Origin of the sequence: Lentzea sp. NPDC051213 (assembly GCF_044455585.1) — a bacterium.
GTDB lineage: Bacteria > Actinomycetota > Actinomycetes > Mycobacteriales > Pseudonocardiaceae > Lentzea.
The window spans coordinates 1,264,516-1,320,270 of sequence record NZ_JBITEX010000001.1 but is presented as its reverse complement, the minus strand read 5'-3'; the positions used below and the strand labels follow the sequence as shown (position 1 = coordinate 1,320,270).

Here is a 55,755-nt window from a genome sequence, read left to right as displayed (position 1 = left end):
GCATCGCACGCAGCGCGGCACGCTTGAGCACGGAACCGGGCCGGTTGTCGCCCAGACCGGCGATCTGGCCTTCGTAGGACATGAGACCGGCCAGCTGGAACCCCGGCCTCGCCACGATCGCCCTGGCGAACGCGGCGGCCTGCTGCGGGGTGTGCACGGGTGAGCGGTGGGGGCCGAGGTGGATGCGGCCGCCGGCCAGTTCCAGCGAGGCGTCCAGGTCGATGCAGACGCGCAGCCGGGACCTGTGGTGGCCCACCGCATCGTCGATGAAGTCCAGCTGCTCCACCGAGTCGACCATCAGCATGACGCGTGCGGCCGCCCGTTCGTCGTTCGCCAGCTGCCGCAGAGCAGCGCGGTCCGCGGTGGGATAACCGATGACGACGTCCGCGTGATCTTCGGCCAGCCACAACGCTTCTGGCAGCGTGAAGGCGAGAATTCCTTGGTAGCCCTGCTTTCGAGCGACCCGCCCGATCAGGTCACGGCTACGGACCGACTTGCTGGCCACCCGGATGGTGGCGCGTCCGCCGGTGCGGCGCACCAGTTCGGCGGCGTTGGCGTCGTAGGCGTCCAGGTCCACGACGGCGAACGGCGGGTCCAGGTATGCGGTGGCCCTGTGCAGCTGGGCCATGCGGCGTTCACCGAAGGCGGTGACCGGCTTCAGGGCCGGCCGGGTCGTCACTTGGACCTCGCGGCGACGAGTTGTGCGCGGCGCCGCAGGCCCTGGGCCTCGGCGAGCGGGATCACCCAGCGCATCAGGCGCGGGAAGACACCGCCGATCCGCTGGAAACGCCCGCCCAGCGGCGGGAACACCACCTCCACCGGTTTGGTGGCGACCGCGTCGATCACGGTCACGGCGATCCGTTCTGGCGCATAGGACTTCTCGGCGAACGCGATGGCGCAGGCCGGGTCGGCCATCTCCTGGTCGAGCATGCCCGTCCTCGTGGTCGGCGGATGGATGATCGTGAAGTCGAGCGGGCCGTCGCGTTCCTCGATGGCCACGCTGTGATGAAAGGCCCGCAGGCCGTGTTTGGTGCCGGAGTACGTTGCGTACCCAGGCAGCGGCAGGAACGCCGTCATGCTGCAGACCGTGACGATGTGGCCGTAGCCCTGCGCCGTCATGCGCTCGATCGCCGTGCAGGTGCCCGTGATGGCGCCGAGCAGGTTGACCTCGACGATGTCGCGGTGCTGCTGGGGACTGAGGTCCTTGGCGTGTCCGGTGTGGATGATCCCGGCGTTGTTGACCAGGACGTCGACGCCGCCGAACTCGGCCTCCGCCACGTCGAACGCCTTGTCCCAGGCCGCCGGGTCCCGGATGTCCAGGACGTGCCCGGTGGCCCGGTCGCCCAGGCTGCGCGCTCGGGTCCGCACCGCCTGTTCGTCGACGTCGGTCAGCAGCACCCGATGGCCGCGGGTGATCGCCAGTTCCGCGATCGCGGCTCCGATTCCGTTGGCCGCGCCGGTCACGAGGATGTTCTCTTTCATGGGCTCTCCAGGTCGGGGATTCACAGGCGCACCATCTCGATGCGGCCGCCGCCGAGCTCCGCGGCACGGACGGGGTCGTCGGTCGGGACGGTCGCGGCGAACAGGGTGCGTCCGTCGTGGCCGCCGACCAGGCAGCTCAACGTGTTCTGGCTCGTCCTGACCCGGTCGAGCACGCGGCCGCCCTCCGCCACGCGCACACATTCGCCGCGCAAGGCGTTCGCGACCCAGACGGTCTCGCCGTCGCTGTCCCAGGCGATGCCGTCCGGGGCGATCGGCGACGAGGAGCGCCTGGCGATCGCCGGTTTGTCGAGCAGCGCCGAGATCCGGCGGGTGGCCCGGCCGAGAAGCCCGGGGTGGTTCACCGCGTGCCACAGGACCGGCGAGATGAGTGGAGCCCAGACCCGGGACGGGCCAAGGGTTCCGTCCGGGCGCACGGGAAAAGCGATGAGTCGCATGGCCAGGGTCTCGGCCACCACGACGGTCGAGCCGTCGGCCGTGAGGAGGCACCCGTTCGGGAAGAGCGTCGGCTCCGTCGCACCGAGCACCGTCCCGTTAGGACCGAGGCAGGCGATCAGCGCCTTCGGCGGGCCGGGTGGCGCGTAGAGCATGGAGTTCGGGCTCTCGCGGACGAACGCGTGGTAGTCGAAGCCGAAGTTGCCCACGTAGGCGCGCCCTCGGGGATCGACGAGCATGTCGTTGACGGGACCGCCGACCAGGTCCCGGATGTCCGCGTGCTCGACCAGTTCGCCGCCCCGCTCGACGCGGTACACGCGGCCGCCGTCCATCGAGACGACGAGCATGCGGCCGTCCGGAAGCCAGCCCAGCCCACCGGCCCGGCCGGGCACCTTCAGGACGGTCTCCGGTTCCCCGCTGCCGCCCCACCGGTGCACCGTGCCGTGCGCTAGGTCGGAGAACCACAGGGCTCCCTCGTGCCAGCGCAGCGACTCCGGCACACCGAACCCGCTCAAAGTGATCGACGCCACCCGTTGCATCTCTGACGCTCCTGACCGGCGAGTCTGTTCGTCCGCGAAGTAGGTCATCTGTCCAAGACACTTGACTTGCACAATCGACCATCTCATTCTGGGTGGACCGAAGTCAACGTTCGCCCAGGAGTCGCCGTGAACATCGCAGTGGACAACCCCGCCACCGGAGCGGCGATCGGCCACGTTCCCGACGCGTCCGCCGAAGAGGTGGCGGAGGCGGTCGAACGGGCCCGGCGAGCACAGCCCGACTGGGCGGCCCTGAGCGCCCGAACCCGTGCGGAACTCTTCGCGCGCGGCCGTCGCTGGCTGCTGAAGCACCGTCAGGAGATCGCGAGCTCGATCGTCGCGGAGAACGGCAAGGCGCTGGAGGACGCGATCGTCGAGATCGTCTACTGCGCCGGCGCCTTCGCCTACTGGGCGAAGCACGCGCCCCGCCTGCTCGCCGACACGAAGATCCGTTCGCTCTCGCCGTTCGTGCTCGGCCGCGCCATGTACACCCGCCGGGTACCGGTCGGCGTCGTGGGAGTCATCGGGCCGTGGAACAACCCGCTGATCAACTCGTTCGGTGACGCCATCCCCGCACTGGCCGCGGGCAACGCGGTCGTCCTCAAACCCTCCGAGCACACGCCGCTGACCGCACTGCTGCTGGAGAAGATGGCCCTGGAGTGCGGGTGGCCAGACGACGTCTTCCAGGTCGTCACCGGTGCGGGTGCCACCGGCCAGGCCCTGGTGGACACCGCGGACTTCGTGATGTTCACCGGTTCGACCAGGACCGGCCGCGTCGTCGCGGCCAGAGCCGGTGAGCGGCTCGTCCCCTGCTCACTCGAGCTCGGCGGCAAGGACGCCCTGGTCGTTCTGGCCGACGCCGATCTGGAACGGGCCGTGAACGTCACGATCCAGGGCGCCCTGTCCAACGGGGGCCAGATGTGCACGTCGGTGGAACGGGTGTACGTCGAGGAACCCGTCTACGACGCGTTCGTCGACCTGCTGTGCGAACGGTTCGAGCAGGTCACCTCCGGCAAGCCGGCCGGGCTCGGGAGCACCGACGTGGGAGCGGTGACCTTCCCTCCGCAGCTGGCCGTCATCGCCGGCCACGTCGAGGACGCCGTGGACAAGGGAGCCCGCGTACTCGTGGGAGGACAGGCCTCTCCCGGCCCTGGCCGCTTCTTCGAACCGACCCTGCTCGCCGACGTCGACCACACCATGAAGTGCATGCGGGAAGAGACTTTCGGCCCCACGCTGCCCGTGATGAAGGTGGCCACCGCCGAGGAGGCCGTGCGGCTGGTGAACGACAGCAGCTACGGACTGCAGGCGTCGATCATCGGATCGTCGATGAAGCGCGCTCGCCGGCTGGCGGAGCAGCTCGAGGTCGGCTGCGTCACCGTCAACGACGCCCAGACCAACTACATGGCCATGGGCCTGCCCATGGGCGGCTGGAAGGAGTCCGGGCTCGGCGTGCGCCACGGCGCCGAGGGCATCCGGAAGTACACCCGGCTGCAGGCCATCAGCACGAACCGGTTCCCGATGCGCCGGGACCCGCACATGATCCCGTACCAGCCCTCGGCCTACCGGTTCATCCTGCGGCTGGTGGACGTCATGTACGGCACCGGCCTGTTCGGCCGCGACAAGTAACCCCACCGACCCCGAGAGGCCAGCCATGACTGCTCCACACGCGTCCGTCGGCACCCTGCCCGAAGGCGTCTTTCTGCCGCTGCCACAACAGAATCTGAGCATCGAGGAGGAGCGCCAGGTCCGCAAACAGGAACTCGCCGCCGCGTTCCGCCTGTTCGCCCGGTTCGGGTTCTCCGAGGGCGTCGCCGGGCACATCACCGCTCGCGACCCCGGCAACCCGTCCGCGTTCTGGGTCAACCCGTTCGGCATGTCGTTCAGCCAGATCCGCGTCTCGGACCTGATCCTCGTCGACCACGACGGCACCCTGCTGGAGGGCAGGCGCCCGGTCAACACCGCCGCGTTCTGCATCCACTCCGAGGTCCACCGGGCGAGGCCGGACGTGGTCGCGGCGGCGCACAGCCATTCCCTGCACGGCAAGGCTTTCTCGAGCCTCGGCATCCCGCTGGAGCCGATCACCCAGGACGCCTGCGCATTCTTCGAAGACCACGGCATCTACTCGGACTACCGGGGCGTCGTGAACGACACCGAGGAAGGCCGGCGCATCGGCGTGGCGCTGGGCGACCGCAAGGCGGTCGTCCTGCAGAACCACGGGCTGCTCACGGTCGGGTCGTCGGTCGCGGAGGCGGCCTGGTACTTCATCACCATGGAACGGTCCTGCCAGGCTCAGCTCCTGGCCATGGCCGCCGGAACTCCGAAACTCGTCGACGACGAGACGGCGCGGATGGTGCGTGCGCAGATCTCCGGCGCGTTGCCGGGCTGGTTCCAGTTCCGTCCGCTCTGGGATCAGATCACGGCGGAACAGCCGGACCTGTTCGACTGAAGTGAGGGGCCGGTTCACAGACCGGCCCCTCACGTCGTCACTTCAGGTCGTACGCGCCGTGCTTCTCCAGCCAGGCAGGCATCTCCGCGACCGTCCCGTCCAAGATCCAGACGTAGCCCGCGTTGTAGAGCCCGAAAACCAGGTTCACCAACCCGACAGCGGCGAGGAGGGTGACGAGCGTGGCACGACGGCCGCGCCACCAGCGGGGCGTGAGCTCACGCCGCGCCGGATCGAGGGCGTCCCGGCGGAAGAACGTCACCATGCCCGGCAACGCCCAGGCGAAGCCGAGAGCGATCCCCTCGTAGATCGGCCACTGGGTCGGCTTTCCCTTGTCGAACGCGGGACCGCCGACTTCCACGTACGACAGCACTCCCTGTGCGATGCCCCAGCGCTCGAAGACCATGTTGAACACCGCCACCGCGAACCACGCGACCAGGACGACCAGCACCGGGATCCGAAGGTGCCGGCGGAGCACTCGCAGCAAACCCGCTGTCGCCACGGCGATCAGCGGCAGCAGGGAGACGAAGACGAGCCCCTCCATCACCAGTGCCGGAGGTAGGGGCGAACTGTCCCGGACGAAAGGCAGATGCGGCGTCCAGTCACCCCGGTTGACGAACGCCTTGTTGAAGCTGAACGTGTGGTTGCGGAGGTTGACCATCGGCTCCTGCCAGAAGACCGACGCCCAGGCCACCGTCCACAACAGCGGCCAGGTCAGCGCACGCTTGCGCACCACGTCCCACACCACGTAGGAGAGCCACAACGCGGCTCCTGCCACAGCGGCCAGCTCAGCCCTGGCGACGTTCGCACTGATCTCACCGGGAAGTGGCTCGCTCGACCTGATCGGCACGAAATCGGCGGAGACCAACCAAGCCGTGTAGCCCCAGACCTGCGCCACCACGACAACGACACCCACGATGGCCAGGCAGGCCACCGGAATCCGGCCTCGAGGCCAAGAGGACGAGACCGGTGCTGCGCCGGAGATCTCATGCGTCATTGCAGGCTCCCTCGCGTTGGCGCAACTCTAGGCAGTCGTACAGACACCTGTCCACTAGTGGACCTATTGCCAACGGCAGACCCGAACCTCAGACTGGACAGATGTCCATCCCCCTGTCCAACGCGGTGGCGCGACTCCCCGAGATCGGCTGCTTCGGACTCGCCGGGCACAGTCCCACGCCACGGCAGCTCATCGAGGAGGCCAAGCGGGCCGAGGAACTCGGCATCGGATCGATGTTCCTGTCCGAGCGCTTCAACGTGAAGGACGCCGGAGTTCTGGCCGGCGTGGCAGGCGCGGTCACCGAGCGGCTCGGCATCGGCACGGCCGCCACCAACCACAACACCCGCCATCCTCTCGTCACGGCGACGATGGCGACGACGCTGCACCGCGTGACAGGCGGCCGTTACGCGCTGGGGCTGGGACGCGGGTTCGACGCCCTGTTCGACGTCATGGGGCTGCCGCGGATCACCAGTGCGCAACTGGTCGACGTGGTGGGCATCTATCGCCAGCTCTGGCGCGGCGAAGCCGTGATCGGCCATGACGGGCCTGCCGGGAAGTTCCCCTACCTGGTGCAGGACAGCACTTTCGACGAAGACGTCCCCGTGCTCATGATGGCGATCGGCGGACGGACTCTCGACCTGGCCGGTCGGCTGGCGGACGGTGTCGTGCTGCACACGTTCATGACCGACGAGACGCTCGCCAAGTCGGTCGCGCGCATCCGGCGTTCGGCGGAGGAAGCGGGTCGTGACCCTGCTTCGGTGCGGATCTGGTCCGTGCTCGCGACCGTGCACGACGGCTTGCCGGAGGAACTCCGGCTGCGCAAGATCGTCGGCCGGCTCGCCACCTACCTGCAGGGGTACGGCGAAGTGCTGGTCCGCGCCAACGGGTGGGACAAGGCCGTGCTGGACCGCTTCCGCACGGACCCGCTCGTCCACGGCTACCCCGGCGCCTTCGACGCCATCGGATCCGTCGCCGACCTCACCCACCTCCGTGACGACGTCCTCCCGGAGGAGTGGCTGGCGGCCAGTGCGCAGGGAGACGCAGCGACCTGCGCCGTGCGGGTCAAGGACCAGTTCGCCGCGGGCGCCGACGGGGTGATCCTGCACGGCGCGACCCCGGACGAGCTCGCACCCGTGCTGGACGCGTGGCGTGACGTCAGGCCCTCGAACACCTTCGACCACCTCCCGGCCAACCCTGGAAGGGCAGCGAATGCGTGACTTCCCCGTTCTGATCGACGAGGTGACGCCCGCGTGGCTGAGCCGGGCACTGGGCCGCACGGTGAAGTCCTTCACGGCGCAGCCGGTCGGCACCGGCCAGATCGGTACCTGCTACCGCCTCGCCCTGCACGGGATCGGCACACCGAACCGGGTCATCATCAAACTGCCCGCTGCCGACCCCGCGACACGCGCGCTCCTGGCTGGGACCTACCGCGTCGAGGTGTGCTTCTACCGTGACATCGCGAACACCGTGAACGTCCGGGCACCGGCCTGCTACCACCACGACAGCGCGGATGACGGGGATTTCGTGCTGTTGCTGGAAGATCTGGCGCCGTCCCGGCAGGGTGACCAGCTCATCGGCTGCTCGATCGCGCAGGCGCACGACGCGGTGGTCAACCTCGCCGGCCTGCACGGACCTCGCTGGTGCGACCCGACGCTCCTGCGGGTGGAAGGACTCGGCCTCAACGGTCTCGCGGACGCCGCCGCGCTGGCCGAGTTCTACGGCCCGGCGAACGAGGTGTTCCTCGACCGGGTCGGCGGGCTGCTCGCCCCCGCAGACCGCGACACCCTGCGGGAGATCCCTGGAGTCCTGGAAAAATGGGCCCTGGGACGCGCCGAACGCTTCGCCCTCGTCCACGGTGACTACCGCGTCGACAACCTGCTCTTCTCGCCGAACGACGGTGCGGCTGTGCACGCGGTGGACTGGCAGACGCTGTCGCTGGCGCTTCCCGCGCGCGACCTGGCGTACTTCGTGGCCACCAGCCTGGAGCCCGCGGCTCGCCGGAACAACGAGCAGGATCTCGTCGGCACCTACCACCGCGCACTCGGTCCGGACGTAACCGCCGGCTTCACCTACGAACAGTGCTGGGACGACTACCGCTTCGCCATGCTGCAGGGGCCGCTCATCAGCGTTTTCGGGCTGGCGTACGGAAAGCGCACCGATCGCGGCGATCGCATGTTCGCGGTCATGGCCACGCGTGCCTGTGCCGCGATTCGTGACCTGGACAGCATCGCCTGCGTGTGACGCGGTCAAGCGTGCTCGTGCTCCTGCGCGTAACGGAGTGCCCAGCCGTAGTCGGGTTTACCGCTGGGAGTCCGGCCGACCTCGTCGGCGAACCAGTAACTGCGGGGCACCTTGTAGCCCGCGAGCCGGGTGCGGGCATACGCGTCGATCCGGGGAACGTCCGGCGTGTAGCCGGGCCGCAGCTGGACGATGGCCGCGACGCGCTGCCCCGTCCGGTCGTCCTCGACGCCGATGACGATCGCGTCGAACACGTCCGGGTGCGCTTTCAGCGTGCCCTCGACCTCCTCGGGGAACACCTTCTCACCACCCGTGTTGATACAGGTGTTCCCCCTGCCCAGCAACGTGATCGTTCCGTCCGCCTCGACCAGCGCCCTGTCCCCCGGCGTGACGTAGCGGCGGCCGTCGACCTCGATGAACATCTCGGCTGTCCGATCCGGGTCCTTGTAGTAGCCCAGCGGCAGGTGGCCGGTACGTGCCAGCCGTCCGGCCACGCCGGATCCCGGCACCACCGGCCTGCCCCGCTCGTCCAGCACCACGGTCTCCTTGCCCGGACGAACCCGCGGCGCCACCGCGGCGCCGGGCTCGACGATGCCGATGCCGCTGAAGCCGGTCTCCGAGGAGCCGACCGAGTCCGTGATGACGACGTTCGGCAGAGCGTCGAGGCACTGCTGCTTCACCGACGACGAGAACAGCGCGGCCCCGCTGCCCATCGCGACCAACGACGACGTGTCGAAGTCACCGTCCCGCAACGCGTCCACGAGCGGGCGTGCCATCGCGTCGCCGGTGATCACCGCGATGGCGACGCCGTGCCGTTCGATCAGGCGCCACGCCTCGACCGGGTCGAACCGCGGGGTGAGCAACACCGTGTGGCCGCCGAAGAGGGCCACGAGTGCTGGCCACTGCGCCGCCGCGTGGATCAACGGCGGCATCGTGAACCACGTGACCGGTTCGCCCTGCGCACCCTGGCGTGCCTGCTGCCACTCGTCGGCGACCGGCTCGCCCGAGTAGAAGTCGATGCCGCCGCCGAGAACCCGCCAGATGTCCTCGTGCCGCCACATCACTCCCTTGGGCTTCCCGGTGGTGCCACCGGTGTAGACGACGTAGAGGTCGTCCGCGCTGCGCTCCGGGAAGTCGCGCTCGGGGTGTTCCGCGGCCAGCACGGTCTCGTAGTCGTCGTCCACCACGACGACGTGCCGCAACCCTGGCACGTCCGGCAGCACCTCGGCGACCACGTCGGAGGTCTGTCGTTCGTGGACCAGCGCGACGAGATCCGCGTTGTCGAAGACATAACGGAGCTCCTCGCGGACGTAGCGGTAGTTGATGTTGATCGCGACCGCGCGCAGTTTGTACACCGCGAGCATGGTTTCCAGCGTTTCCGCGCGGTTGCGCAGGTAGACCCCGACGTGGGAACCGGGGCCGACGCCGTGGCGGGCGAGGTGGTGGGCCAGCCGGTTCGCCCGCTCTTCCAGTGCCCGGTACGTGAGTCGCCGTTCACCGCACAACACCGCCGTGCGGTCCGGAACGAGATCGACCGAGTGCTCGAAGAGATCCGCGATGTTCAGCGCCATGCCCGCACCTCGTCCTCGCGACTGGACAGTTGTACAGACACTATTATGTACAGGTGCCCATCACAAGGACCCACTTCTGCCATGAGGGTGACCTTCATGGACCTGAGGTCCATGAAGGTCACCCTCATGGCAATTAGCGCTTGCGGGTTCTCGCCGCCGTAGCAGGACGCAACTGCTTCACCAGGGCGGCCAGACGGTCGGCGATCTGGTCGAAGGTCAGGTATCCCTGGCCCGCCATCACCATCCCACCCACGAACGCCATCTCGACGGACGCCCTGGCCGTGGGTGACAGCTCACTGAGCGCGCCGGAGAACGCCCTGGTGACCTCGGCGGACATCTGGTCGCGCAGCCGTGCGACCTCCGGGTCGTCGGCCAGCAGAGCCGTCGTGCAGGCGCGGCTGAGCTCCGGTTCCTGGGCGAAGACGTCGGTGATGCCCCGCACGAGCTTCTGCAGCGACGCGCCGTCGGCGAACGACGCGGTCAGGTCCTGCATCTTCCGCCACGCCACCGAGCTGATCAGGTGTTCCTTGGACGAGAAGTAGGTGTAGGCGGTGGCGGGCGAGACCTCGGCCCGCTTGGCGACCGACCGCACCGTGAGGTCCCCGTAGTCGACCGCACGCACCTCTTCGAGCGCGGCGTCGAGCAGACGCGCCACGGTGTCCGCCCTGCGACCGTCCAAGATGCGACGAACCGGCTCCATGCGCTGATCGTAACAACACAGCCCTCTGGAACAGTGACCAGACACTCGCAGGGTTACCTCGCGGCATGCCTTCCGGCGCGACGGCCGAAGAACGACCCCTCGCCCAGCTGCAGGCCCGAGCCGTAGCCCTGGCCGTCCTGGGCGATGGCCGAGGCGCACGCGCCCGCGGCGTAGAGGCCCGGCACCACGGACCCGTCGTGGCGTCGTGCCTGTCCCTCCACAGTGGTCCGGATGCCGCCCAGGGTGAACCCGGCGTAGAGCGCCTTGCCGAGGGTGAGGTCGTAGGCGGCCCACGGGCCGGCGTTCTGCGGCGCGAGCCACTCCGGCTGCTTGTGGAAGTCCGGGTCCACTCCGCGCGCCGCGAAGTCGTTGTACCGCTGCAGGGTCGAGTGCAGCGCGTCCACCGGCAGGCCCAGCCCCTCCGCCATCTCCTCGACCGTCTCCCAGCCGTCGACGAACGGCACCAGCGGCATGCTCGGCCGCTCGGCGTGCGCGCTGTCGACGATGAGGTACGCGGCCGAGTCACGCTGCCTCAGCACGTGGTACGAGGTCCGCGCGTGATAGCTGTCCTCGGCGACGAACCGCCGTCCGTCCTTGTTGACGATCAGCCCCTTGATCAACGCGGAGGGCGGGTAGAACGGCGCCGTGATGAACGGTTCGTCCATGTGGTCCAGCGCGGCTCCGGCCGACGCGCCGAGCCGGATGCCCAGCCCGTCGTCGTAGGTGGAGCCCAGAGTGAACAATTTGGCTCCCAGCGCCGGGGTGTACGAGGCCACCATGCCGGGGTTCATCACGAACCCACCCGCCGCGAGCACGACCGCACCCGCGCGGACCAGGCCGGTCTCCTGGAACTTCCGCCACGCGAGGCCGGTCACCTCACCGGCCGCGGTGGCGACGAGGTGGGTGGCGCCGGTGTCGTAGCGGACCTCCACACCGGCTTCCACGACACGGCCGGCGAGCAGGTCCATGACCAGCTTGGCGCCCTGGGTGTCGCCGGGGACCGGCACCTTGTGCCCCCGCGGTGCCGCGGCGGCGACGAGGTGGTGCGGCCACACCTTCTCGTTGCCCGTGTACATGAGGCCCTCGGTGCCGGGCTGGATCACGGCCTTGCCGGGAAAGTACGACCGCTCGAACGTGAAGCCGAGCGCCTCCAGCCACCCGAAGTGCTCCACGGATCCCTCGCAGTACGCGCGGATCTTGGCACGGTCCGGGTCACGCGACGTGGAGACCAGGAAGTCGTACATCGCCTCCGGCGAGTCGTCGTGACCCGTCGCCTTCTGCACGGCCGTCCCGCCGCCGAGGTAGAAGTGGCCACCGGCCATGCAGGTGGTGCCGCCGGGTACGGCGGCCCGCTCGAGCAGCAGCACCCGTGCACCCGCTCGGGCAGCCTCCAGCGCGGCGCACCCGCCCGCCATGCCGAATCCCACCACGACCACGTCGTAGGACTCGCTGTCGCCGTCCAGCGCGGTCGCGTCGATCAGGTCGGGGAGATCCATCACTGTTCGGCGGCCTTCGCGATGGTCTCCTCCACGATCTTGTTGAGCCGCGCGCCGTTCTGCCAGCCCGTGTAGTGGCTGAGGAAGATGACGATCTCGCGCAGCTGCACGTCGGAGAGTTCGCGGTTGAGGTGTGCCGCGGGTACCTGGAGGCCGAGCACATCGGCGGCCCCGGTCGCGGTGAGCACGCCGATCAGCAAGAGCCGCCGGTCCCGATCGGTCAGGCCGGGCCGGTTCCAGATGTCGGCGAAGAGGTGATCGACGGTGTACCGGAAGAAGTCACCCGGCGCGTCCCGCATGTCGAACCCGTAGACCTCCTCCATCCGCAGCAGGCCCTCGCGCCGGATCTCCGGCAGGTCGTCGAACCTCCCGCTCATGCGACCCCCAGTCCTGGTGCCAGCCGGTCGAGGGCCAGGCGGGCCAGTGGAACCTCGGCGCCGAGCTCGTCGGCGAGGGCGAGCGCGAAGCGCAAGTCCTTCTCCCCCAGCACTCTCACATGATCGAACACCGAGTACCAGAAGTCGTCGCGGTCGAGCGGCGCCGTGGTCGCGCGGTGCATGATGGCGCCGGGTCCTCCGGTGACCCCGTCCGTGTGCCGGACGATCCTGCCGAGCTGCACCAGGTCCAGCCCACCGGCCTCGGCCAGCCGCTGCGCCTCGGTCGCGGCGGTGAAGGCCACGAAGTGCAGGAGGTTGCGGGCCAGCTTCATCCGGGTGCCCGCGCCGATCGGCCCCGCGTGGACCACGACGCCCGCCATCGCCTCGAACACCGGACGGCAGAGGGCGAAGGCGTCGTCCGTGCCACCAGCCATGATCGCCATCGTGCCCTGTGCCGCACCCGTGGCACCGCCGCTCACGGGCGCGTCGACGAGCCGGGCACCGTGAGCGGACACAAGTCCGGCCAGATCGGCCGGGGTTCGGGGTGCCACCGTGGAGTGGATCGCGATGGCCAGCCCGGCACGGGCCGCGCCGACTGCTTTGCCGACCACCTCGCGCACCTGCTCGTCGTCGCGCACCATCACGCACAGCACGTCGACCTGGGCGGCGAGTTTCTCGACATCGCGTGATGCCTTCGCTCCCACGGCCTCCAGCTCGGCGACCGGGTCGGCGGCCACGTCGAACACGATCAGGTCGGTGCCGGTGGACGCCAGGCGAAGCGCCATCGGTTTGCCGATGTTCCCCAGCCCGACGAAACCGACCGTCATGAACGGAACACCTGACCCCCGTCGACCGCCAGGATCTGCCCGGTCACCCAGGAAGCCTCGTCGGACAACAGGTACAGGCAGGCACCGACCATGTCCTCCGGCTGCCCCATCCGCTTGATCGCCAGGCCCTTGACGAGTTCTGCCGCCATCTCGCCGACCTGCGCCCTGGTCGCGGCGGTGTCGGTCGGGCCGGGCGCGATCGCGTTGACCCTGATGCCCACACCGCCGAGCTCGTGGGCAAGCTGCTGGGTGAGGCTGTTCACGCCGGCCTTGGCCAGACCGTAGAAGCCGGAGTAGAGGTAGGCCGCCGTCGAGCTCTGGTTGACGACCGCTCCCCCGCCGCGCCGCTGCATGTGGGGATACACCGCTCGCGTGACGACCAGCGCGCCGTCCATGTTCACCGACATGAACCTGCGGTAGTAGTCCCAGTCCACGCTGATCAGCAGGTCGAACACCATGTCGCCGTAGATCGCGGCGTTGTTGACCAGCAGGTCGATCCCGCCGTAGGCCTTGGCGACCGCGTCCGCCATCACGTGCGCCGACTCGAGTGACGAGACGTCGCACCGCACGAACATCGCGGTGCCTCCGGCCGCCTCGATCGACTTGGCCACCACCGTTCCCTCTGCCTCTTTCACGTCGGCGACCACGACCGCGGCCCCCTCGGCGGCCAGGGCACGCGCGTACGCCTCCCCGATTCCCTGCGCCGCGCCCGTGACGACGGCGACCTTCCCATCGAACCTCGGGCCCTCGAACCGCATCCGCGCTCCGTCTCAGGCGGCCTCGGCCACCAGCTTGGTCTCCAGGTACTCCTCGAACCCGGCAACGCCCATCTCGCGGCCGATGCCGGACTGCTTGTAGCCGCCGAACGGAGCGTCCGGGCAGTACCAGACGCCGCCGTTCACCGAGATCGTGCCGGTGCGGATCCGCGCCGCGACCGCACGCGCGCGCTCGGCCGAGCCCGAGTTCACCGCGCCCGACAGTCCGTACGGCGAGTCGTTGGCGATCCGCACGGCGTCGTCGTCGCCGTCGTGCGGGATGACCACCAGAACCGGTCCGAAGATCTCCTCGCGAGCGACCCGCGCTGTGTTGTCCAGACCCGCCACGACCGTCGGCTGGATCCAGAACCCGCCAGCCAGTTCGCCGTCCTTGCGGTCGACGTCGCCACCGGTGGCGAACCGTCCGCCTTCCGCGAGGGCGAGGTCCAAATAGGACTTCACGCGGTCTCGCTGCACCGCGGACACCACGGGACCGCAGATCGTGCCGGGATCGGCGGGGTCGCCGGTGCCGATCGAGGACATGGTCGACGCCGCGATCTCGACCGCCTCCGCGTACCGGGAACGCGGCACCAGCAGACGGGTGGTGAACGCGCAGCCCTGGCCCGCGTGGATGCAGACGCTGAAGGCGGCCGTCCCGACGGCCGTGGCCAGGTTCGCGTCGTCGAGAACGATCCCCGCGGACTTGCCGCCCAGTTCGAGGAACACCTTCTTCAACGTCGGCGCGCCGGCGGCCATGACCGCACGCCCGGTGGCGGTGGATCCGGTGAACGACACCAGATCGACGCGCGGATCGGTGGTGAGGAGCGCGGCCACGGCGTTGTCGCGCGGGGTGACGATGTTGACCACGCCGGGAGGGAAGTCGGTGTGCTCGGCGATCAGCCGTCCGAGCTCGGCGGCGATCCACGGGGTGTCCGGCGCGGGCTTCAGCACCACGGTGTTGCCCGCCGCCAGCGCTGGCCCGATCTTGGCCAGGGTGATCTGGTTCGGGAAGTTCCACGGCGTGATCGCGGCGACCACGCCGACCGGCTCCCGCCGCAGCGTGCGCCGTGTCGCGATCCCCATCGGCGCGACGACACCGAGGTCGGTTTCCCACTCGTAGGACTCCGCGAGGTCGATCGTCCACTTCAGACCGTCAACCGGCAGGTCGTACTGCGGGCCTTGGGTGAGGAACCTGGGCGATCCGGTCTCGGCCGTGGTCAGCGCCCGCAGTGAGTCACCGTTGTCGACCAGCGCCTGGTGCAGCTGGCGCAGGCAGTGCACGCGGAACGCCGGATCGGCCGCCCAGTCCGTCTCGTCGAAGGCACTCCTGGCCGCGGTGATCGCGGCTCCCACGTCCTCGACGGTGGCGTCCGGGGCCACGCCGATCTCGCGGCCGGTGGCGGGGTTGAGGATCGGGTAGGTCGCGCCGTCGCTCGCCGCGAGGAGTTTGCCGCCGACGAGCAGACGGGCAGGCGGATTGTCGAGGGTGCTCACAAGGTCTCCTGCGTGATGTAGCGGCCTTCCTCGACCGGTGGCGGCCACACGGTCGACGGAAGGTCCTTGAGCCGATAGTGCCCCGGCTGTTCGATGCCGTTGAGCGCCAGGCGATCCAGCAGGTCCTGCGGCGCCCGGCCGGCGCCGGCCAGGGAGAGGAACGTGTGCGCGGCCGAGTTGATGTCGAACCAGTCGCGCTGCCAGGCGAAGCAGGGTCCCGTAGTGCCCCGGGCGACACCGAACCAGCTGCCGCCGATGCCCAGGACCTCGTACTCCTGGCCGGCGTCGTCGACGATGCCGCTGCGCTGCTTCCAGAAGCCGATGACCATGCCGGCGACCTCGTCCATCACCGTGGCCACGTAGTCGTAGTGCCAGCCCTCCAGGCCTGCCATCTCGGTGCCGAGCGCGTAGTCCCGGATCTCCTCACGGCTGGTGGCCATGAAGTGCTCGTCCGGGCTGTACATCCAGCCGTAGGTGGCGTCCTCGGCGTAGAAGCCGGCGAGAGGGCCCCAGTTCCGCGTCCGCTCGGCCACGCGGTTGGCCTCCTGCCAGGACGCCCAGAACTCCTCGAGCTCGGCGCGGGACAGCGGGCTCATGCTGCGGTCTCCGTTCAGTCGTCTCAGTCGTCGAGCGAGAGCGCCCGCGTCGGGCAGTACTTCACGGCGTCGCGCACGGCATCGTGACGGGACTCGCCTGGCTGCTCGTCGAGGATTCGGACCTTGTCCGCCTCCTTGTCATAGGCGAACACGTCGGGTGCCTCCACGACGCACATCGCATGGCCCTGGCACAGGTCGAGGTCCGCGGTCACTCGCATGGCCGGCCCGCGCGCCTGCGATACCGGACGCGGCACGGCTGTTCGAGCTGGATGACCATCTTCGAGCAGTCGTCGCGGTAGGTCTCCTGCGCCGCGGTGAACTCGTAGTCGCGCAGGATCACCGAGAAGATCGCCTTCAGCTGCATCATCGCGAACGCGGAGCCGACGCAGCGGTGTCTTCCCGCGCCGAACGGGATCCACGTCCACCGGTTGAGCAGGTCCTCCTGGCGCGGGTCGAGATAGCGGCCGGGGTCGAAGCGCTCGGGATCCGGGAAGTCCTCGGCGATCCGGTTCGACACCCATGGCGCCGCGCCGACCATCATCCCCGCCGGGATCGTGAACTCGCCGAACCGCATGTCCTCCTTGGCCACTCGCAGCAACAGGATCAGCGGCGGGTGCAGCCGCAATGTCTCCTTGAGCATCGACTCCAGCACCGGGATCGACCGCAGCGCCTGGAACGACACCGAGGAACCGTCGGCGTAGAGCGCGTCGAGCTCGGCGACCACGTCACGCAGGACGTCGGGGTGCCGCAGCAGCTCGATCAACGCCCAGGCGGCGGTGCCCGAACTGGTGTGGTGGCCCGCGAACATCATCGAGATGAACATCCCGGTGATCTCGTCGGCCGAGAACTGCGGGGTGCCGTCGTCCGCGCGCAGTGACATGAGCACGTCGAGCAGGTCGCGCTGATCCCTGGCCACCGGGCCGCGCACGGCACGCCGGTCCATGATGTCCTGCACCAGCGCGACGAGTTCGAGCCTCGCCCCGTCACGCCGGCGGAAACTCTCGATCTCGGCGTAGGGGTCGACGAAGGCCAACGCGTCGGTGCCGCGTTCGAGGTCGTGGTAGAGGTGCGCGAACCGGGCGTCGAGCTCCTCGCGGAACGACTTGCCGACGAGACAGGCCGAGGTCGTGTAGATGGTCAGTTCGGCGAACCAGTCGAGCAGGTCGATCTCGCCCTCGTCACCCCAGGCGGCCACCATCCGCTCGACCTCGGCCTCGATGGTGGCGGCGTGGCCCTTCATCTGCTCGCCGCGCAATGCCTGGTTCTTCAGCATCTCCTTGCGCCGCTCGGGGGTCGCATCGAAGACGACACCCTTGCCGAAGATCGGTGTCATGAACGGGTACGCCTCGCCCTGGTCGAGCACCTCGTCCGGGGCGCGGAAGAACAGCTCGTTCATCTCGGCCCCGCTGACCAGCGCCACCTCGTGGTCGGCGAGACGAAACCGGCCGATGTCGCCGCATTCGGCCCGCACCCGGTGCAGCAGAGCCACCGGATCCGTGCGCAGTTCCCGCAGATGGCCGTGCGGATCGTCGGGGTGGACCCGGGAGACCTCGGGGATCACCAGTCCGTCCCGAACCTCATTCGACATCTGACTGGACATGTGTCCACCATAGTTCGGGACGCCCGTCACTGACAAGGATTCAGCGTACGATCAGCCGTGCCGCGGATTCGAGGTCCTTCACCGTCCGCTCGTACGAGCTGTAGCCCAGGCCCGCGTGCAGGAGTGCGCCGCCGAGTGCGAACTCCAACGCTCGCAATACAACGGGATCAGCGTCCGAGCCGAGCGCCGCACCGAGCCTGCGGTGCCACTCCAGGCCGATCCGTGCACGCAGGTGCTCGACATCGGGATCCTCGCCGAGCATCGCGGCGGTGCACGCGGCCGCGAGCTCCGGCTCCCCCTCCACCAGCGAGCCGATGCCCCGCAGTGCCCGAACCACGCACTCCGCCACCGGAGCACCGTCCGGCACCACGTCGGGCAGTTCCCGCAGCCGCCGCCAGAACACCTCGGTGATCAGGTGGTTCTTCGAGGAGAAGTACGTGTACGCCGTCGCGGGCGCCACACCGCCGCGGGCGGCGACGTTGCGCACGGTCAGACCCGCGTAGCCGACCTGCCGCAACTCCTCGACCGCGGCATCGGCGAGCCGGCGCACGGTCTCGGCCTGCCGCTTGCTCAACCGCCGTCGCGTCGACTCCGCGGCCACCTCGGTAGACATGTGTCCAGACACTACCGCATCATTCTGGACACATGTCCATTCGGGTGTTACGTTCCGCCGTAGCCCTGGTTCACCTGCACGGAGGACGAGGTACCGCATGGACGTGACTGCGACGAAGCTGCACGATCCCAGTGTCTACGAACGTGGTGTTCCACACGAGGCGTTCGACGAGCTGCGCAGGGTGTCGCCGGTCTACTGGCAGCCGGAGCAACCACCCGGCCGCGGATTCTGGGCACTCACCCGCTACGACGATGTCGTTGCCGTGTCGCGCGACCCCGAGACGTTCTCCTCCCACCTGGGCACCCCGTTGCTGGCGGACTTCGACGACGAGGTCATCGCGCTGCAGCGGGCGATGATGATCAGCATGGATCCTCCCGATCACACCCGGCTGCGCAACATCGTCAACCGCGGGTTCACGCCGCGCGTGGTCGGCAGGCTGGAAGAGCGGATCAGGCGCACGTGCAGGTCCATTGTGGACGCCGCGCTGAGCAGGAACGAGGTGGACTTCGTCAACGAGATCTCCGCCCCGTTCCCCATCGCGGTGATCGCCGAGCTCATGGGAGTTCCCGAGCACGACCGGGAGAGGCTCTACGACTGGTCGAACCGGATGATCGGCTTCGACGATCCGGAGTTCCAGGTGCCCGGTTCCGACGGGGTCCTGGCGGCCGCGGAGATGTTCGCCTACGCCAGCGAACTCGCGGGACGACGTCGTGCCGACCCGCGCGACGACATCGTCAGCAAGCTCGTTCAGCCCGGCCCTGACAGGGATCTGCTGACGGAGCTGGAGTTCAACATGTTCTTCGTGTTGCTCGTCATCGCGGGCAACGAGACGACCCGCAACGCGGCGTCGGGCGGAATGCAGGCGATGCTGGAACATCCGGACCAGTGGCACGTGCTCACGGCGGACCGCAGTGCGATGCGCACCGCCGTCGAGGAGATCCTGCGCTGGGTCTCACCGGTGATGGACTTCCGCCGCACCGCCACCCGCGACACGGAGATCGGCGGCGAGCAGATCCGGGAGGGCGACAAGGTGATCCTGTTCTACCCGGCGGCGAACCGGGACGAGTCGGTGTTCGAGGACCCTCACGTGTTCGACGTCCGCCGCGACCCGAACCCGCACGTCGCCTTCGGTGGTGGCGGGCCGCATTTCTGTCTCGGCGCGCATCTGGCCCGGCTGGAGCTGCGGGTGCTGTTCGAGACGCTCGCCGAGCGCACCCCCGGCATCCGGGCGGCAGGACCTGTGCGGCGGCTGCGGTCCAACTTCATCAACGGCGTCAAGGAAATGCCGGTCCGGCTGTGCGCGTAGCACTCCTGTCATATCGGAGCGAGCCGCACTGTGGCGGCCAAGGTGTCTACGTCCGGCACCTGAGCCGCGGCCTGGCCGACCTCGGCCACCGCGTCGAGGTGTTCTCCGGGCAACCGTATCCGGACCTGGATCCCCGAGTGGGCCTGACCAAGGTGCCGAGTCTCGACCTCTACCGCGAGCCCGACCCGTTCCGCACGCCACGACTGAACGAGCTGCGCGGGATCGTGGATCTCCTCGAAGTCGCCACGATGTGGACGGCGGGTTTCCCGGAACCGCTCACGTTCAGCCTGCGGGTCGCCGGGCAACTGCGGGGCCGCCTGGCCGAATTCGACGTGGTGCACGACAACCAGTGCCTCGGCTACGGCCTGCTCGGCCTGGCGCGCAGCGGGTTTCCGCTGGTGTCCACTGTGCACCATCCGATCACCAGGGACCGTCTCACCGAACTCGCGGCGGCGACCGGTCTGCGCAGACTCACGCTGCGCCGCTGGTACGGGTTCGTGCGGATGCAGGCCAGGGTCGCCCGGCGGTTGCCGGAGCTGCTGACCGTGTCGCACGCGTCGGCAGCCGACATCAGCACCGACTTCCGCGTGCCGCGCGAGCGGATCCACGTGGTGCCGCTCGGCGTGGACACCGCGGTGTTCTCGCCGCCGGCACTGCCTCGGGTACCGGGACGCGTCGTCGCGGTCGCGAGCGCCGACGCACCGATGAAGGGCGTCCGGCACCTGCTCGAAGCCGTGGCCAAACTCCGCACGGAGCGCGACGTCGAACTGGTCCTGGTGACCCGGCTCATCGAGGGCGGGCCGACCCAGCGGTTGATCGGAGAGCTCGCGATCGGTGATGTCGTCCGCGTCGTCAGCGGCATCTCCGATGACGCGCTCGCCGCATTGCTGGGCTCTGCCGAGGTGGCGTGCGTGCCCTCGCTCTACGAAGGGTTCTCCCTGCCCACTGTGGAGGCCATGGCGTGCGCGACCCCACTGGTCGTGAGCAGGGCCGGAGCCCTGCCGGAAGTCGTCGGGCCGGACGGAGAGTGCGCCGACCTGGTCCCCGCTGGCGACAGCGAGGCCCTCGCCAGGAGCCTCGGTGCCCTGCTCGACGATCCGGCCCGCCGTGCACGGATGGGCAGCGCAGCAAGGAATCGCGCGGTGCACCGCTACAGCTGGACCTCGGTCGCGGCGGCGACGGCCGAACGTTATGCCGCGGCCATCGAGCGAACCGGAGGCACGCCATGCTGACAGTGGACTTCGAGCGGCTCGGCGTACGGCCGGGCGACCGGGTTCTCGACGTCGGGTGCGGCGCGGGAAGGCACGCGTTCGAGGCATACCGCCGCGGTGCCGATGTCGTCGCGCTCGACCAGAACGCGGCGGAGCTGGACGGCGTCGAGGCCATGTTCGCCGCGATGGCCGACGCCGGTGAAGCTCCCGCCGGCGCCTCGGCACGCACGGTCGTCGGGGACGCCCTGGACCTGGAGTTCGCGGACGACACGTTCGACTGCGTCATCGCGTCCGAGGTCCTGGAGCACATCGTCGAGGATGAGAAGGCGATGTGGGACCTGGCCAGGGTGGTCAAACCGGGTGGCAAGGTCGCGGTCTCGGTACCGCGCTGGTGGCCCGAACGCGTCTGCTGGTCCCTTTCCGACGCCTACCACGAGGTCGAGGGTGGCCACGTCCGGATCTACCGTGCCGTCGAGCTTGTCGGCAAGCTTTCCGCGACAGGGCTGCGTCCGGTGCACCGCCACCACGCCCACGCCCTGCACTCGCCGTACTGGTGGCTCAAGTGCGTGGCCAGGGACGAGCACCCGCTGGTCCGGCTCTACCACCGGCTTCTCGTGTGGGATCTGATGAAACGGCCGTGGCTCACGCGCACCGCCGAACGCCTGCTCGACCCCGTGCTCGGCAAGAGCGTGGTGATCTACCTGGAGAAGCCGGATGCGTGAGGTTCCAGCGGTGCGGGGCGTGCTCTCCCGCGCCGACGTGCTGCGCACCGGCCGATCCATCGCCCGTGTGCAGAAGCCCAACGGCGCGATCCCTTGGCTTCCCGGTGGAATGCTCGATCCCTGGGACCACGTCGAGGCGGCGATGGCGTTGTCCGCGGTCGGCCTCCTCGACGAGGCCGAGGCCGCGTACGAGTGGACACGGCGAACCCAGCGGGCCGACGGGTCGTGGCCGATGAAGATCATGGCGGGCGAGTCCGACGACGCGGCGGCGGACAGCAACTTCTGCGCTTACGTCGCGGTCGGGGTCTGGCACCACCATCTGATCAGCGGGAGCCCCGAGTTCGTCGCGGACATGTGGCCGGTGGTGCGCCGTGCCGTCGACTTCGTGCTCGGCCTGCAGGCACCCCGCGGGGAGATCGGCTGGGCCAGGGCGGCGGACGGCTCCGCGGTGTCCGAGGCACTGGTGACGGGATGTGCCAGCATCCATCACAGCCTGCGGTGCGCGCTGGCGCTGGCCGACCACGTGGGCGAGCCCCAGCCGGACTGGGAGTTCGCGCTCGGCCGGCTCGCGCACGTCATCGAGGCGCATCCCGAGGCGTTCCTGCCCAAGCCCAGGTTCTCGATGGACTGGTACTACCCGGTTCTCGGTGGCGTGCTGCGCGGCGAAGCCGGTCGTGCCGCGATCGCCCGCCGGTGGCCGGAGTTCGTCGTCGACGGGCTCGGCGCGCGCTGTGTGAACGACAACCCGTGGGTGACCGGGGCCGAGACCTGCGAGCTCGTGCTCGCCCTCGACGCGCTGGGCGAGGACCGGTTGGCGCACACCATGTTCTCGTCGATGCAGCACCTGCGCGAACGCGACGGGTCCTACTGGACCGGCCTGGTCTACACCGACGGCAAGCGGTGGCCGGTGGAGCGCACGACGTGGACCGGTGCGGCGGTGGTGCTGGCGGCGGACGCGTTGTCGCGGTGCACGCCAGGCAGTGGCATCTTCCGCGCCGAGGACCTGCCGCGCGGCCTGACCGTGGAGTGTGACTGCCGGATCAGCGGACTGGTTCCCCGAGGCGAGCACTGATCCGCCTGAGCAGCCGGAGCGAGCCTTTTTGCTGATACTGCTCGAACTCACCGGAGTCCACCGCGCGACGGAAGATCCGGTGGGGTGCCTGCCCGCCGTCCCGTGGATCCTCGAAGACGTCGTGCACGGCCAGCACTCCGCCCGCGACGATCCAGGGAGCCCAGCCCTCGTAGTCGGCGCGTGCGGCGTCGTCGGTGTGCCCGCCGTCGATGAACAGCAGGTTCACCGGGCCGCGCCAGAGCGACGCGACGGTGGCCGACCGTCCGACGACGGCGACCACGTGGTCCTCCAGGCGGGCATCGGCGATCGTGCGCCGGAAGGCCGACAGCGTGTCCAGCTGCCCGGAGCCCGGATCGACCAGCGACGGATCGTGGTACTCCCACCCGGGCTGGTGTTCCTCGGAGCCGCGGTGGTGGTCCACGGTCACGATGGTGCCGCCGGTCAGTCGGGCCGCGGCCCCGAGGAAGATCGTGGACTTGCCGCAGTAGCTGCCGATCTCGACGGCAACACCGCCGCCCAGGTTGTCGCGTACCGCGTCGAAGAGCGCGAGTCCCTCGTCGACCGGCATGAAACCGGGCGCCGCGACCGCCAGCGCCAACAGTTCGGCGGGCATCGCCGTCACGTCAGAAGCGGACATGGACGGTCTCCGTCACCGGCAGAGCCTGGCAGGCGAGCACGTAGCCGTCGGCGATGTCCTCGTCGTCCAGCACCTGGTTGTTGACCATGTGCACCTCCCCCGCCACCAGGCGGCATTCGCAGGACGCGCAGACACCCTCACCGCAGGACGTCGGTGCATTCAGGCCATGTGCGGCAAGTACGTCGAGCAACCGGACTTTCGACGGCCAGGCCAGGCGGTGCTGCTCACCGTCCAGTTCGACGACCAGGTCCACCGCCGCGCCGGTCGGCTCCGCGGGCACGGTGTTCGCGAACGGGTCACCGCTCAGCGACGAGAACCGCTCCAGGTGCACCTTGGACCGCGGCAGACCGAGGTCGCGCAGCACCGCCCGTGCGATGTCCATGAACGGTTTCGGGCCGCAGAGGAACGCCTCGCCGAACCGGCATCCGCTGACCAGCTCGGCAATGCCCTCGTGCGTCGGCAGTCCCCGCGACGACTCCAGCCAGTGCGACACCGTGAGCCGTTCCTGGTGTGCCGCCGCCAGAGTCTCCAGCTCCTCGCGAAAGATCGTCGCGCTCTCGTCGCGGTTGGCGTAGCAGAGCACGACGGTGCCGGTGCCCGCGTCGAGCACCGACTTGGCGATGGACATGATCGGGGTGACGCCGCTGCCGGCGGCGAGGAGCAGCAGATCGTCGTCCAGGGAGCCCGGGACGAACACGCCGGACGGTTCCAGCACGTCCAGCTCCGTGCCGGGCCGCACGTTGTCGCAGATCCAGTTCGACCCCGCTCCCCCGTCGACCCGTTTGACGGTGATCTTCAGCAGCGGATCGGTGTGCGGCGAACTGGCCAGCGAGTAACACCGTGCGACCGGGCCCTGCGGCATCGGCAGCCGGAGCGTCAAGAACTGCCCCGGCCGGTAGGCGAACCGTTCACGCTGCGACGCCGTGAGGTCGAACACGACGGACACCGCGTCGACCGTCTCGGTGATCACCTCGGCGACCCGGAGCCGGTGATGCACCCGCTCCGATGTTCCTTCGGCAGCACCCGGCTCGGTCATGTACACCAGTCTAGACAGATGTCCATATCTGCGACAACCTCCAGCCCCGCCTCCCTTGTGCCGATCTGCTGTCCGCAGTAGTGTCTGGACACATGTCCAGCGTAGCGGCGATCGACTTCAACCCCTACGACTACCGGTTCCACGAGGACCCGTATCCCACGTACGCGCGGCTGCGAGACGAAGCGCCGCTGTACCACAACGAGGAGCTGGACTTCTGGGCGTTGTCCCGTTACGACGACGTGATGGCCGGTTTCCGCGACAGCGCACGACTGTCCAACGCGAACGGTGTGTCGCTCGATCCAGCCGCGTACGGGCCACACGCGCACAAGACCATGTCGTTCCTCGCCATGGACGACCCCCGGCACATGCGGTTGCGCTCACTGGTCTCGCAGGGCTTCACACCGCGACGCGTGCTCCGGCTGGAGGAGCGCATCGCCGAGCTGTCCCGGCAGCACCTCGACGCCGCGCTCGCCGAGCCCGAGTGCGACTTCATCGCCGACTTCGCGGGCAAGCTCCCGATGGACGTCATCTCCGAGCTCATCGGAGTGCCGGTCGTCGATCGCGACCGGGTTCGCGCGCTCGCCGACGAGGTCGTGCACCGCGAGGAGGGTGTGCTCGACATCCCGCAATCGGCGATGGAAGCGGCCCTTCACCTCGTGCAGTACTACGCGGACATGCTCGGCGAGCGGCGCAGGAACCGCACCGACGACCTCACGTCCGCGTTGCTCGACGCCGAGATCGACGGCGACCGGCTGCGGGACGACGAGATCATCGGGTTCCTGTTCCTCATGGTGGTGGCCGGGAACGAGACCACCACCAAGCTGATCGGCAACGCCGTGTACTGGGGCTGGCGCAATCCCGCCGAGCTGGCGAAGGTGCTGGCCGACCCGCACCGGGTTCCCGGCTGGATCGAGGAGACGCTGCGCTACGACACGTCGAGCCAGCTCATCGCGCGGGCCGTCGTGCAGGACATCGACCTGCACGGCCGGACCATCCCCGCCGGCGCCCGCCTGCTGCTGCTCCTCGGGTCCGCCAACCGCGACGACCGCGCCTTCCCCGCCGCCGGCACGTTCGACATCGACCGCGGCCAGACGGCGCAGATCGCCAGTTTCGGCGGCGGCACCCACTTCTGCCTCGGAGCCCACCTCGCCCGGCTGGAGGCCAGGATCGCGCTCACCCAGCTGGTGTCCAGGGTGTCCTCGCTCGAGATCGACGAGCCGCGGGCGGTGCGTGTGCACTCGACCAACGTCCGCGGCTTCGCCACCCTGCCCGTCCGAGTCGCGCTGAGGGAGACCGCCCGATGACCCGCGTTCCGATCCGCGTCTTCCAGGTCGCCACCGGCAACGTCGGCACGGAGATGATCAGGCGCGTCGGCGCCCACCCCGACCTCGAGCTCGTCGGACTGCATTGCTACACACCGGAGAAGATCGGCAGGGACGCGGGCGAGATCGCGGGGATCGATCCCGTCGGCGTGGTCGCCACCGGCTCGGTCGACGCCATCCTCGCCGCCGAACCCGACGTCGTGACGTTCCACGGCGTGTTCCCCGACGAGGATCTGTACGTCAGAGTCCTCGAAGCGGGCATCGACGTCGTGACGACCGCGGACTGGATCACCGGCCACCACCGCGACCGGAACCATCCGCATCCGTCGGGGAAACCCACCACCGCGGTCCTCGACGAAGCCTGCCGCCGTGGCGGTTCGACCTTCTACGGCACCGGCATGAACCCCGGGCTCACGCAGATCCTGGGCGTCGTCGGGTCCTGCGACGTGGCCGATCTGGAGAACGTCACCGTCATCGAGTCGGTCGACGTCTCCTGCCACCACTCGGCGGACTCGTGGCGGATGTGCGGCTACGGCCGCCTGATCGACGATCCCGAGCTGCCGGCCATGCTGGAGAAGGGAACCCGCGTCTTCGCCGACGGCGTGCACCTGATGGCCGACTGCTTCGGCCTGGAGCTCGACGACGTCACCTTCAGCTACGAGCTCGGCGCGTGCACCAAGGACGTCGATCTCGGCTGGTACCGGCTGCCGAAGGGCTCGCTCGGCGCCAACTACCTGAAATACCAGGGTGTCGTGGCCGGCGTGCCCAGGGTCGAGGTCCACGTCGAGTGGCAGATGACCCCGCACACCGAACCGCACTGGAACGTCCAGGGCTGTTACATCACCAGGATCCAGGGTGATCCCTGCGTGTCCAGCAAGCACCGGATCTTTCCCAAGCCCGGCACCGACTTCAGCGACCCCGCCGCGTTCGCCTCGGTGGGCATGACGGTGACCGGTCTGCCGGCGCTCAACGCGATTGCCGCGGTCGTCGCCGCTCCCCCTGGTGTGATCACCAGCGCGGACCTGCCCCTGCGTGCCTTCGCGGGACGATTCCGGTGATGAGCGATGCGCATCAACCCACGGGTTGACGGCGGAACCAACCCGGCGGCCGACGTTCCGCGTCACGCCACGCGGCAGGCTGACCGCCATGACGACGATCGACTACCTGGTCTCCGCGGTCTTGATCCTCCTGGTGGTACCGCAGATCCGAGGTACCCGCCAGACCCTGCGCAACGCGGTGCTGCCGTTGGTGGCCGTCGCCGCCGCGGCCGCCTACTACCTGCGGTCCTTCCCGACCGAAGGGAACGACGTCCAGCTGTACGTCATCGGTGTGCTGTCCGGCGCGGTCGTGGGCATCGCCTGCGGTGTGGTCACCGAGATGAGCCGCGACTCGGACGGCGTGGCTGTGGCCAAGGCTGGAGTGGCCGCCGCGGTCCTGTGGGTGCTGGGAATGACCACGCGCTCCGGATTCGAGTACTGGGCCACCCACCGGGGCTCCGCGGCGATCGCCCAGTTCAGCCGCGACAACCTCATCACCGGTGCGGCCGCGTGGACCGCCGCGCTGCTGCTGATGGCTCTGGCGCAGGTCGTGTGCCGGCTCGTCGTGGTGCAGATCAAGGCTCGCCGGTTCTCCCCGCAGGCTTCCGCGCCCGCGCGGGCCTGAGCCGATGCCACTCCCCTCACCGGCCCGGCCCCGGCTCTCCAGGGCCGGGCTCCTCCCTATCCTTCAGCGCGTGACGGACCTCCCGGACGACCCGTCGATCGCGGTCAGCCCCCGGCTGGCGGCGGCACTCGCCGATGCCCGTGATCGGCGCCAGCGCAGGAGCCGGCGGCTGCGACCGGTGCTGTGGGGCATCCTGGCGACCATCGCCCTCCAGTCCGCGTACGGCGATCCGGCACCCGGTGGCAGCGGCGTGCATCTCGCCGTCGCCGTGGTCCTCGCCGGCAGCCTCGTACCGCTGGCCGCGGTCGCCTCGGGCCTGTGGCCGGTGGTGCATCCCGTGTCCTGCGCCGTGTTCTGCCTGCTGGTCAGCGGATTCGGGCTGGCGCTCGGCATCGTCCAGCCCGGTTCCACGTCCGTCCTGCCCACCTCGGTGGCGGTGCTGACCGCCTTCCTCGTGCTGCCGCGGCGAGCGGCCGCCGTGCTCGGCGGCGTCGTCGTGGCCGGTCTGATCACCGCCTCGCTGGCCGCTGCGGACAGTGGTGGCGCAGGCACCGTGCTCAGCCAGCTGCTGTTCTGCGTCATCCTCGCCCTGATGGCGATCAGCATGCGGCAGGCAGGCGATCACGAGGAACGCGCGGAACTCCTGCGCGCACAGCTGGAGGACGCCAGGGAGGCGGAGACCGAGGCCGCCGCGCTGGCCGAGCGCACCCGCATCGCCCAGGACCTGCACGACATCCTCGCCCAGACCCTGTCCGGGCTGGCCATCCAGGTCCAGGCCGCGCGGCGGATGGCGCGGCGGGACCAGGCGGGCGACGACCTGCGGGAACTGCTGGACCGGGCCGGGCACCAGGTCAGGGAGGGGCTGGGCGACGCACGCCGGGCGGTCGGCGCACTGCGCGGGCGGCAGACGCCGTCGCTGGACCGCCTGCCGGAACTGGTCGAGCGCTACCGCGTGGACCTCGAACTCGACGTGACGATGTCCGTCACCGGCACCCGCCGTCCCCTGCCCGCCGACGCGGATCTCGCCCTGTACCGCGGCGCGCAGGAGGCGTTGACCAACGCGGTCCGGTACGCGCGCAACGCCTGCACCACACTGATCCTCTGCTACGAGCCCGGGAGCACGGCGCTGACGGTCGAGGACAGGCGCGCCGAACCCCACCCGCCGGCAGCACCCCCGGCCATCGGCTCCGGCCTCGGCCTCGCCGGCATGCGCGAGCGGCTGGGCGCGGTCGGCGGCAACGCCGACGCGGGACCGACCACGACCGGCTGGAAAGTGCGGATGGAGGTTCCCGCGTGACCGAGGAGCGCGGCGACCGGCGCATCAGGGTCCTGGTCGCGGACGACCAGCAGGTCGTGCGAAGCGGACTGGTCCTCCTGATCGGCATGCTGGACGGCATCGAGGTGGTCGGTGCGGCGCGCGACGGTGCCGAGGCGGTGGAACTCGCCGAGCGGCTGCACCCGGACGTGGTGCTGATGGATCTCGACATGCCGGTGCTCGACGGGATAGCAGCCACGGCGGCCATCCGGGAGAAGGCGCCGGACCGGGCGGTGCTGGTGCTGACCACGTACGCGGACGACGACTCGGTCTTCCCCGCACTGAGAGCGGGCGCGCGCGGTTACCTGACCAAGGACGCGGACGACGAGGAAGTCGAGAGGGCGATCCACCGCGTGCACGACGGCCACACCTGGCTCGACCCCGTGGTCCAGGCCAGGCTGGTCGCCGCCCTGCAACCCGGCGCGATCCCGCCCGCAGCCCCGGTAACCGGTCCGCCGGACGGTCTGACCCCGCGCGAGGCCGAGGTGCTCGTCCTGATCGCCCAGGGCCTGTCGAACGCGGAGATCTGCGACCGGCTCGTGGTGAGCCAGGCCACGGTGAAAACCCACATCAACCGCATCTTCGCGAAGATCGGCGCGACCGACCGCGCTCAGGCCGTGCGCTACGCCTACCGCAACAACCTCGCCGACGGCACGTGACCGGAGTTCAGGGGCGCCGCAACCGGTCGTCGTAGCCGCGCCGGGCGACCCGGTCGACGTCGTCGGTGAAAGCCTTGTGCACGCCCAGTTTCCTGGCCAGGTACTCACCGACGGGGCGTGGCGTCAGCTTGTTGAACGCCGCCAGGATCCCGGCCGCCCTGGTGACAGTGACCCGGCGCCGCGGCCTGGCGATCAACCTGGCGACGGCCGCGGCGACCGCCTGCGGCTCGGCCAGCAGGCCCAGCGGCGCACGGGTGCCCGCGATGAGCTCGGTCCTGGTGAAGGTCGGCAGCACCGCGGAGAAGTGCACGCCGGTGGCTCGGTGCTCCAGGCGCATGGCTTCGGTGAAGCCCAGCACCGCCTGTTTGCTGGCGCAGTAGGTGGCCATCCCCGGTGTCGGGTTCTCACCGGCGAGCGACGCGATGTTCACGATGTGCCCGCTTCCACGCGAAAGCATCTGGGGCAGCACGAGTTTGGTGCCGAGCAGGACGCCGTAGAGGTTGATGTCGAGGACGCGCCGGGTGATCTTGTCCGTCTCCTCGGCGAAACGCCCGACCGGCATGATCCCCGCGTTGTTCACCAGGACGTCGATGCCGCCCAGGGTTTTCTCGACGCCGGCGAGGAACGCGCGGAACGATCCGGGGTCGGCGACGTCGAGCGCCAGTGCGGACGGGAGTCCGAGCTCCTCCGCCGTCCGTTCGGCCGCAGCAGCGTCGATGTCCCCGATGGCCACCGTCGCCCCGCCTGCCGCCAGCTCGGCCGCGATCGCCCTGCCGATTCCGCGTGCACCACCGGTGACAGCGATCCTCTTGCCACGCAAGGGGAAGTCACCGTGCCTTGTGCGGCACGTTCTGCACGGCTCCACCGTCCACGACGAACTCGGCTCCGGTCGCGTACGAGGACTCGTCACTGGCGAGGAACAGCACGAAGCCGGCGACGTCGGCGGGAACGCCGGGGCGGCCGAGCGGAATGGTGATCATGTCGTCCGGGATGTTCTCGGTGAGCGGTGTGCGGATCAGGCCGGGATGAAGGGAGTTGACCCGCACCCCCAGCGACGCCAGCTCCATCGCCACCGACTTGGTCAGGCCGCGGACCGCCCACTTGGACGCCACGTAGCCGTGCGCCCAGGGGGTTCCACGGAGGCCTTCGATGGACGACACGTTGATGATCGACCCGTGACCCGCGGCAATGAGCGCGTCCGCGGCGGCGCGCATGCCGAGGAACGTGCCGGTGAGGTTGACGTCGATGATCTGCTGCCACCGGTCGAGCCGGAACTTCTGCAGTGCACTGCCGTTCGCGATGCCGGCGTTGTTCACCAGCACGTTCAGCTTGCCGAAGTCCCGCACCGCCGTGCCGACCGCTGCCGTCCAGTGCTCCGCATCGGTCACGTCGAGGTGCACGTAACGGGCCTGCTCCCCGAGCTCGGCCGCCAGCTCCTTGCCCTCATCGTCGCGGATGTCGCCGATCACCACCTGCGCGCCCTCCGCGACGAGCGTCTGGGCCGCGGCCGCACCGATACCCCGGGCGCCGCCACTGATCAGGGCTACCTTGCCGTCAACACGTCCCATGAAAAGTCACCTCTCTCAGGTGCTGGTTGCCGGTGACCAACGGCAGGTCGAGAGTCGTGCGGATACCGGGTTCCGCCGCCACCACGGCGGGAATCGCGTTCACGACCCGGCCGGCACCGGCCAGGATCGCGGCGTGGTTGTGGTCGCCCGCACGGCTGCTCGGGCAGATGTCCACTGTGTACGAAGGCTCGCCCGCGATCTCCACCCGGTAGGAACCACCGGGCTGCGCGGGCTGCGGCCAGTCGGGGCGGAGGTCGGCGCGCAGTCGCGTGACGTGCTCGACGACGATCGCGGGCCGTCCGGCCACGATTCCCTTGACCTCGAAGCGGAGCGCGGCCTGACCGCCTCGGGGGATGTGCCCGGCGGCGATGTCGAAGGCCTCTGGCGCGGGTTCGCGTTCCACGGACTCGGTGATGCCGTCGAGCTCCAGGCCGAGTCCGTCCGCCAGCTGCCGGATCGTCACGCCCCAGGCCATGCCGAGCATGCCTGGCTGCAGCAGCATCGGGACGTGCTCCGCCGGCGTGCCGAAGCCCATGACGTCGAACATGACCGTGGCGCCGTCGTAGGTCGCGTAGTCGGCGATCTCCGTGCAGCGCACCTGCTCGACGAACCGGCAGGTGCCGGCGAGCGCGAACGGGATCAGGTCGTTGGTGAATCCCGGGTCCACCCCGCTGATGAACAGGCTCGCCCCGCCCGACCGCGCGGCTGCCTCCAGCGGATCGATGTACTTGTCCGGAATCACCTGCCAGGGATGGATGAGCGCGGTCGGAGCGGTGCCCACGACGTTGCAACCGGCCTGCAGGATCTGCCGGCAGTCGGCCACGGCCGCGGGAAACCTGTTGTCCCCCATGGCGCAGTAGACGACGCAGTCGGGTTCGGCCGCCAGCAGGGCGGACAGGTCGCGCGTCGCCGTCACCCCGGTGGCGAGGCCCAGCCCGGCGAGCGCGCCGGCGTCCTGGCCCTCTTTGTGGCCGGACGACACGCAAAGCCCCGTGAGCTCGAACCTCGCGTCCTCGATCAGGTGAGCCAGCGCCAGCCTGCCGACGTTCCCGGTACCGACGTGAGCGACTCGGATTGCCATGCGTCGGCCCTACAGTCCGAGGCGCCGGGCGTGGCGGGCGATGAACCCGACCACCTCGTCGGCCGGCCGGTCGGGAAGGCCCCACATCAGGTCGGTGACGCCGGCCTCCTCCCACGTTGCCAGGTTTTCGGGCGTGGGCTTCTCCATGGCGAGCAGGTGCACCTGCGGCCGGCCGGTTCGTCCCGCGGCCGCCCACGCCTTGCGCAGTCGATCGCACTTCTCCACGACGTCCTGCTCGGTCGGCGTGGTCATCCACCCGTCGGCGGAACGCGCGATCCACTCGAAGGTCTTCGGCCCGCCTCCCGCGCCGATGACGAGCGGGATGTGCGGCTGCGCCGGCTTCGGGTACGCCCAGGACGGTCCGAACGAGACGAACTCCCCCGCGTAGGCCGCCTCGTCCTGCGTCCACAACGCCCGCATCGCCTCGACGTACTCGCGCAGCACCGTCCGTCGCCGGGCGGCGGGGACGTGGTGGTCTTCGAGTTCGTCGGTGTTCCAGCCGAAACCTGCGCCGATCGTGACACGGCCACCCGAGACGTGGTCCAGCGTGGCCACCGTCTTGGCGAGGGTGATCGGGTCGGACTCGACGGGCAGGGCCACCGCGGTCGCGAGCCGGATGCGTGAGGTCACCTGCGCCGCGGTGGCCAGCGCGACCCAGGGGTCGAGGGTCCGCAGATAGCGGTCATCGGGAAGCGTCCGGTCACCCGTGTAGGGATGGGCGGCCTCACGTCGGACCGGAATGTGCGTGTGCTCGGGGACGTAGAACGAGCTGAACCCTTGCTCCTCGGCCGCCAGCGCCGCGTCGGCCGGCGTGATCCCGCGGTCGCTGGTGAACAGCACGATCCCGTGTCTCATCATGCGTCCACCTCGATGATGGGAGCTTCGGGAGACACCTCGATCGCGTTGATGTGGACGCCTCTGGGTGCCGAGACGACGGACAGGATCGCGTCGGCGATCGCCGAGGACCGCAGCATCCTGGGATGCCGGGCGTGGCCCCAGTGCACCCACTTCGCGATGAGGAGTTCGACGTCCTCGGCCGAGAAGTCGGTGCCCAGCTCGCTGCGCGTGGGTCCCGGCCGCACGATCGACGCGCGGACCCCGGTGCCCTCGAGCTCCATCTGCAACTGGTGCGCCATGCCCTCCAGCCCCCACTTCGACGCGGTGTAGGCCGAGACGAACGGCCGGGCCCGCCCTGCCACGTCCGACGAGACGAACACGACGTCGCCGCGCTGCCTGGCGACCATGCCGGGAACGAAGGCGCGGACCAACCGGTGCGCCCCCACCAGGTTCAGGTCGACGTCCCGGCCGAACTCGCCGGTGTCGACCGCGTGGATCGCGCCAGGAGCAAGCCGTCCGGCGTTGCTCACGAGGACCTCGACGTTCCCCAACGACCGGGTCACCGCCTCGGCGAATGCCTTGACCGAGTCCGGATCGGTGAGGTCGAGGGCGTGCACGACGGCCTCACCACCGCTGCCGCGGATCTGTTCGGCCAGTTCCTCACACTTGTCGACGCGGCGCGCCCCCAGGGCGACCGGGTACCCGGCGCCGGCCAGCGCGACCGCGGCCGCCGCGCCGATCCCCGACGACGCACCGGTGACCACCGCGGGCCGCCTGTCGGGATGCTGGGGCCTCATGACAGATCAGACATCCGACTGGACATGTGTCCACACTAGCGTCGGGCATGCGGTCTGACAATGCCGCGCATTTGTTCAGCGGCGGCTCATGACCGCGAGCCCCGCCGCGGCGATGACGCCGAAAGCCGCGGGGGCCAGGAACACCAGCGGAAGTCCGAGAACGCTGATGCCCACTCCACCGGTGAGGCCGCCCAGCGCGCTGGCGATCGCGGTCGAACTGAGGAAGATCGCCGAGGCGGTCGCGACGGCGTCCGGGAGCAGCCGCTGGGCGACGATGATGCCGAGAGCGGCGAACACGCCCCAGACGCCACCCATCAGGAACTGCCCGGCGAACATGCCGAAGACGTTGCCCGTCAACGCGAAGCAGAGGTTCGCGCCGACCCCGGACGCGGCGCCGGCCACCATCAGCCGCATCGCACCCACCCGGCGGGCGACCACGACGGCCACCGGCATCAGCAGCAGCTCGACCAGGGGCTGGATCCCGATGGTCGCGCCGCTGACCACGGCCGGCAGCCTGAGATCGTCGTGCAGGTAGATGGGGAGGTAGGCGTACTTGATGGGTTCGCCCGCGTAGACGAGCACGTACAGGCCCGTGAAGGCGAGCAGGGGCAGCATTCTCCGCAGCCGGACGACGTGCTCGGGTCCGATGTGGACAGGCACGGTGGTGTCGCGCAGGAAACCCAGCGGGATGATCTGCGCCAGCGTGCAGAGCGCGGTCGCCACGAGCATCGCCCGCGGGCTGACGGCGGCGGCGAGGACCGCGCCCGCGACCGGTCCGACGATCCATCCCGCCGTCAGCGCCATCCGCACGATCGAGACGACGTCGTCGGCTCGATCGGTGCCGTCGGCGCGCAGATCGTCGTGGACGGCGGCGAAGAGCTGCGAACCGGCGGCACCCGCGAACGCCAGAACGATCGCGCTGATCACGAACGGCATCCACGCCTGGGTGGACCCCGCGATCCCGAGCCAGCCCAGAAACCCGGCCACCGCACACCACCGGAACAGCCCCAGGCGCCGGCCCGTGCGGTCCGACCGCGCACCGATCAGGTAGCCGGCCACCGGCGCGGTGAGGCTGGTGAGGTAGAACAGGCCGGCGGACGCCAGCGACACGTGGAGATCGTTCACCAGGAACAGCGCGATCTGCGGCGCCGCGGCCGAGAACCCCAGCCCGGACAGGAACATCGCGACGGTCGCACCGCGGTGCAGGGGTGAGGCGAGTGTGACCCGCAGCGCCGACGCGCTCTCAGCGGGACGGTGCGTCGCCGAAGTCGGGGATGACAAGCCGGGTCCCTCCGTTCAGAGCCGACTCGTGCGCGACGATGCCCGGCAGCGTGTACCGCGCCGCGGCCCAGGCGTGGACCGGTGGCAGCGATCCGGTGTTGACCGCGGTCACGAAGTCGTCCGCGAGGAAGTGGTGACTGCCCTCGTGCCCGTTGGAGGTGGTGGCGAACTCCGCCGGCAGCCGCGACCGGTCGTGTACAGGCGCCGAACCCGACGTGAAGGAGTCCCGCAGGGCCGGGGCGACGTGGGCCAGCGACGGGTCATCGGCGTCCAGGGTGGTCAGCGGCAACAGATGCGCGGTGATGTCCTCGACGCCGTTCTTGTCCTGCCAGAGGCTGACCGTCGCCAGCTGCTCCAGACTGGCGTCGGTGCCGAAGAACCGGAACCGCGACTCCCGGATGTGCGAGGGGTAGCCGACGCGCCGGAACTCGTTGGTGCGGAACGCACCGCCTCCGTCGACCTCGAACAGCGCGGTGGCGTTGGAGAAGTCGTTGCCGAACTGGCTCACGGACCGGTCGAACACGCCGTCCCCGCGCTCATCGATGACGCCGATGGCGGAAACGCTGGTCGCGTGCGTCTGCCAGGCGCCCAGGACGCCGCCGATGGAGTGGGTCGGGTACAACAGCGGCGGGTAGCTCGCGGTGGCCTTCCAGTTCTCGCCGCCGCTGTACCGGTAGGCGTCGTAGAAGCCGAGATCCATGTCGTGGACGTAGTCGCCCTCGGCGTAGAACAGGCGGCCGAAGGCACCTTTGGCGATCTGGTCGCGGGCGTGGACGGTGGCCGGGTGGTAGTAGCTCGTCTCGCCCATCATGTAGGTCAGGCCGGTGTCCCCGACCGCGTCGATGATGGCCGCGATCTCCTGCTGCGTCACGGCCATCGGCACCGCGGAGTAGACGTGTTTGCCCGCGCGCAGTGCCTTGACCACGAGCGGCCCGTGCGTCCAGCGCTGGGTGAAGATCGCCACCGCGTCGACGTCCGAGTCGAGCATGGCCTCGTACGACGGAACTGTGCCGGCGAGGTCGTACTCGGCGACCAGCCGCGCGGCCCGCTCCCCCATCAGGTCGGTGGCGAGGATGTCGCCGACGCCGGGATGCAACCGCCACAACCGGGCGAACTGCCCGGCGAACTGGCCGGCACCGACGATGCCCAGAGAGAACAACTGACCTCCTCGATTCGTGGACGGTCACGACCGTAGGTGGCTACGATCCGCGACGTCTTCGTCGATGAGAGCGAGAACCTCTTGGATTCTCAGATGCCGGCCGCTCCTGTCGGATGGGCGGGCAGGCCGACGGTGATGTGCAGCGCCCATCAGCACGACGACCTGGAACTCAACCTGGTCGCCGAGGGCGGCACGATGCTCTACCTGTTCGGCGGGGTGCCCGTCGAGGTCGGGCCGGGCAGCGTCGCCGCGTTCTGGGCAGCAGTGCCGCACCAGCTCATCGCCAACTCCGCGACGCGCGCCCACTGGGTGCACCTGCCGTTCGAGAACTTCCTGTCCTGGGGCCTGCCCGACTCACTCGTCAGCCGCCTGATGTCCGGCATGCCGCTGATCGCCCCGCCCTCGGCGGCCATCGCCACCGATCCGGCGAACTTCGCCCAGTGGGCGGAAGACCTGGACAGCGATCAACCGGAACTGCACCGGATCGCCATGCTCGAGGTCGAGGCACGGGTCCGCCGGCTGGCGCTCGCCACCGTCGGGGAACCCGTGCGCCAGTACTCCGGCGATGACCCGGCCCTGCGCCAGGTCATCGCCATGGTCCGGCACATCGCCGAACACTTCCGCGAGCCGCTCACCGTCGCCGACGTCGCCGCCGCGGCCCGGCTCCACCCCAACTACGCGATGACCCAGTTCCGCCGGGTCGTGCACACCACCGTGCTCGACTACCTGACCCAGCGCCGGCTCGCCGAAGCCCGCCGGTTGCTCATCACCACCGACCTCCCGGTCGAGCGGGTCTCGGCGGAGTCCGGATTCGGCTCGGTCAGCCGCTTCTACACCGCCTTCAGCTCGGCGGGCGGCGTCCCACCGGCGACGTTCCGCCGCGATCACCGGCTCAGGCGGGTGTAGCGCGGCCGCTACCAGGTGACGGGCAGCGATACCAGCCGCCTGGAGCGAGCCGGGCCGCGACCACCGGCTCAGGCGGGTGTAGCGGCCGCTACCAAGTGACAGGCAAGGACACCAGCCCGCCCAGGAGCGAGCCCGGCTGAACCTCCAGCTCGGACGGCGCGACGGCCAGCCGCAGCCCGGGAATCCGGCGGAACAGCGTCGTCAGCGCGATCCGGAGTTCGGTGCGAGCCAGGCTGGCACCGATGCAGAAGTGGCCGCCGTGACCGAACCCCAGGTGGACGTTCGGACTGCGACCGGGGTTGAACTCGTTGGGATAGGTGAACACCTCAGGGTCCCGGTTGGCCGCGGCGACCGCGAGCAGCACGGCGTCGCCGCGTCTGATCGTGATCCCGTCGAGCTCGACGTCCTCGCGGGCGTAACGCAGCAGGTTGAGCTCGCCGACGGCGGTCATCCGCAGCACTTCCTCCACAGTGGACTGCGCGTGCCGCTCGGGGTCGGCGGCGAACCGGTCGCGGCGAGCCCAGTCGGTCAGCAGGAACACCGCGCCCATGTCGAGACGGGTGACCGTCGTCTCGTGCCCGGCGAACAGCACGGCGGCAGCCAGGCGGCCCATCTCGTACTCGTCGAACGTGGGGTCGGCGGCCTGCGCCCGCACCAGGTCGGTGATCACGTCCTGCCCGGGGTGGGCCCGCTTCACCTCGGCCAGCCGCAGCACGTACCTGATCAGCTCGGCCATGGCGGCCTTGGCCTCGGCACCGATGTCCATCCGTCCACACCGGACGGACAGGTCGTGGAAGTACTCCCGATCCGTGTAAGGCACGCCGAGCAGCTCGCAGATCACCAGCACCGGCAACGGGAACGACAGCATCGCGTGCAAGTCGACGGGCCGGCCGGAGTCGCGGTCGTGCAGGGCGATCATGTCGTCGACGCACTCGTCGACCAGCTCCTGGACGTGGCTGCCGAGCCTGCGCATGCGGGTAGCGGAGAACGCGGGCACCAGCAGCGACCGCATGCGGTTGTGGTCGATCTGCTCCTGCTCCTGGTCGCCGCCGCTCGGACCACTGGCGACACCGGCGTCGGAGACCCGGGACGCCTGCTCGGGGATCGGGTGTGAGCGCCCGAACCGGGGGTCGGCGAGGATTCGCCGGTTCTGCTCGAACCGGGTGATCAGCCACGCGGGGTCACCGGCCGGGGTGAGCACCTCGACGGGAGCGCCCTCACGGTGCAACACCCGGTACATCGGAGCGATGTCGATCGCGTTGAGCCGGGCGAACGGCAGCCGCATCCGGGAGTCGGCGGTACTCAAACAGGTCCTCCAAACACTTGCCCAAGTTCCTTTGCTAGCATCAAATTAGAACACGGTTTCATTTTCTGCAACACGAAGTTCCGCATCCAAACGAGACACCGAAGGCAGGCTGAGACAGTGGGAGGCATGGGTGAAACGTGGTTCTACCAGAACCGGGGATACCGGCGTGGACCTGCTGGATCAGGCCGAAGCGCGCGAGCGACCCTTGCGCGACGAACCGGAGCGCTGGACACGTCCTCGCAGCAGGATGTCGGCGACACCTTCGACCTGGGCGAGCGCGTCGGAGAAGGCGATGCGCCCGCCGGCCATGCGCTTGATCGCGTCCCACAGCACGCAGGTGAGCGCGAGCCGCACCTGGAAGACGTCGTCACGGGCAACTTCGACGAGCAGGTCGTCGAGCGCGGCGGTCAGCACGATCTCGCCCTGCTCCACGAACTCCCGCGCGTCCGGATCGGACGATGCCAGCATCTGCATCATGATCACGGCCATCCCAGGGGCGCGATCGAACGCCTGCAGCGCACGGCGCAGGAAGTCCTTCACCACCACGAGCGCGTCGGCCTCGCCGTTCTTCGACGCCAGGATCCGGCGCGTGACCGTGCCCTGCCACTCCAGCACAGCGACGGCCACGAGATGGTCCTTCGACCGGAAGTAGCGGTACACGGTGCCCAGCGCGACCCCGGACCTCTCGGTCACGTCACGCATCTGGACCGCGGACGAGCCGGATTCGGTGACGAGCTTGATCACGGTCTCGATGAGCCGGGCCCGGCGAGCGAGCTGACGGCTCGTCATCACCTCGACCGGCAACGGAACCGGTGAATCAGCTTTCACAACGATGAACCTACCGCACCCCAGCCGAAGGACTGTTCCCATGCAGCACAGGACACTTGGTCAGCAGGGCCTGACCGCGTCGGCGATCGGCTACGGCGCGATGGGCGTCTCCATGGCCTACGGCCCCAGCGACGAACAAGGTGGCATCAAGGCCATCCAGCGCGCCCACGATCTGGGCGTCACGTTCTTCGACACCGCCGAGTTCTACGGCTGGGGCGACAACGAGAAGATCGTCGGCCGTGCCGTCGCGGGCTTCCGCGACGAGGTCGTGATCGCGACGAAGTTCGGCTTCACCCGTCAGGGCGGCCTCGACAGCCGTCCCGAGCCACACAGCGCGGAAGCCGAGCCAACCGGCCCGGCTGAACAGAACCCGGAGAACCAAGGCCACAGATGAGTTCCTTCCACCCCGATCTCGCGATCGCACGCTTCATCCCCAAGATCTCCGTCGGCCCGCGGACGGCTCGCGTCATGCGCCGTCTGACGCCCCGCCCCACCGCCCCCGAGCCGGGCGTCACGGTTCGAGAGCTGTTCGTGCCCGGACCGCAAGGAGCGCCGCCGGTGTCGCTGCGCGTCTTCCAGCCAACCGGCTTAAGCACCAAAGCTCCCGCTCTGCTGTGGATCCACGGCGGCGGACTCCTCTTCGGGTCACCACAGCAGGACGACCGCCCCAACGCCGCCTTCGCCCGCGAGCTAGGCATCACCGTCGCGGCCGTGAGCTACCGACTCTCGGTCACAAGTCCCGCACCCGCCGCGGCCGAGGACGTCTACGCCGCGTTGCAAGGCCTCGTCGCGCACGCCGACGAACTCCAGATCGACCCTGACCGCATCGCGATCGGCGGCGCGAGCGCAGGCGGAGGGCTCGCCGCGGCACTGGCCCTGCTCGCCCACGACCGCGCCGAGATCCGTCCCGTGTTCCAGTTGCTGGTCTACCCGATGCTCGACGACCGCACCACGTTGCGCACGGACATCGACACCCGCGGCCATCGCATGTGGACCCCGAAGAGCAACCGCTTCGCCTGGTCGACCTACCTGGGTGACGCCGTCGCCGGCCCCGACGTCTCGCCGTACGCGGCGGCGGCCCGCCGCAAGGATCTCACCGGTCTCCCGCCTGCCTGGATCGGCGTCGGCGCCCTCGACCTGTTCCACGACGAGGACGTCGAGTACGCCCGTAGGCTGACCGAGAACAACGTCCCCTGCGAACTCGACGTCATCCCCGGCGCGTTCCACGGATTCGACGCTCTGTTCCCCAAAGCCGAGGTCACCCGGGAGTTCTGGCGACTGCAGGCACAGGCGCTGAGTCGCGCGCTGACCGCCAGATGACCGCCCCGTTGAACTGGACCGCCGCAACCCGGCTGAGCATCCGCGCACACGACGCGCATGCAGTCTTCAAGCGTCTCGTTCGGCCACGTCCGCGTCTCATCCCGTCTTGGCGAACTCCACGGTGAACTCGAAGGGCTGGAACAGCGGGAACGAGATGCCCTCGTCGATCGGAGGAGGGCTGCTACCGCTCTGGCCGCCCGAGGTGATCTCCCACTTGACGACCTCCCAGCCGGGGGCGGGGATCGGCTGGAGCGCGCTCAGCACGGTCCCCTGCGGGAACTCCTGCTCACCCGCCTTGACCGGCGGATAGCTCCGCAGCGTGCCGCCCTCGGGGTTCTCGATCGTCACGGTCAGCGGGACCGCCGCGTTCTCCTCGAAGGTGGCGACCAGCTCACGCTGGGCGTCCATCGTCACGGTGGTCATCGGCGAGTTTCCCGGCACGGGCTTGCCGTCCAGCGTCCACCCGGTGAACGTGTAGCCGGGCGCCGGGATCGCCCGCACGGCCACCCTGGCCTTCTCCGCGTACGGGCCGGGCACCCGCGGCTCCACGACGCCGCCCTCGACGGGACTGCTCTTGGCGACCAGCACGGTCGAGTTCGCGCTCTTCGACTCGCGGTACGCAGCTGCACCCGGTGCCGACGCCTTGATCACCGACGCGTTGTCGGCGGGCCGGGCGAAGATGTCCGCGTTCTCGGCGTCGGCGCTCTGTCCCACGCCGACCGGTTTGCCGTGCCATGTCTTGTCCGGCGTCGAGTAGAAGGGCACGGCGGGACACGGGCCACCGCAGATGCCCTGGTAGGACATCGTGGTCACCCAGTCCTTGTCCGGCGAGCCGTAGCCGTGGTTGTGGGCGGAGCCGGGGTACCTCGAGTTCGGCGACGTCGACCAGTCGTGGTCGCCGCCGAGGTTGTGGCCGAGTTCGTGGGCGAGGCCGTGCGGAGGCGTGGTCTTCACGTCCAGCACGGTGTGCGCCTGGTCCACGCTGTCCTCCCCCGCCGGCAGGCTCTTGGGCATGCTGCCGACGCCGTAGAAGTCGCCCTGGCCCGTCTTGCCGATGAACACGGTCACGAGGTCCGCGCCGTACTCGTCACGGAGTTCCGCCACGTTCTCGTCCGCGCTGATCACCGGAGCGGCCTCGCGCGGGGTGGTCTCGACTCCTTCGTAGCCGGTCAGCTCTTCCGTGCCCACCAGCCGGATCTGCGAGTTCGTGTCGCTGTTCGTCATCACCCGGTTGGTGACGTTCACCTGGTCGTCGATCATCTTCTTGATCGCGGCCGCGCCACCGGCCGCGGCTTTGGCCTTGGGCGTGTACAGAGCGAGCACGTCGATGATCTCGATGCCGGTGGCCGCCTGTGAGAATTTCGGCGCCGGCAGGCCGAGCAGCACTCCGGCGACTGCGAGTGCCGCCGCCATCATCGGCAGACCAGGCGATCTCGTGCTCATCACTCACCCCTCATGTCGGTTACCTCGTGTACACAGGCAGCCACCGAGCGTAGGAGGCGCCGAGAGTGTCGGCGTGATGGAAAGCGACAACCACACTTGTGGGTAACACCTGACCCTTAGGCCGTGGGGTCAACCCTCAGTCGTTGCTGCAGGTTCTGCCGCTCGTCCTCGGTCAGGAGATAGCCGGCGAGCAACGCGCGCAGGGCGTCGACGAGGTCGTCGGGGCTGGGAGGGGAATCCGGTGTCGCGAGATGCTGCAGCATGAAGCCTTGGAACAGGGCGACGAACGCGGAACTGGCCGCGGCGGCGTTGGGCAGCCCCACCGAGGTCAGCAACTTCTCGGCCAGCCCGCGGTTGATCTCCATCGCCTCGGCGACGGGGCCGCGCAGGGCCGGGTTGCGGCCGGCTTCCAGGTAGAGACTCACCTGGGCGAGCTCGACCTGCCGATCCACCGCGAGGTGGCCGACGGCATTCGTCAGGCCGTCCGCGTCGACGGCGGGGTCTATCAGCTCGAGGAAGTCGTTCACCGTTTGCCGCACACGGACGCGCAACGCCTCGGCGGCCAGGTCGTTGATCGAGGCGAAGAAATACCCGGCGGTTGACGACGGCAGGCCTGCACGCGCAGCGACCGCGCGATGAGTGACCGCGTGGAGTCCGCCTTCCGCGATGAGTTCGGCCGCTGCTTGCAGCAACGCGTCGCGCCGACGCTGGCTGCGCTCCTGCTTCGGCGTGCGGACGATGTTCATACTTCCAGGGTAACAAATCTGTACGGATGCACAGGTTTGTGTTTGAGTAGGCAGCATGGCCGCAGTCCCCACACTTCCGGTGGCGCTCGCCGTGCCGCGCGAGCAGAGGACGGCGTGCCCGGTACCGGCCCGACCGATCAGGAGCGTGGGCTGACCATGCCTGGCGACACGTCCTGGTTCGTGCGCGACCGGTTCGGCATGTTCCTCCACTGGGGGTTGTACGCCCTGCCGGCGCGGGGTGAGTGGGTGCGCACCACCGAAGGTCTGTCCGATGTGGACTATCAGCGGTACTTCGACCGGTTCGACCCCGATCTGTACGACCCGGCGCAATGGGCTGCCAACGCCCGCGCGGCAGGCGTCCGGTACGTGGTGATCACCGCCAAACACCACGACGGGTTCTGCCTGTGGGACTCCGCGCAGACGGACTTCAAGTCGACGAACACGCCGTGCCGCAAGGACCTGTTGCGATCGTTCGTCGACGCGTTCCGGGCCGAGGGGCTGCGGGTCGGCTTCTACTACTCGCTGCTCGACTGGCACCATCCGGACTTTCCGGTCGACGCCTATCATCCGCTGGGCGGCGGCGTGGCCAAACGCATGGTCGAGGGAATGGGCGAGGAGTTCTCGTTCGAGACTCTGGCCGCGTTGCCTGAGGACATCCGCAAACGCAACGAGGACCGCGACATCCGGGTCTACGCGGCCTACGTGCGCGCACAGGTCCGTGAACTGCTGACCGGCTACGGCCGGATCGACGTCATGTGGTTCGACTTCTCCTACCCCGGCGCGGGCGGCCTGCCCGGCAAGGGCAGGGACGACTGGGAAAGCGCACGGCTGCTGGAGCTCACCAGGGAACTGGCGCCGCACGCCATCGTCAACGACCGGCTGGACCTGCCCGCGGATCACGCCGACGTGCACACGCCGGAGCAGGTTGTGCCGAAGGAGTGGGTACGCGTCGACGGGGCCCCGGTCGTGTGGGAGGCCTGCCACACGTTCAGCGGTTCCTGGGGTTACCACCGCGATGAGGCCTCGTGGAAGAGTCCGCAGCAGCTGGTGCGGCTGCTGGTCGAGACCGTGGCGTGTGGCGGCAATCTGCTGATGAACGTGGGCCCGACCGGCCGGGGCACGTTCGACCGGCGGTCGCTCGACGCGCTGGCCTGCTACGGCGACTGGCTGCGTCTGCACGGCCGGGCCATCTACGACTGCACGGCGAGCGAGTTCACTCCTCCCGCGGACTGCAGGTACACCCAGCGCGGCGACCGGCTCTACCTGCACGTGTTCGCGTGGCCGTGCGGCGAGCTGCCACTCGGCGAGGCGGCGGGCCAGGTCGCCTATGCCCAGCTCCTGGACGACGCCAGCGAAATCCCGCTGGTCGACTCACGCCGCGCGCTCAAGCTACCCGTCCGGCGGCCCGACGTGCTGGTGCCCGTTGTCGAACTTTTCCTGCGCACTGACGCTCCGTGAGGAGTTCACCCCCATGCCCACACCAGAAGAGCGAGCAGCCGCCTTGGAATGGCTGTCCCGAAGCAATGAGGAACGTGATGACCTGCTCGCCATGCGGCGGCAGAGGCAGCTGACCGACGATCACGTCACGGATGCGGCTCGTCCCAAGAACCTGCCCGAATCCCGTGGGCAGATCATCGACGTGTCGAGCCAGTTGCCAGATACCAGCGCCTGAGCTGCTCGACGATGCGCGGCCGCACCGGAGTGCGTCACCACAGCCGCCGGTACTGCGCGGCCGAGCCCGCGGTCGCGCGGTCCTCGTAGGAGCCGGGTTCGCCGCGGTCGACGTGGAACGTGGTCAGGGTGCTCACCGGCGACACCGGGTCGCGGCGATCGGCGATCACGCGCAGGTGGGTGCTCCACCGGTCCGGGGTGACGTCGTAGAGGTCGTAGCCGTACCTGTTGCCCTCGAAGTACTTCAGGTGCGGGTTGGCGAGCCCCAGCACCGGGCCGAGCACGGCGTTGGCGGCAGGACCGTAGCCGGACGAGGCGATCGAGTGCGCGAGGAACTCGGTGCCGATCACCGGCGACGTGAGGTCGTCGAAGTCGGGCCTGATGTCCTGGACGAACGCGGAGTGCCAGTCACCGGTGATCACGACCAGGTCTTCGAGGCCGGCGGTGTGGACGTTCGTCAGCACTTCCTTTCGTTCGTCGGCGAACCCGTCCCACTGGTCGGGGTAGGGACGGTGGCCGCCGGGCACCCTCAGCTGGCCGAGCATGATCGAGTTGACCCAGCAGTGCCAGGAGTCGCGGGCCTGGCGGACGCCCTGCTCGAGCCACGACTTCTGCTCGGCGCCGAGAATCGTCGCGCCGGGCACGTTCGGCGCCGAGCGGTACTGGCGCAGGTCGAGGACGGTGAGCTCGAGCAGATCGCCCCAGTACCGCCGTCGGCTCACCTGCGGTGCGGTGGGATGGCCGTCGCGGATCGGCATGTGCTCGTACCAGGCCTGGTAGGCGCCGAGCCTGCGCTGCGGCGTGGCCTGGCCGTAGTCGCCGACCACCTCGTGGTTGTCCCACGTGACGAACCACGGGTGAGCGGCGTGCGCGTCCCGCAGCGAAGGGTCACCCTTGTAGAGCGCGTGCCTGCGGCGGTAGTCCGTGAGCGTGAACGCCTCGGGGCCCTCGTGATCGCGCAGCGGGTGGCCGCCCGCCTGGCCGAATTCGTAGACGTAGTCACCGAGGTGCACGACGAAGTCCAGGTCCTCGCGAGCGATCGCGTGGTGTGCCGCCCAGTAGCCGTCGATGAACGACTGGCAGTTCGCCGAAGCGAAGCGCACCCGTCCGACAGGGCCGACCGGCGCGGTCCGGGTGCGGCCGGTCCTGCTGTCGATGCCGAGCGCTCGGAAGCGGTAGTAGTAGCGGCGTCCCGGCTCCAGACCGCCGACCTCGACGTGCACGCTGTGACCCACGTCTGCCACCGCCGCGGTCCGTCCATTCGCGACGATCCGGGTCAGCTCTCGGTTCGCGGCCACCAGCCACTCCACCTCGACGGTGTCGGGAAGGGGCTGGGTGTCGGCCAGTGGCTGGGGCGCGAGCCTGGTCCACAGCACGACGCTGTCCGGCAGCGGATCCCCGGACGCCACACCCAGGGTGAACGGGGCCGAGTCCCATCGCGCCCCGAGGTCCGCCGCCGCCTCCTGCGCCTGGGCGACGCTGAGCCTGTCGCTCAGCGGCCACGCCACCCCCAGCGCTCCCGCGGCGGCCGCGGCGCGCAACAGATCCCGGCGGTTGAGGTTCATGCCGCAACTCCAGGAACGAAGATCATCTCGTCGCCGCGATCAGGTCGCGGTACCAGTGGTAGGACGCCTTCGGTATCCGTTCGCGGGTGGCCCTGTCGACGTGCACCAGCCCGAAACGCTTGCTGTAGCCGAAAGTCCACTCGAAGTTGTCCAGCAGGGACCACACGTAGTAGCCGCGGACGTCGGAACCCTCGGCGATGGCGACGCGCACCGCGCGAAGGTGTCTGTCCATGTAGGACACGCGGTCGTGGTCCTCGACGCGCCCGTCCGGAGCGGGAACGTCCGGGCAGGCCGTGCCGTTCTCGGTGATGATGATCGGTGGCAGCGCGGACCGGTACCGCGTCCGCAGGTATCCCAGCAGCTCGGCCAGACCGGCGGGTTCGATCGCGATGCCCAGTTCGTTGCGCCGCACACCTTCCGGCGGATCCACGAGCCGGAACGGGAGCGGGTCGCCCGGCAGCGCGGCGGTCACGTACTGCGGACCGTAGTAGTTCACGCCGAGGAAGTCGTGCCCTTCGGTCAGCAGCGCGAGATCGCCGTCGCGCACCGCGTTGCCGACCGGCATGTGCTCGAGCACGGCCGATGGGTATCCGCCGAGGAAGGCGGGATCGCAGAACAGGTGCACCTGCAGCGCGGTGAGCAGTTCGGCGGCGTCGGAGTCCGCGGGCGCCGGCGACACCGGCCTGCCGAACGACAGGTTGTGCGCGATGCCGGTGATCGCGTCGCCGCGCAGGTGGGGCCGCATCGCCCGCACCGCGAGGCCGTGGCTGAGCAACAGGTGGTGCACCACGGGAAACACGTCCAGCATCCGCATCTCGCCTGGCGCGTACCTGCCGAGCCCGTAGCCGTAGAAGGCGCTGACCGACGGTTCGTTGTGGGTGATCCACGTCGATGCCCGGTCCCCGAGCCGTTGCGCCACAACGGCGGCGTACTCGGCGAACCGGTGGGCGGTGTCGCGGACCAGCCAGCCGCCCGCGTCGGACAGCGGTTGCGGCAGGTCCCAGTGGTAGAGCGTCGGACACGGATCGATCCCGTGCTCCAGCAACGTGTCGACCAGCCGCGAGTAGAAGTCGAGCCCCTTCGGATTCGGTCCGCCGCGTCCGTCCGGTTGCACGCGCGGCCAGGCCACCGAGAACCGGTAGGACGTGACGCCGAGGTCGGCCATGAGCGCGACGTCCTCGCGGTAGCGGTGGTAGTGCTCGCACGCCACCTCGCCCGTCTCGCCTCGTTCGACCCGCCCTGGAATGCGGCTGAACGTGTCCCACATGGACACTCCGCGGCCGTCCTCCTCGGTGGCGCCCTCGATCTGGTAGGCCGACGTCGCGACGCCCCAGACGAAACCCGGCGGGAACTTCACGATGCCTCGATCCTGAAGACGAACGCGTGCTCCGACCTGGTGGCGGCGTGCTGGTCACCGCCCGCGGGCGTGGTGACGACCAACCGCCCGCCCTCGTGCCGGAACGGCAACGGCCTGCCGTCGGAACCGAGCAACGTGATCCGGCGGGCGTCGACCGGGGCGGTGATCACGAGTTCCCTGCCCGGCCAGACCAGACTCGTCGCGTAGAGATCACCGTTGGCACCCTTGGTGTACCTCAGATCTCCCTCGGACCGGGTGGTCCACGTGCCGCTGCCGTAGATCGCCTCGCCGTTGATCCGCAGCCAGGCGCCGATGCCGCGCAACCGTTCCGCCATCGCGTCCGGGATGGTGCCGTCGGGCTTCGGCCCGATGTTGAGGAGCAGATTCCCGTTGTCCGCCACGGTGTTCACCAGCATGTCGACGAGCGAGCCGGTGCCGGCGAGCTCGTCGCCGGGGTCATAGCCCCACGAGTGCCCCATGGTCGAGGCGACCTCGGTGTACGCGGCGTCGGGACGAGGTGGCCCGGTACCGTCCGAAGTCCGCTCGATCACCTCGTAGTCGCGATGCGTGTCCTTGTCGCCGCAGCGGCTGTCGACCACGACGCCGTCCGGATTGTGGTCCGGCGCCTGGTTGTAGTAGTCCGCGATGACCTCGTTGGACTTGAAGTACGCCTCCGGACCACCGATGTCGCACCACAGGGTGTTCGGGTGGTACCGGTTGATCAGTTCACGCAGCTGCGGCCGGACCTGGCCTGCCGCGTAGTCGTTCAGCGGCCGGTATCCGGTGTAGGGCACGGGCAGCTGGGTGTAGGCGTTGCGGCGCTGGAGCGCGCCCGCCCACGGCAGCTCACCCGCGAGGTAGCGCACCGGATCCTTGAGGAGCTCGGCCGGGTCGAGCGGCCGCTGGGGTTGTGGCGCGGGGCTGAACCACTCGGGGATCGAGTAGTACAGGCCGGGCTTGACTCGGTCACCCCTGCGGTGCGCGGCGTCGAACAGCTCCCCCACCAGGTCCCGGCGCGGGCCGAGCTCTCCCGCGTCGCGGCCGGTCGTGTCCGACGGCCACAGCGCGAACCCGTCGTGATGCTTCGCGGTGAGGTTGAAGTAGCGCGCGCCGGCGTCCTCGAACAACCTCACCCACGCGTCCGGGTCGAAGTTGGCGGCGGTGAACTCGGGGATGAAGTCGTCATAGGTCTTGAACGGGCCGTGCTTGAGCAGGTGGTGCTTCCACGCGTTCGTGCCGGGGATCTGCTGCACCAGCCAGTACCACTCCGCGACGCCGTAGCCGAGCCCGTCCGCCGGCGCGGGCAGCAGCGGGGCGCCGTACGCGGGCACTGAATACGGTCCCCAGTGGACGAAGATCCCGAACTTCGCGTCGCGATACCAGTCCGGCAGCGGATGCCTCGCCAGGGACTCCCTGGTCGGGTCGTACCGGATCGGGTCTGCCGCTGCCGCAGGGGTGAGCGTGGCCGCGAGCACCAGCAGCACAGCCGCGAGATGACGCCGCCTCATCGGCGCACCTCATCGAGGACGCGGAGAGCCTGGTGGTCGGCACCGAGCTGGTTGGGGTGAAATGGTGCCGCGAGTCCCACCGGCGTCAGCGACAGCGGCAGCAACCCCTCGACCCACGTGGTGCCGGGCAGCTGACAGAAATCGTGTCCCGCGCTCGTGGTGTAGGTGTCGACGAACCGCACCGACTTCGCCACGGCGACCCGCGCGAGCATGGCGTTGAACTCCTCCAGCTTCGCGCGCAGCCAGCGCACGTCGCCGTCGAGCATCGGTACCAACGGCCAGCAGCCATGACGCGGAACGCCCTGGAGGTAGTCGACGAGCAGGACCGTCGCGTGCGGAGACCGGAGGCGGATGCCGTCGATCGCGGCGGCGATCTTCGGCTCCGCCGCGGCGATGCGCACCGACATCTCGTCGACCCCGCCCGCCGTCCACCTGGCCGCGCAGGGATTGCCGAGCAGTGGCGGCAACGGCAGCGGGAGTGGCGGCAGGAGGTTGAGGCAGTCGGATACCGCGCCGGCGAGGCCGACGTCGTTGCCCCCGATGCCCAGCGTGACCAGGTCCGTGGTCGCGGTCAGGCGGTCGAACTGGGGCTGGTTCATCCCGTGCGGCACGCTCTGCGGTCCGGCCAGGGCATCCGTGGTCGCCGAACCGCACGTGGCGTCACGGAACTTCCGAGCCCCCAGCGCCGCGGCGACCTGCTTCGGATAGTTGCCCGCACTCTGCAGACAGCCCCACGGCACGTCCCGAGTGGAGATCATCGTGGGCATGGGCGTCGAGTCCGCCGACCACGAGTCGCCGAGCGCGACGTACTCGGCGACGGCAGAAGCGGGCGTCGCGGCAGCAACTCCGGTGCCTGCGAGGAATCCGGTCACGGCCAGCAGCCCGGGGATCACCCGGCGGCGGCGACGAACACAGGGGTTTCGCACGGCGCGACCAAACCACAAAACCTGTGCATCTGTCCAGGTTTGTGTCGCGTTCGGGTGATGACCGGTCGGTCGTCGCGGCAGCAGGCGGGTCAGCGGAAGGCGGCCCGGACGTCGTGGGCGAACTCCTGGAACGTGTGGGGTTCGCGGCCCAGCAGCACGCGCGCCACATCGCTCGTTTTCGCCGCGACGCCGCGCTTGATCTGCCGGTGCACCTCGACGACCCCGTGCGCGAGCCAGTCCGGCAGGCCTGCCCGCAGGGTCGCGTCGAGGGCCGCCTCGTCGGGCACGTCGACGTACTCCACCGGTTTGCCGAGCACCTCCGACAGCTGCGCTGCCACGTGGTGGTAGGTGATCGCCTCGGGGCCGGTGAGCTGGTAGGTGCGGCCGTCGTGCTCGTCCTCGGTGAGCGTGAGGGCGGCGACCGCGGCCAGGTCCCGCCGGTCGATCATGGCGATCTCCGCGTCACCGGCCGGGGCGAAGATCTTTCCGATCGTCCTGATCGACTCGGCGGAGGCCAGCACGTTGGTCATGTGATAGCCGGACCGCAGGATCACCGCCGGGATCCCGCAGGCCCGGAGCAGCTCCTCACACCGGCCCTGCCATGCCGCGAAACGCGCGTCGGAGCGCGGATCGGCAGCGGTCGTCGACATCTTCACGATGCGCCGGACCTTTGCGGCTGCCGCCGCCTCCAGGAAGGCGCTCTCCCACTGCACCATGTCCGGGTGGGAAGGGGTGAGCAGGAAGGCCCGGTCCACGCCGGCCAGTGCGGCCGCGACCGATGCCGGGTCGCCGTGGTCGCCACGGCACAACTCGACGGCGGAGCCGAACAGCTCGCGTGCCTTGCCGGGATCGCGAACGAAGGCGCGGACGGCCGCACCTCGGCTCACCAGATCTTGGACCAGGTGCCGGCCGACGTTGCCCGTCGCTCCGGTGACCAGGATGGTGCTCATGTCGTGTGCCCTTCGCTGGGTGGGATGTTGGCGTTGAGGTGGAAGACGTTGGCCGGGTCCCACCGGTCCTTGAGCGCGGTCAGCCGTTCGAGCCGTGCCTCGCCGTAGGCGGCCTGGATCCCCGCGAGGCCTTCGTCGGAGATGAAGTTGGCGTAGACGCCGTCGCTGTACGGCGCGAGCGCCTGCCAGCCCTCCCTGGCCCACTCGCGGTGCCGATCGGGCTCGATGTCGGCGGCCGGCCAGCCCACGGTCAGGCTCATCTCGAACCCCCGCGCGCGGTCACCGACCGCGGTGGCGGCGTCGTCGACCCTGCTGACCGCACCGCCGACGGCCCACCCGTTGATCTGGGCGAACGGACTGGTCCGGCCCTCGATGGCGGTGGCGAAGACGTCGATGACCTCGGTGGTGAGGCTGGGCAGCCGGCGCGCCTTCCAGTAGTAGTGGCGGCCGGGCGGGGCGCCGCCGTCGAGCATCGTCTGCAGCGCCAGGTACGGCATGGGCCGGAACCCGTCCCCGAGTGGCGTGCCCAGTGCGCGCAGCGGAGCGACGACCTGGCCGGCCATCGCCGGATCGCCCGTCCAGGCCAGGATGAGCCCGACGACCGGTTTGCCGAATTCCGCCGGCGACGTGAACGGGGTCGGCGGCGCGGGCATCACCGCGACGCTGATGCCCAGTTCGTCCGGTGCCCCGGCGGCGAAGTCGTTCACGAACCCCAGGACCTGCTGTGCGTGGTCCACCGGCCAGAAGATCGGCCCGCCGACGATGAGCGGTCCCACCGGATGCAGCTGGAACCGGAACGCCGTGACGATGCCGAAGTTGCCGCCACCGCCCCGCAGTCCCCAGAACAGTTCCGGTTCGGTGTGCGCGTCGACGCGGATCTTCTCCCCGTCGGCGGTCACCAGGTCCACGGCCAGCAGGTTGTCGACGGTCAGGCCGCACCGGCGCATGAGGTGGCCGAGTCCGCCCCCGAGGGTCAGCCCGCCGACTCCGGTGTGGCTGATGACTCCGCCGGTGGTGGCCAGCCCGAACGCCTGGGTCGCGCGGTCCAGTTCGGACCACAGCAACCCGCCCGCGGCCCAGACCGTCCGGGTGGCCGGGTCCACCCGCACCGCCTTCATCAGGGACAGGTCGAGCATCAGCGCGTCGTCGCAGACCCCGTACCCGGCAAGGGAATGGCCGCCACCGCGGACCGAGATCGCCAGGTCGTGCTCACGGGCGAACCGGACCGCGGTCACCACGTCGTCACTGCCGGCGCAGCGGGCGATGAGGGCGGGCTTGCGGTCGATCACGCCGTTCCACACCCGCCGCGCCTCGTCGTAACCCTCCTCGGGCGGGCGCAGCAGCGCGCCCCGGAACTCGGCGCGAAGACGGGCGAAGGTGCCGTTGTCGAGCATGGTGTCCTCGTTTCAACCGGACACGGACGCGGGGCCGGTCATGAGGCGGGCGATGTTGGCGGGGGCGAAGAACTCCTCGGGCGAGAGCGTGCCCGCGGTGATGCTGACGAAGTCGTCCATCGCGTCCTGGTCGCCCTCGATCGCGGCGAACAGGTGCCGCATCTCCGGCGGAGGTGGCTCCATGGCCGCCAGCTGGGTGGCGAACTCGTAGATCGGCAACCCGCGTTCGTCGCGAACTCGCTGATAGTCCGCCATCGCCGCGTCGTACGCGCGGCGACCGCGGAAGAAGTCGTCCAGCGCGGCAGCGCAGAGTTCGGCGCTCGCGAACGCGTCGCTGATTCCCTTGGGCACGACCGGGTCCTTGTTGTAGCCGGCGTCGCCGACCAGAGCCCAGCCTGGGCCGTACGGGGTGCGGAAGTAGTTCCACACGCCGCCACCGACGAACGGCTCGACCCGCGTCGCGGCGCGCACCCGTTCGGCGAAGGCAGGCGCCAACCGGACGGTCTGCTGGAATGCGGCTTCGGGATCGGCCTTGAGTGCCCGCATTTCCGCGATGGGCCAGCCGAAGACGACGAGCGTCAGGTCGTCGTTCGTGGCGATCGCGCCCAACGCGCGGCCCGGCCGGATGATGAACTCCACGCCGTCCACCGGCAGGTCGCGGAACAGGGTGTAGTAGCCGTACTGCAACCGGGGCTTCTCGTGGTACTGCCGCGCGCCGACCCACTTGGCGACGTGCGAGGTGCGCCCGTCGGCCCCGATCACGACGCGGGCCCGCTCGGTCACCTGGCGGCCGTCCTCGCCGTGGCCGCGGATCCCGGCCACGCGGCCGTCCGACACGAGCAGGTCGTCCACGTTGAAGTGCTCGCGCACCTCGGCGCCGGCCTGTGCTGCCGCGTCGATGAGGATCTTGTCCAGGAAGTGGCGGCGCGGCGCATAGGCGGTGTTGATCCCGTCCACCGCGCGCGGTGTTCCGCTCAGGGTCACCTCCCCGAAGTCGAGCGTCCACGACCGCAGCGGCGGGCATCCGGTCGCGGTCACCGCACCGAGCAGCCCCCAGCGGCGCAGTGCGGCCACGCCAGGCGGCTGGATGATCAACGTCGACAGCGTGTCGCTGGGGAACGTGGCCCGGTCGACCAGCAGCACGCGGTAGCCGCGACGGGCCAGCAGCATGGCGGTCGGCGACCCGGCGCACCGGGCTCCTACGACGATCACGTCGTACTCGGCGGTCATGGCGTCCTCCCTGGTGGCAACGACGATCGACCACCAGCGTCGCTGCCGGGGCGTTCCGCGAGCGTTCCGTCAGGCGTTCGCCGGCTGCTGCGTGGCGAGGAACTTCGCGCGGAGACGTTCCGCCTCCGGGCGCCACACCACCGAGTTGGTGAGCGCGATGAGTTCGTCCGCCACGCGAAGCCCGGTGTCCGCGTCGCCGGCCGCGTCGCAGGCGGCCAGGAGGATGCGCAGCAGGGACGACCGCAGCCCTGGCGCGGCCTGATCCTGTTTCGGTGTGGCCGCGACGATCCGCTCGATCTCCGCGATGCGCTCGGGTGAACCGGCGTCGAGCACCCTCAGGTAGGCGTCCAGGGCCGCGACGGCTGCCTCCACCTGCACCCCGGTTCCGGGCCGCGCAGCCGCCTTCCCCCGTTCCACGAACCCGCGCAGCGCCGGCACATCCTCCATGTCCAACGCCAGCAGCGAGGCGAAGACCAGTGCCGTGGCCGTGCTGTACGGGTGCGCGATCTCCACGGCGCGAGCCAGCCCACGGTCCCTGGCGAGGATCGCCGCCTCGTCGTCGCCCAGGAACCGGTGCGTCAGCGCCAGCCGGGTCAGGCAGACCACCGCGGGATCCTGCGCGTACCGGAGCAGGTGCTCGCGGCGGTTCTCGTCGCGATAGGAGTCCACTGCCCGTTCCAGGTGCTCACGAGCCGCGGTCAGTTCACCCGCCCAGAACGCGGTGACACCGAGCAGGTACTCCCCCTCGACACGCAGCATGTCGTCGTCGTCTCGCTGCCCGCGCTCGCGCAGGGCGGCGCCGTACTCCCGCGCGGCCGCGAAGTCGCCGAGCGCCAGGCTGCCCAGTCCCAGCGAGCGCAGCAGGGGCGGTGCGGGCACGGCGCCCAGGGACCGGCAGAGCTCCAGCGCGCGCCCGTGGGCCTCGTGGATCTGCGCCGAGGCGTAGCCGTCGCTCGCGACCAACGGAGCCAGCAACGCGGTCGACAGGTCGAGCTCCCGGTTCCACCGCTGCGCCGACTCGGGCTGGGTGCGCACGAGCGTCAGTGCGCGGGTGAGGAGCCGGGCGGACTCGGCGTGCGCGTACAGCCGCTGGGCCACGTCCGCGGCGCGGGCGTACGCGTCGGCCGCCTGCTCGAGCTGCCCGGCCTCCTCGAGGTGCCGCGCCAGTTGCCCGCTCACGCTGTCCAGGTCCTGAGCGAAGGCCGTCTCCAGCGCCCGCGCGACCTGCCCGTGCAGGTAGCGGCGTCGCATCGGGCTCAACTCCGCGTACACCGCTTCGCGGATCTTGTCGTGGCTGAAGTCGTAGGCCGTCGTGCCGTGTTCGCGGATGGTCCGACGACGCCACAGCTCATCCAGTCCGCTCACCACCACGTCGTCGGTGAGTCCTCCGGCCAGTGCGAGCACCTCGGCGGTGAACTCCCGGCCGACGGTCGCCGCGATCTCCGCCAGCTCCCGGGCCGCGCCGGACACTTGCGCCATCCGGGCCCGGATCACCGCCTGCACCTTCGGTGTGAGCACGTCGCCGGCGCGCACCGCCTCGACGACGAACAGCGGATTTCCCTCGGTCTGCTCGTAGAGCGCGGCGACCTCGGCCTCGGCGAGCCGGTTGCCCTTCATCTGCTCGGCCAGCACCGCCGTCTCGGCCAGGGTGAGCCGGTCCAGGTCGATCTCGCTCATGGTCTCGGCCACGCGCAGGGCGTTGAGCACGTCCCGCAGCGGCGCCGTGGTGTCGATGTCCTCGCGGCGGGCCGTGGCGACGACCAGCAGCGGCACCGGCTGTGGTGTCCGCACCACGTAGTGCAGCAACTGCAGTGCTTCCCGGTCCCACCACTGCACGTCGTCGGCCACCAGCACCACCGGGGCGCCGGGCGCGACCAGAGCGCTGACCACGGCGTCGTAGACGCGCTGCCGCTGCTCGCTCTCCGGCAACCGCTGCGGACGCGGCACCGTGGCGATCAGCTCCGGCAGCAGGCGGGCGAGTTCGGTGAGGTACGGCGCGGGCAAGGTGCGCAGCGACCGGCCGAGTCGCTCCGAGCGGAGCCACGCCGTGACCGGCCCGTAAGCCAGCATGCCCTCACCGGGATAGGCGCGGGCGACCGCGGTGACGGCGCCGCGGTGCGCACACCACGCCCGGAATTCCTCCGCAAGGCGGGTCTTGCCGATTCCGGGCTCCCCCGCGAGCAGCACCACCTGGGCCCTGGTGCGCGCCTGGCGCCAGGCGGCGGTCAGCGCCACGCGCTCGGCGGACCGGCCGACGAACGGCGTCCCGCTCACACGAGCGACCTGCGCGACCTCGTCCCGCGCGAGGAGCGCGTCGTACGCCGCCCGCGTCGCGGCCGCCGGCTCCACGCCGAGCTCGCGTTCCAGCGTCGCCGCGCAGTCGTGGTACACCCTGACCGCGCTCGTCCGGTCGCCGCGAGCGTCGTACAGGCGCATCAGCACCCGATAGGTCTCTTCGCGCGTCGGCTGCTCTCGCACCAGCCGCTCGGCGTGCCGCGCCGCGTCGGCGAGGTCGCCACGCTCCTGGGCCGACGCGATGAGCCGTTCCAGGGCGTCGAGGTAGTGGCGACGCAGCCGATCCCGTTCCTGGTCGACCCAGTCGTCCGACCGGCCGGCCAGCAAATCGCCGGTGTAGGCCTCGACGGCTTCGGACCACGACTCCCGGTCCAGCGCCGCCTCGAACTCGGCCACGTCGAGCCGGTACGGCGGATCCCGCGTCCAGGACAGGGTCCGCGGCGTCACCTCGAGATGGCGGTCGATCC

Annotated in this window: 54 protein-coding genes (2 of these 54 cut by a window edge); 18 read left to right on the top strand and 36 right to left on the bottom strand. The window is 69.8% G+C overall.

Going from position 1 to position 55,755, the window contains the following annotated elements; all coding sequences use genetic code 11:
- The 3 genes in view from ACIA8G_RS05690 to ACIA8G_RS05680 are tightly spaced (at most 47 nt apart) and all read right to left on the bottom strand, a layout consistent with a single transcriptional unit that may run on beyond the window.
- A protein-coding gene (locus tag ACIA8G_RS05690; RefSeq protein ID WP_396417321.1) for an amino acid deaminase/aldolase crosses the window boundary here: on the bottom strand, positions 1–628 show its 5' portion. It extends 551 nt beyond the left edge of the window; 628 of the gene's 1,179 nt are visible here — the first part of the coding sequence; the start codon lies at positions 626–628; its stop codon lies off the left edge, out of view.
- Positions 629–675: 47 nt separating this feature from the next.
- Positions 676–1,482 carry an SDR family NAD(P)-dependent oxidoreductase gene (locus ACIA8G_RS05685; RefSeq protein ID WP_396417074.1) on the bottom strand — a complete coding sequence of 269 codons (807 nt, stop codon included), beginning with the start codon at positions 1,480–1,482 and terminating at the stop codon, positions 676–678.
- Between the two features lie 20 nt (positions 1,483–1,502).
- Entirely contained in the window at positions 1,503–2,474 is a 972-nt protein-coding gene (locus ACIA8G_RS05680) for an SMP-30/gluconolactonase/LRE family protein (protein ID WP_396417073.1), read from the bottom strand.
- A 126-nt stretch (positions 2,475–2,600) separates the two neighbouring features.
- Here ACIA8G_RS05680 and ACIA8G_RS05675 point away from each other — a divergent pair, with 126 nt between their 5' ends.
- Both ACIA8G_RS05675 and ACIA8G_RS05670 read left to right on the top strand, forming a co-directional pair.
- Positions 2,601–4,097: a succinic semialdehyde dehydrogenase gene (locus tag ACIA8G_RS05675; RefSeq protein ID WP_396417072.1), complete on the top strand. Its 1,497-nt coding sequence runs from the start codon at positions 2,601–2,603 to the stop codon at positions 4,095–4,097.
- Between the two features lie 25 nt (positions 4,098–4,122).
- Positions 4,123–4,917, top strand: coding sequence for a class II aldolase/adducin family protein (locus tag ACIA8G_RS05670; RefSeq protein WP_396417071.1), 795 nt, complete (start codon positions 4,123–4,125; stop codon positions 4,915–4,917).
- A 37-nt stretch (positions 4,918–4,954) separates the two neighbouring features.
- Here the strand turns inward: ACIA8G_RS05670 and ACIA8G_RS05665 are convergent, their stop codons facing one another.
- A complete protein-coding gene (locus ACIA8G_RS05665; protein WP_396417070.1) occupies positions 4,955–5,911 on the bottom strand; it encodes a spirocyclase AveC family protein in 957 nt (318 codons plus the stop codon).
- A gap of 101 nt (positions 5,912–6,012) precedes the next feature.
- Between ACIA8G_RS05665 and ACIA8G_RS05660 the strand changes: the two genes are divergently transcribed.
- Together ACIA8G_RS05660 and ACIA8G_RS05655 are read left to right on the top strand one after the other, a co-directional pair.
- On the top strand, positions 6,013–7,128 hold the full coding sequence (locus ACIA8G_RS05660; RefSeq protein WP_396417069.1) for a TIGR03857 family LLM class F420-dependent oxidoreductase: 1,116 nt from the start codon (positions 6,013–6,015) through the stop codon (positions 7,126–7,128).
- On the top strand, positions 7,121–8,152 hold the full coding sequence (locus ACIA8G_RS05655) for an oxidoreductase family protein (protein WP_396417068.1): 1,032 nt from the start codon (positions 7,121–7,123) through the stop codon (positions 8,150–8,152). Before ACIA8G_RS05660 ends, ACIA8G_RS05655 begins: the two co-directional genes overlap by 8 nt.
- A 5-nt stretch (positions 8,153–8,157) precedes the next feature.
- Here the strand turns inward: ACIA8G_RS05655 and ACIA8G_RS05650 are convergent, their stop codons facing one another.
- The 11 genes from ACIA8G_RS05650 to ACIA8G_RS05600 all read right to left on the bottom strand — a co-directional run bounded on the left by ACIA8G_RS05650 (position 8,158) and on the right by ACIA8G_RS05600 (position 18,178).
- Complete coding sequence (locus ACIA8G_RS05650) at positions 8,158–9,720, bottom strand: acyl-CoA synthetase (protein WP_396417067.1); 1,563 nt, start codon at positions 9,718–9,720, stop codon at positions 8,158–8,160.
- A gap of 133 nt (positions 9,721–9,853) precedes the next feature.
- Positions 9,854–10,420, bottom strand: a complete 567-nt coding sequence (locus ACIA8G_RS05645) for a TetR/AcrR family transcriptional regulator (protein ID WP_396417066.1) — start codon at positions 10,418–10,420, stop codon at positions 9,854–9,856.
- Positions 10,421–10,473: 53 nt separating this feature from the next.
- A complete protein-coding gene (locus tag ACIA8G_RS05640) occupies positions 10,474–11,916 on the bottom strand; it encodes an FAD-binding protein (protein WP_396417065.1) in 1,443 nt (480 codons plus the stop codon).
- Positions 11,916–12,293, bottom strand: coding sequence for a carboxymuconolactone decarboxylase family protein (locus ACIA8G_RS05635; RefSeq protein WP_396417064.1), 378 nt, complete (start codon positions 12,291–12,293; stop codon positions 11,916–11,918). Before ACIA8G_RS05635 ends, ACIA8G_RS05640 begins: the two co-directional genes overlap by 1 nt.
- The gene (locus ACIA8G_RS05630; protein WP_396417063.1) at positions 12,290–13,120 is read right to left on the bottom strand and encodes an NAD(P)-dependent oxidoreductase; all 831 of its coding nucleotides are present in this window, start codon (positions 13,118–13,120) and stop codon (positions 12,290–12,292) included. The genes ACIA8G_RS05635 and ACIA8G_RS05630 overlap by 4 nt, the downstream gene beginning before the upstream one ends.
- A complete protein-coding gene (locus tag ACIA8G_RS05625; RefSeq protein ID WP_396417062.1) occupies positions 13,117–13,878 on the bottom strand; it encodes an SDR family oxidoreductase in 762 nt (253 codons plus the stop codon). The genes ACIA8G_RS05630 and ACIA8G_RS05625 overlap by 4 nt, the downstream gene beginning before the upstream one ends.
- 12 nt (positions 13,879–13,890) lie before the next feature.
- Positions 13,891–15,369 (bottom strand): aldehyde dehydrogenase, encoded by a 1,479-nt coding sequence (locus ACIA8G_RS05620; protein ID WP_396417061.1) that lies wholly within the window; start codon positions 15,367–15,369, stop codon positions 13,891–13,893.
- Positions 15,366–15,965 carry a nuclear transport factor 2 family protein gene (locus ACIA8G_RS05615; protein WP_396417060.1) on the bottom strand — a complete coding sequence of 200 codons (600 nt, stop codon included), beginning with the start codon at positions 15,963–15,965 and terminating at the stop codon, positions 15,366–15,368. Before ACIA8G_RS05615 ends, ACIA8G_RS05620 begins: the two co-directional genes overlap by 4 nt.
- 23 nt (positions 15,966–15,988) lie before the next feature.
- Positions 15,989–16,183 carry a ferredoxin gene (locus ACIA8G_RS05610; protein ID WP_396417059.1) on the bottom strand — a complete coding sequence of 65 codons (195 nt, stop codon included), beginning with the start codon at positions 16,181–16,183 and terminating at the stop codon, positions 15,989–15,991.
- Positions 16,174–17,565 (bottom strand): cytochrome P450, encoded by a 1,392-nt coding sequence (locus ACIA8G_RS05605; RefSeq protein WP_396417058.1) that lies wholly within the window; start codon positions 17,563–17,565, stop codon positions 16,174–16,176. Before ACIA8G_RS05605 ends, ACIA8G_RS05610 begins: the two co-directional genes overlap by 10 nt.
- A gap of 40 nt (positions 17,566–17,605) precedes the next feature.
- Positions 17,606–18,178 carry a TetR/AcrR family transcriptional regulator gene (locus tag ACIA8G_RS05600; protein ID WP_396417057.1) on the bottom strand — a complete coding sequence of 191 codons (573 nt, stop codon included), beginning with the start codon at positions 18,176–18,178 and terminating at the stop codon, positions 17,606–17,608.
- 97 nt (positions 18,179–18,275) lie between these two features.
- On the opposite strand from ACIA8G_RS05600, the gene ACIA8G_RS05595 reads away from it, so the two are divergent.
- From ACIA8G_RS05595 to ACIA8G_RS05580, 4 genes are read left to right on the top strand one after another with little or no spacing between them, the layout of a single operon-like run.
- Positions 18,276–19,484 (top strand): cytochrome P450, encoded by a 1,209-nt coding sequence (locus tag ACIA8G_RS05595; protein ID WP_396417056.1) that lies wholly within the window; start codon positions 18,276–18,278, stop codon positions 19,482–19,484.
- Positions 19,475–20,716 (top strand): glycosyltransferase family 4 protein, encoded by a 1,242-nt coding sequence (locus tag ACIA8G_RS05590; RefSeq protein WP_396417055.1) that lies wholly within the window; start codon positions 19,475–19,477, stop codon positions 20,714–20,716. Before ACIA8G_RS05595 ends, ACIA8G_RS05590 begins: the two co-directional genes overlap by 10 nt.
- Positions 20,710–21,417, top strand: a complete 708-nt coding sequence (locus ACIA8G_RS05585) for a class I SAM-dependent methyltransferase (protein WP_396417054.1) — start codon at positions 20,710–20,712, stop codon at positions 21,415–21,417. The genes ACIA8G_RS05590 and ACIA8G_RS05585 overlap by 7 nt, the downstream gene beginning before the upstream one ends.
- Entirely contained in the window at positions 21,410–22,489 is a 1,080-nt protein-coding gene (locus ACIA8G_RS05580; protein ID WP_396417053.1) for a prenyltransferase, read from the top strand. The genes ACIA8G_RS05585 and ACIA8G_RS05580 overlap by 8 nt, the downstream gene beginning before the upstream one ends.
- Here the strand turns inward: ACIA8G_RS05580 and ACIA8G_RS05575 are convergent.
- Together ACIA8G_RS05575 and ACIA8G_RS05570 are read right to left on the bottom strand one after the other, a co-directional pair.
- Positions 22,458–23,126: a class I SAM-dependent methyltransferase gene (locus tag ACIA8G_RS05575; protein WP_396417052.1), complete on the bottom strand. Its 669-nt coding sequence runs from the start codon at positions 23,124–23,126 to the stop codon at positions 22,458–22,460. The two genes, ACIA8G_RS05580 and ACIA8G_RS05575, sit on opposite strands and share 32 nt — an antisense overlap.
- Positions 23,113–24,162, bottom strand: a complete 1,050-nt coding sequence (locus tag ACIA8G_RS05570; RefSeq protein WP_396417051.1) for a 2Fe-2S iron-sulfur cluster-binding protein — start codon at positions 24,160–24,162, stop codon at positions 23,113–23,115. Before ACIA8G_RS05570 ends, ACIA8G_RS05575 begins: the two co-directional genes overlap by 14 nt.
- 92 nt (positions 24,163–24,254) lie before the next feature.
- Here ACIA8G_RS05570 and ACIA8G_RS05565 point away from each other — a divergent pair, with 92 nt between their 5' ends.
- The 5 genes from ACIA8G_RS05565 (at position 24,255) to ACIA8G_RS05545 (ending at position 29,120) form a co-directional block, all read left to right on the top strand.
- Complete coding sequence (locus tag ACIA8G_RS05565) at positions 24,255–25,466, top strand: cytochrome P450 (protein WP_396417050.1); 1,212 nt, start codon at positions 24,255–24,257, stop codon at positions 25,464–25,466.
- Positions 25,463–26,542 carry a hypothetical protein gene (locus tag ACIA8G_RS05560; RefSeq protein WP_396417049.1) on the top strand — a complete coding sequence of 360 codons (1,080 nt, stop codon included), beginning with the start codon at positions 25,463–25,465 and terminating at the stop codon, positions 26,540–26,542. Before ACIA8G_RS05565 ends, ACIA8G_RS05560 begins: the two co-directional genes overlap by 4 nt.
- An 88-nt stretch (positions 26,543–26,630) precedes the next feature.
- Positions 26,631–27,146, top strand: coding sequence for a hypothetical protein (locus ACIA8G_RS05555; RefSeq protein WP_396417048.1), 516 nt, complete (start codon positions 26,631–26,633; stop codon positions 27,144–27,146).
- 70 nt (positions 27,147–27,216) lie between these two features.
- Positions 27,217–28,443: a sensor histidine kinase gene (locus ACIA8G_RS05550; RefSeq protein ID WP_396417047.1), complete on the top strand. Its 1,227-nt coding sequence runs from the start codon at positions 27,217–27,219 to the stop codon at positions 28,441–28,443.
- Positions 28,440–29,120, top strand: coding sequence for a response regulator (locus ACIA8G_RS05545; RefSeq protein ID WP_396417046.1), 681 nt, complete (start codon positions 28,440–28,442; stop codon positions 29,118–29,120). The genes ACIA8G_RS05550 and ACIA8G_RS05545 overlap by 4 nt, the downstream gene beginning before the upstream one ends.
- Positions 29,121–29,127: 7 nt before the next feature.
- Here the strand turns inward: ACIA8G_RS05545 and ACIA8G_RS05540 are convergent, their stop codons facing one another.
- The 7 genes from ACIA8G_RS05540 to ACIA8G_RS05510 form a co-directional block, all read right to left on the bottom strand.
- Positions 29,128–29,940, bottom strand: coding sequence for an SDR family oxidoreductase (locus tag ACIA8G_RS05540; protein WP_396417045.1), 813 nt, complete (start codon positions 29,938–29,940; stop codon positions 29,128–29,130).
- A 7-nt stretch (positions 29,941–29,947) separates the two neighbouring features.
- A complete protein-coding gene (locus ACIA8G_RS05535) occupies positions 29,948–30,688 on the bottom strand; it encodes a glucose 1-dehydrogenase (RefSeq protein WP_396417044.1) in 741 nt (246 codons plus the stop codon).
- Positions 30,675–31,769, bottom strand: a complete 1,095-nt coding sequence (locus ACIA8G_RS05530) for a diacylglycerol kinase (RefSeq protein ID WP_396417043.1) — start codon at positions 31,767–31,769, stop codon at positions 30,675–30,677. The genes ACIA8G_RS05535 and ACIA8G_RS05530 overlap by 14 nt, the downstream gene beginning before the upstream one ends.
- Positions 31,770–31,778: 9 nt before the next feature.
- Positions 31,779–32,624: an LLM class F420-dependent oxidoreductase gene (locus tag ACIA8G_RS05525; RefSeq protein ID WP_396417320.1), complete on the bottom strand. Its 846-nt coding sequence runs from the start codon at positions 32,622–32,624 to the stop codon at positions 31,779–31,781.
- On the bottom strand, positions 32,624–33,403 hold the full coding sequence (locus ACIA8G_RS05520) for an SDR family oxidoreductase (RefSeq protein ID WP_396417042.1): 780 nt from the start codon (positions 33,401–33,403) through the stop codon (positions 32,624–32,626). The genes ACIA8G_RS05525 and ACIA8G_RS05520 overlap by 1 nt, the downstream gene beginning before the upstream one ends.
- 75 nt (positions 33,404–33,478) lie before the next feature.
- Complete coding sequence (locus ACIA8G_RS05515) at positions 33,479–34,684, bottom strand: MFS transporter (protein WP_396417041.1); 1,206 nt, start codon at positions 34,682–34,684, stop codon at positions 33,479–33,481.
- On the bottom strand, positions 34,647–35,843 hold the full coding sequence (locus ACIA8G_RS05510; protein WP_396417040.1) for a Gfo/Idh/MocA family protein: 1,197 nt from the start codon (positions 35,841–35,843) through the stop codon (positions 34,647–34,649). The genes ACIA8G_RS05515 and ACIA8G_RS05510 overlap by 38 nt, the downstream gene beginning before the upstream one ends.
- A gap of 93 nt (positions 35,844–35,936) precedes the next feature.
- On the opposite strand from ACIA8G_RS05510, the gene ACIA8G_RS05505 reads away from it, so the two are divergent.
- Complete coding sequence (locus tag ACIA8G_RS05505; protein WP_396417039.1) at positions 35,937–36,749, top strand: helix-turn-helix domain-containing protein; 813 nt, start codon at positions 35,937–35,939, stop codon at positions 36,747–36,749.
- A gap of 88 nt (positions 36,750–36,837) precedes the next feature.
- Here ACIA8G_RS05505 and ACIA8G_RS05500 read toward each other — a convergent pair whose 3' ends face one another.
- Together ACIA8G_RS05500 and ACIA8G_RS05495 are read right to left on the bottom strand one after the other, a co-directional pair.
- The gene (locus tag ACIA8G_RS05500; RefSeq protein ID WP_396417038.1) at positions 36,838–38,055 is read right to left on the bottom strand and encodes a cytochrome P450; all 1,218 of its coding nucleotides are present in this window, start codon (positions 38,053–38,055) and stop codon (positions 36,838–36,840) included.
- A 180-nt stretch (positions 38,056–38,235) separates the two neighbouring features.
- On the bottom strand, positions 38,236–38,883 hold the full coding sequence (locus ACIA8G_RS05495; protein ID WP_396417037.1) for a TetR/AcrR family transcriptional regulator: 648 nt from the start codon (positions 38,881–38,883) through the stop codon (positions 38,236–38,238).
- 40 nt (positions 38,884–38,923) lie between these two features.
- On the opposite strand from ACIA8G_RS05495, the gene ACIA8G_RS05490 reads away from it, so the two are divergent.
- Together ACIA8G_RS05490 and ACIA8G_RS05485 are read left to right on the top strand one after the other, a co-directional pair.
- Complete coding sequence (locus tag ACIA8G_RS05490) at positions 38,924–39,277, top strand: aldo/keto reductase (protein ID WP_396417036.1); 354 nt, start codon at positions 38,924–38,926, stop codon at positions 39,275–39,277.
- Positions 39,274–40,203 carry an alpha/beta hydrolase fold domain-containing protein gene (locus tag ACIA8G_RS05485; RefSeq protein WP_396417035.1) on the top strand — a complete coding sequence of 310 codons (930 nt, stop codon included), beginning with the start codon at positions 39,274–39,276 and terminating at the stop codon, positions 40,201–40,203. The genes ACIA8G_RS05490 and ACIA8G_RS05485 overlap by 4 nt, the downstream gene beginning before the upstream one ends.
- 96 nt (positions 40,204–40,299) lie before the next feature.
- Here ACIA8G_RS05485 and ACIA8G_RS05480 read toward each other — a convergent pair whose 3' ends face one another.
- Positions 40,300–41,646 (bottom strand): reprolysin-like metallopeptidase, encoded by a 1,347-nt coding sequence (locus ACIA8G_RS05480; protein ID WP_396417034.1) that lies wholly within the window; start codon positions 41,644–41,646, stop codon positions 40,300–40,302.
- Between the two features lie 116 nt (positions 41,647–41,762).
- A complete protein-coding gene (locus ACIA8G_RS05475) occupies positions 41,763–42,392 on the bottom strand; it encodes a TetR/AcrR family transcriptional regulator (RefSeq protein ID WP_396417033.1) in 630 nt (209 codons plus the stop codon).
- 156 nt (positions 42,393–42,548) lie between these two features.
- Here ACIA8G_RS05475 and ACIA8G_RS05470 point away from each other — a divergent pair, with 156 nt between their 5' ends.
- Complete coding sequence (locus ACIA8G_RS05470) at positions 42,549–43,850, top strand: alpha-L-fucosidase (protein ID WP_396417032.1); 1,302 nt, start codon at positions 42,549–42,551, stop codon at positions 43,848–43,850.
- Positions 43,851–43,863: 13 nt separating this feature from the next.
- Entirely contained in the window at positions 43,864–44,064 is a 201-nt protein-coding gene (locus ACIA8G_RS05465; RefSeq protein WP_396417031.1) for a hypothetical protein, read from the top strand.
- A 34-nt stretch (positions 44,065–44,098) separates the two neighbouring features.
- Here ACIA8G_RS05465 and ACIA8G_RS05460 read toward each other — a convergent pair whose 3' ends face one another.
- The 8 genes from ACIA8G_RS05460 to ACIA8G_RS05425 form a co-directional block, all read right to left on the bottom strand.
- A complete protein-coding gene (locus ACIA8G_RS05460) occupies positions 44,099–45,628 on the bottom strand; it encodes an alkaline phosphatase D family protein (RefSeq protein WP_396417030.1) in 1,530 nt (509 codons plus the stop codon).
- 22 nt (positions 45,629–45,650) lie between these two features.
- Entirely contained in the window at positions 45,651–46,985 is a 1,335-nt protein-coding gene (locus tag ACIA8G_RS05455) for a GH1 family beta-glucosidase (RefSeq protein WP_396417029.1), read from the bottom strand.
- Positions 46,982–48,493: an alpha-L-fucosidase gene (locus tag ACIA8G_RS05450; protein ID WP_396417028.1), complete on the bottom strand. Its 1,512-nt coding sequence runs from the start codon at positions 48,491–48,493 to the stop codon at positions 46,982–46,984. The genes ACIA8G_RS05455 and ACIA8G_RS05450 overlap by 4 nt, the downstream gene beginning before the upstream one ends.
- Positions 48,490–49,365: an SGNH/GDSL hydrolase family protein gene (locus ACIA8G_RS05445; protein WP_396417027.1), complete on the bottom strand. Its 876-nt coding sequence runs from the start codon at positions 49,363–49,365 to the stop codon at positions 48,490–48,492. Before ACIA8G_RS05445 ends, ACIA8G_RS05450 begins: the two co-directional genes overlap by 4 nt.
- A 143-nt stretch (positions 49,366–49,508) precedes the next feature.
- On the bottom strand, positions 49,509–50,369 hold the full coding sequence (locus ACIA8G_RS05440; protein WP_396417026.1) for an SDR family oxidoreductase: 861 nt from the start codon (positions 50,367–50,369) through the stop codon (positions 49,509–49,511).
- Positions 50,366–51,763 carry an FAD-binding oxidoreductase gene (locus ACIA8G_RS05435; protein WP_396417025.1) on the bottom strand — a complete coding sequence of 466 codons (1,398 nt, stop codon included), beginning with the start codon at positions 51,761–51,763 and terminating at the stop codon, positions 50,366–50,368. The genes ACIA8G_RS05440 and ACIA8G_RS05435 overlap by 4 nt, the downstream gene beginning before the upstream one ends.
- Before the next feature lie 12 nt (positions 51,764–51,775).
- Entirely contained in the window at positions 51,776–52,993 is a 1,218-nt protein-coding gene (locus ACIA8G_RS05430; RefSeq protein ID WP_396417024.1) for an NAD(P)/FAD-dependent oxidoreductase, read from the bottom strand.
- A gap of 69 nt (positions 52,994–53,062) precedes the next feature.
- On the bottom strand, positions 53,063–55,755 hold the 3' portion of the coding sequence (locus tag ACIA8G_RS05425; RefSeq protein WP_396417023.1) for an ATP-binding protein. It continues 238 nt past the right edge of the window; 2,693 of the gene's 2,931 nt are visible here — the last part of the coding sequence; its start codon lies beyond the right edge, outside the window — the gene reads right to left on this strand; the stop codon is at positions 53,063–53,065.

Bases quoted from the DNA above. Each gene is read 5' to 3' on its own strand.
- ACIA8G_RS05685 (WP_396417074.1), bottom strand. From the start codon at position 1,482: ATGAAAGAGAACATCCTCGTGACCGGCGCGGCCAACGGAATCGGAGCC.
- ACIA8G_RS05680 (WP_396417073.1), bottom strand. From the start codon at position 2,474: ATGCAACGGGTGGCGTCGATCACTTTGAGCGGGTTCGGTGTGCCGGAG.
- ACIA8G_RS05670 (WP_396417071.1), top strand. From the start codon at position 4,123: ATGACTGCTCCACACGCGTCCGTCGGCACCCTGCCCGAAGGCGTCTTT.
- ACIA8G_RS05665 (WP_396417070.1), bottom strand. From the start codon at position 5,911: ATGACGCATGAGATCTCCGGCGCAGCACCGGTCTCGTCCTCTTGGCCT.
- ACIA8G_RS05660 (WP_396417069.1), top strand. From the start codon at position 6,013: ATGTCCATCCCCCTGTCCAACGCGGTGGCGCGACTCCCCGAGATCGGC.
- ACIA8G_RS05655 (WP_396417068.1), top strand. From the start codon at position 7,121: ATGCGTGACTTCCCCGTTCTGATCGACGAGGTGACGCCCGCGTGGCTG.
- ACIA8G_RS05650 (WP_396417067.1), bottom strand. From the start codon at position 9,720: ATGGCGCTGAACATCGCGGATCTCTTCGAGCACTCGGTCGATCTCGTT.
- ACIA8G_RS05645 (WP_396417066.1), bottom strand. From the start codon at position 10,420: ATGGAGCCGGTTCGTCGCATCTTGGACGGTCGCAGGGCGGACACCGTG.
- ACIA8G_RS05640 (WP_396417065.1), bottom strand. From the start codon at position 11,916: ATGGATCTCCCCGACCTGATCGACGCGACCGCGCTGGACGGCGACAGC.
- ACIA8G_RS05635 (WP_396417064.1), bottom strand. From the start codon at position 12,293: ATGAGCGGGAGGTTCGACGACCTGCCGGAGATCCGGCGCGAGGGCCTG.
- ACIA8G_RS05630 (WP_396417063.1), bottom strand. From the start codon at position 13,120: ATGACGGTCGGTTTCGTCGGGCTGGGGAACATCGGCAAACCGATGGCG.
- ACIA8G_RS05625 (WP_396417062.1), bottom strand. From the start codon at position 13,878: ATGCGGTTCGAGGGCCCGAGGTTCGATGGGAAGGTCGCCGTCGTCACG.
- ACIA8G_RS05615 (WP_396417060.1), bottom strand. From the start codon at position 15,965: ATGAGCCCGCTGTCCCGCGCCGAGCTCGAGGAGTTCTGGGCGTCCTGG.
- ACIA8G_RS05610 (WP_396417059.1), bottom strand. From the start codon at position 16,183: ATGCGAGTGACCGCGGACCTCGACCTGTGCCAGGGCCATGCGATGTGC.
- ACIA8G_RS05605 (WP_396417058.1), bottom strand. From the start codon at position 17,565: ATGTCCAGTCAGATGTCGAATGAGGTTCGGGACGGACTGGTGATCCCC.
- ACIA8G_RS05600 (WP_396417057.1), bottom strand. From the start codon at position 18,178: ATGTCTACCGAGGTGGCCGCGGAGTCGACGCGACGGCGGTTGAGCAAG.
- ACIA8G_RS05595 (WP_396417056.1), top strand. From the start codon at position 18,276: ATGGACGTGACTGCGACGAAGCTGCACGATCCCAGTGTCTACGAACGT.
- ACIA8G_RS05585 (WP_396417054.1), top strand. From the start codon at position 20,710: ATGCTGACAGTGGACTTCGAGCGGCTCGGCGTACGGCCGGGCGACCGG.
- ACIA8G_RS05580 (WP_396417053.1), top strand. From the start codon at position 21,410: ATGCGTGAGGTTCCAGCGGTGCGGGGCGTGCTCTCCCGCGCCGACGTG.
- ACIA8G_RS05575 (WP_396417052.1), bottom strand. From the start codon at position 23,126: ATGTCCGCTTCTGACGTGACGGCGATGCCCGCCGAACTGTTGGCGCTG.
- ACIA8G_RS05570 (WP_396417051.1), bottom strand. From the start codon at position 24,162: ATGACCGAGCCGGGTGCTGCCGAAGGAACATCGGAGCGGGTGCATCAC.
- ACIA8G_RS05565 (WP_396417050.1), top strand. From the start codon at position 24,255: ATGTCCAGCGTAGCGGCGATCGACTTCAACCCCTACGACTACCGGTTC.
- ACIA8G_RS05560 (WP_396417049.1), top strand. From the start codon at position 25,463: ATGACCCGCGTTCCGATCCGCGTCTTCCAGGTCGCCACCGGCAACGTC.
- ACIA8G_RS05555 (WP_396417048.1), top strand. From the start codon at position 26,631: ATGACGACGATCGACTACCTGGTCTCCGCGGTCTTGATCCTCCTGGTG.
- ACIA8G_RS05535 (WP_396417044.1), bottom strand. From the start codon at position 30,688: ATGGGACGTGTTGACGGCAAGGTAGCCCTGATCAGTGGCGGCGCCCGG.
- ACIA8G_RS05530 (WP_396417043.1), bottom strand. From the start codon at position 31,769: ATGGCAATCCGAGTCGCTCACGTCGGTACCGGGAACGTCGGCAGGCTG.
- ACIA8G_RS05525 (WP_396417320.1), bottom strand. From the start codon at position 32,624: ATGAGACACGGGATCGTGCTGTTCACCAGCGACCGCGGGATCACGCCG.
- ACIA8G_RS05520 (WP_396417042.1), bottom strand. From the start codon at position 33,403: ATGAGGCCCCAGCATCCCGACAGGCGGCCCGCGGTGGTCACCGGTGCG.
- ACIA8G_RS05505 (WP_396417039.1), top strand. From the start codon at position 35,937: ATGCCGGCCGCTCCTGTCGGATGGGCGGGCAGGCCGACGGTGATGTGC.
- ACIA8G_RS05490 (WP_396417036.1), top strand. From the start codon at position 38,924: ATGCAGCACAGGACACTTGGTCAGCAGGGCCTGACCGCGTCGGCGATC.
- ACIA8G_RS05485 (WP_396417035.1), top strand. From the start codon at position 39,274: ATGAGTTCCTTCCACCCCGATCTCGCGATCGCACGCTTCATCCCCAAG.
- ACIA8G_RS05480 (WP_396417034.1), bottom strand. From the start codon at position 41,646: ATGAGCACGAGATCGCCTGGTCTGCCGATGATGGCGGCGGCACTCGCA.
- ACIA8G_RS05475 (WP_396417033.1), bottom strand. From the start codon at position 42,392: ATGAACATCGTCCGCACGCCGAAGCAGGAGCGCAGCCAGCGTCGGCGC.
- ACIA8G_RS05470 (WP_396417032.1), top strand. From the start codon at position 42,549: ATGCCTGGCGACACGTCCTGGTTCGTGCGCGACCGGTTCGGCATGTTC.
- ACIA8G_RS05465 (WP_396417031.1), top strand. From the start codon at position 43,864: ATGCCCACACCAGAAGAGCGAGCAGCCGCCTTGGAATGGCTGTCCCGA.
- ACIA8G_RS05460 (WP_396417030.1), bottom strand. From the start codon at position 45,628: ATGAACCTCAACCGCCGGGATCTGTTGCGCGCCGCGGCCGCCGCGGGA.
- ACIA8G_RS05450 (WP_396417028.1), bottom strand. From the start codon at position 48,493: ATGAGGCGGCGTCATCTCGCGGCTGTGCTGCTGGTGCTCGCGGCCACG.
- ACIA8G_RS05440 (WP_396417026.1), bottom strand. From the start codon at position 50,369: ATGAGCACCATCCTGGTCACCGGAGCGACGGGCAACGTCGGCCGGCAC.
- ACIA8G_RS05435 (WP_396417025.1), bottom strand. From the start codon at position 51,763: ATGCTCGACAACGGCACCTTCGCCCGTCTTCGCGCCGAGTTCCGGGGC.
- ACIA8G_RS05430 (WP_396417024.1), bottom strand. From the start codon at position 52,993: ATGACCGCCGAGTACGACGTGATCGTCGTAGGAGCCCGGTGCGCCGGG.